Here is a 57671-nt window from a genome sequence, read left to right on the forward strand (position 1 = left end):
ATAAAATGAAATTTAAATTTACTCAAGTCAATCAACTAAAACAATAACAACAAACAGTGGTAAAAAAAACAGTTAATAATGTTGTTTTAATTTCACCTATTTACATTATTAAGAGCTTCCTGTTATAACTTAAACTATCATCACAATATTATTCTTTCTCGCATAAATAGTTTTTAAATAACCTTTCACAGTTATTTATTTTCACCCTATTTTATTTGCTAACTTAAAAAGAATCTAATGGTGATCTTATTACTTAATATTTTTATCACGATGATTATTATAGGTTGTTATTATGACATCACAATCACACTCCACTCAGCCGTTGAGTCAACCTACGGCAAGACCATTGAATCGCAACGACTATAAAACGTTGGGTTTGTCCTCACTAGGGGGAACATTGGAGTTCTATGATTTCGTGATCTTCGTGTTCTTTACGAAAACATTGAGCCACTTGTTCTTTCCTGGCGATAACGCTTTTATTGCACAAATGCAGACATTAGGTATTTTTGCCGCAGGTTATCTTGCTCGCCCTTTGGGTGGCATTATTATGGCGCACTACGGAGATATTATTGGACGTAAGCGCATGTTTACTTTAAGTATCTTCTTAATGGCTGTACCCACATTAGTGATTGGTTTATTACCCACTTATGCCAGCATTGGTGTTGCAGCACCATTATTGTTGTTATTAATGCGCATTATGCAAGGTGCCGCCATTGGTGGTGAAATGCCTGGTGCTTGGGTGTTTATCGCAGAGCACACCCCCAAACAACGTTATGGTTTAGGTGTAGGAACATTAACCTCGGGTATTACAGGCGGTATTTTATTAGGCTCAATCGTGGCAATTATCGTTCAACGTAGCTATACCGCTCAAGAAGTAAATGATTTTGCATGGCGTATTCCTTTTATTTTAGGGGGCGTATTTGGCTTAATCTCTGTTTACTTACGTCGCTTTTTACAAGAAACCCCGATCTTCAAAGAAATGGCGGCAAAAAAAGCGTTAGCACAAGAAATGCCTGTGGTTTCAGTTATTAAGGGTCATAAGCAAGCATGCTTAATTACAGCTGCATTAACATGGTCTTTATCAACCGCTATCGTTGTCACCATTTTGATGACACCCGGTGTCATTGTTGAAGGGATCTATAAAATTGATAGAACAACGTCATTAGAAGCAAACTGTGTTGCAACATTAACTTTAACCTTAGGTTGCATATTCTGGGGTTGGATTGGTGACAAATTAGGAACACGTGCATCAATGACATTATCATGGGGCGGTTTAATTCTTACTGCATTCCATTTCTATGGCAGTTTAGATGCAGCGATGTCAAGTTTTCAATTAGCGTTTAACTATGGTTTGATGGGCTTTTTTGTAGGCGCGATTGCAACTACACCTATCGTTAGCACAAGAGCATTTCCACCATCAATTCGTTTTTCTGGTTTATCTTTTGCTTATAATATGGCTTATGCCTTGTTCGGTGGATTAACACCAATGTTAACAGGAATATGGTTAGAAAAAACAGCAATGGCAGGTGCATATTATGTTGCTGGCGTATCATTATTAGCAATTGCTGTCGCTTTCTTACCTTTAGCTTATAAAGGGTGGACAGCAGTAAAACCGACAACCAGAGAAAAAGAGGTTGCATTACAGATTGATAAAGTGAGCGGCTAGACCTTTATCAATATCAACGCATCGTTCTATCCGTCCCCGAATACAATACCGCCCTTAATAAAGGCGGTATTTTTTTATGCTGCATTCGATGGCAATAAATAAACAAAAAAGGATGCCTTATAGCATCCTTTATTTTTCTTAAACTTTGTTTTTTAATGGCACAAATTACTGTGTCATTTTACTTAGCATAGGCGCCGTGATCAGCATTAGAATTGCGATAACACCCGTTACAATACCGATTTGTAAGAATACACTGCTGTAAATTTCTAATGAAGCGTGAGCGCTTTGTACATCTTCTGGTACTGCCATTAAACTCGCCACTTTACCGGCAATAATTGCAGCCGCTGCCGAAGTTAAGAACCAAGCACCCATAATAAAGCCCATTAAACGCTGCGGTACAAGTTGAGCAACCATGGCAAGACCAAGTCCTGAAATCATTAGCTCACCAATGCTTTGGAAACCATAACTTGCGACTAGCCACCATGAAGACACAATACCCGCTTCATTTGCCATGCTTGCACCCAGTGGTAACACTAAGAATGCCGTCGCACTTAAGAACATCCCTGCGGTGAACTTATATGGCATCGGCAATCTATCACCCATAAAGTTATAAACTGCCGCTAATAATGGGCTTGCTAACATGATCCAGAATGGATTCAATGATTGGAATTGTTCAGGTTCAACGCTAAAACCTAAAATTGAGTGCTCAACGTTATGGATTGCGAAGAAGTTTAACGATGTTGGCATTTGATCGTAAAGAACGAAAAAGACCACGGCTTCAACCATCAGCAAAAACGCGACAATCATCTTACGGCGAGCAGCACCTTTCATCATAAAGGTTTCACGTGCAAAAATCAGGATGATACCGAGTGAGATAACCGCCAAAGACCAACTTGCCACTTCATTATGATGTAATAGCCAAGTCGATACAGCCGTTAAAGCGACGATACCCACCAGCGTTAATAATAATTTTAAATAATTAAGCGGTTCAAAATCAGGTCTAGAGCCTTTATCTTTGATCCAACTACGGCAAACCATAAAGTTTGCTAAGGTGATCAGCATACCAACAACACTTAATGCAAATGCAACATCCCAACCATAATTAGCCGCTAACCATGGCGTTGCTAACATAGATAAAAACGAACCTACGTTGATAGACATATAGTACATCGTAAATGCACCGTCTAATTGCGGATCATCTTTCTCGTAGCAAGTGGCTAATAATGAAGATGGGTTAGCTTTAAATAAACCATTACCTACTGCAATCGTTGCAAGTCCCCAATAAATCACGTCTTTATTGTGATCAGAAAATGCTACCATCGCATAACCAATTGCCAGTACGATTGCGCCAAGAATAATAACCCTTTTAGTACCAAGGACTTTATCCCCAAGCCATCCACCGATAGCAACAAAACCATAAACTAATGCGGTAAATGCAGCAAAAACGGTGATAGCTTCTGCTTCACCCATGCCCAGCATTTTAACCAAGTAAACGGCCATGATCCCTTGTAGGCCGTAATAACCGAAACGTTCCCATAATTCGATTGAGAAGATGAGATAAAACGCACGAGGCTGTTTAAATGCATTCAGGCTCGGTTTTTGTCCATCGTCAGGTGTGTTTGCAGTTGACACTAAAAACCTCTAATTATTCTATTACGCCTTTATATTTAGGCTAATTTTTACAAAAATTTCGTTATTCAAGACAGAGTTAAAGCTCGGTGAATTTCATACTGGATTGTTATTCTTTGAAAAGAGTTCAACGCAGAGAAAAACAAGGTTGGCATTCTATCACTGGAAAGCATAATTATCTAAGAATTATAACTAACTATTGCGTTTTATCATAGTTACAGGCATTTGTACAAAATAGTTATGCGATTAAAAAAACATCAAACAAAATAACTTACTGATAATCAATAAATTATTTTCCACTTAATTATCTCCATATAAACAATTAAGCTACGCTACTGCTTATTGCTCTTTTTGCTCAATTAACGTTTATTGAATAACAACGATAGAATAATGCCAGTAGCAATACGTTTTAATTGATTAAAATAGCGCCAACAAAACACATTCCTTGACTTAATTTCCATATTTCCTTCATTTTTAACGATGAAGAAACAGGTAGAATGTCACCATTCCAGATTTTCATTTCAGTATTTCTGATTAGCTAGTTGCCAGTGAGATCACAAAAGTAATGAATAAAAACAAAAATGTTAAAAAAAGAGTTTCTCTCATCATCGCTTTAATTGTCGTCATCGCAGGGGGTTACGCCTATTGGCAATTTAATGCAGCAAAAACAGCATCACCTGAAAATAAAGGGGCTCAAGCAGCAAACTCACAAAGTCGAGGTACCTCTGGATCTCGTCGTCCACCTTTACCACCTGTTCAAGTTGCAATGTCAACGCAAGAGAATGTTCCCCAGTTTTTATCTGCTTTAGGAACGGTTAAAGCCACTAACAGTGTCACCGTCACTAGCCGTGTTGAAGGTCAATTAATGGCATTACATTTCACGGAAGGACAACACGTTCAACAAGGTGATTTATTAGCGGAAATTGACTCTCGCCCCTTTGAAGTTCAATTAGCTCAAGCCAAAGGACAACTGGCAAAAGATCAAGCAACATTAGCTAATGCTCGTCTTGATTTAGCACGTTATCAAAAATTAGCGAAAACCAATTTAGTCTCACAACAAGAATTGGATAATCAACAAGCTTTAGTTAAACAGTCTGAAGCTAGCATCCGTATTGATGAAGCGGCTATCAGTAATGCACAATTACAACTCACTTACAGCAAAATCACCGCGCCTATTTCAGGTCAAGTGGGTTTAAAACAAGTTGATGTTGGTAATTATATTTCTGGTGGCTCCTCTACACCTATCGTCGTTATCAATCAAATGGATCCTGTTGATGTGCTCTTTACATTACCAGAACAAGATCTCGCGAATGTTATTCAAGCGCGTAAAAATAATGCCGATTTACCCGTCACCGCATTAGATAGAAATAACCAATTTGAATTAGCTAAAGGCAAATTATTTAGTGTTGATAACCAAATTGATGCAACAACTGGCACCATTAAATTAAAAGCACGTTTCCCTCAGCAAGAGACAACGTTATTCCCTAACCAATTTGTTAATGTCCGTCTTTATGTCACCACATTAGAAAAAGCAGTCGTTATTCCTAATGCGGCGCTGCAAATGGGTAATGAAGGTCACTTTGTTTGGGTTGTCGATAGCGAAAATAAAGTGAGTAAATTACGTGTTGAAGTGGCATTACAAAATGCAGAAAAAGTCGTCATAGCTTCGGGTTTATCGGCAGAACAGCGGGTTGTAACCGATGGTGTGGATAGATTAACACAGGGTGCAAAGTTGATATCGTGACCCCCACAGCACCAAAGACGAAAGATAATAACCGTGTTGTTGCGGAGAAAGCGTAATGACCGAGAAAACACACGGTACAAGTGGGGGCCCCTCTCGCTTATTTATTCTGCGCCCTGTTGCAACCACCCTTTTTATGGTCGCCATACTCCTTGCAGGGATTGTTGGCTATCGTATGTTGCCCGTCTCTGCATTACCTGAAGTTGATTACCCCACTATTCAGGTCGTTACACTCTATCCAGGAGCAAGCCCAGATGTAATGACATCAGCAGTTACCGCTCCATTAGAGCGTCAATTTGGACAGATGTCTGGATTAAAACAGATGTCGTCACAAAGTTCTGGTGGTGCATCAGTGATCACACTGATGTTCCAATTAACATTACCATTAGATGTTGCAGAGCAAGAAGTCCAAGCTGCGATAAATGCGGCCACTAATCTGCTACCATCCGATTTACCGTATCCACCGATTTACAGCAAAGTAAATCCCGCAGATCCGCCTATTTTAACCTTGGCGGTGACAAGCTCAATATTACCCATGACACAGTTGCAAGATATGGTTGAAACCCGTATTTCGCAAAAAATTTCACAAGTTAATGGTGTTGGTTTAGTCTCTTTAGCGGGTGGGCAGCGCCCTGCGGTTAGAATCAAACTTAATGCACAAGCCGCTGCATCTTACGGTTTAGATAGCGAAAAAATTCGTGTAGCCATCAATAATGCGAACGTTAACTCAGCAAAAGGGAGCCTTGATGGACCCACTCGCTCTGTGACGTTATCCGCCAATGATCAGATGAAATCATTAGAAGACTACCGTCAATTAATCGTTACTTATAAAAATGGCGCCCCAATTCGTCTATCTGATATCGCAACAATAGAACAAGCACCTGAAAATAATCAACTCGGTGCATGGGCGAATAATAAGCAAGCAATTATTATTAATGTTCAACGTCAACCCGGCGTTAACGTCATTGATACTACTGATAATATTCGTAATTTATTACCTGATTTAGTTTCTAATTTACCAAAATCCGTTAATGTTGAGATCTTAACAGACAGAACCACAACAATCCGTGCTTCTGTTAAAGATGTGCAGTTTGAACTGGGTTTAGCTATCGCCCTTGTGGTGATGGTCATTTATCTCTTTTTACGTAATGGTGTCGCCACCTTAATTCCAAGTATTGCTGTACCGCTTTCATTAGTCGGTACGTTCGCCGTGATGTATTTTTGTGGATTCTCTGTCAATAACCTCACCTTAATGGCATTGACCATTGCCACGGGCTTTGTTGTCGATGACGCCATTGTTGTGATTGAAAATATCTCCCGTTACCTTGAACGTGGTGATAAACCATTAACAGCCGCGTTAAAAGGGGCTGGCGAAATAGGTTTTACCATTATTTCCCTTACCTTCTCTCTTATTGCCGTACTGATCCCCCTGTTATTTATGGGCGATATTGTCGGACGCTTATTTAGAGAGTTCGCAATCACTCTTGCTGTCGCCATTTTAATCTCTGCTGTCGTTTCGCTCACATTAACGCCAATGATGTGTGCCCGATTGCTAAAGCCTGAAAATGAAATCAAACACAATCGTTTTGAAATGGCGTGCGAGCGTTTCTTTGAAAGAATGATTGCGGTATACGCCGTTTGGCTCAAACGTGTTTTAAACCATCAATGGATAACGCTTGGTGTCGCACTGAGCACATTAGTGCTCACTGTATTGCTCTATATGTTTATTCCTAAAGGCTTCTTCCCACTACAAGATAACGGGTTATTGCAAGGAACCATTGAAACCTCACAATCCATTTCTTATCAAGCAATGGTAGAAAAACAGCAGCAAGTCGTTGATAAATTAATTGATGATCCCGCTATTGATAATATTGCTAGCTTTGTAGGGATTGATGGAAGCAACGCAACACTCAATACAGGACGATTACAAATCACGCTAAAACCCCTTGATCAGCGTGATGATCGGATAGATGTGATTATTCCTCGTTTACAAGAACGCATTGCGGCTATTTCAGGCATGACGCTCTATCTGCAACCGACTCAAGATTTGACAATTGATACGCAAGTTTCTCGTACTCAGTATCAATTCACGCTACAAGCAACATCCTTAGATGAATTGGCTTATTGGGTGCCAAAGCTCTCCCAAGCACTAAAAGATAGCGCTGAATTGACCGATATCAGCAGTGATTGGCAAGACAACGGCATGATGGCGTATATCAAAGTAGATAGAGACTCAGCAAGCCGTTTAGGTATTTCGATGAGTGATATAGATAATGCACTTTATAACGCTTTTGGTCAGCGTTTAATCTCCACTATCTATACTCAAGCTAATCAGTATCGCGTGGTTTTAGAACAAGATATTCGTAATGGTGATGGACTACAGGCTCTTTCAGCCGTGCATTTGACCGGCAAAGAGGGGGCGATGGTACCTTTATTGTCTATTGCATCCGTAGAGCAACGCTTAGCACCACTTTCTATTAATCATCAAGAGCAATTTCCTTCAGCAACATTCTCATTTAATGTCGCTGAACAATCCTCTCTTGAAGAAGCCGTAAAAGCTGTAAAATTAGCTGAAGAGCAAATTTCTATGCCAAGAGATATCACCACCCAATTCCAAGGGGCAACACTGGCATTTGAAAGTGCGCTTTCGAGTACTTTGTGGCTGATTATCGCGGCAATTGTGGCAATGTATATTGTATTAGGCGTGCTATATGAGAGTTTTATTCACCCTATCACTATTTTATCTACGCTGCCAACAGCGGGTGTTGGTGCATTATTAGCTTTAATCGCCGCGGGCAATGAGCTGGATATTATTGCAATTATTGGGATCATCTTACTCATCGGGATCGTAAAGAAAAATGCGATCATGATGATAGACTTTGCCCTTGCCGCTGAACGAGAGCAAGGTTTAACCCCTTACGAAGCTATTTATCAAGCATGTCTATTACGTTTCCGACCAATCTTAATGACTACAATGGCGGCGCTTTTAGGTGCCTTACCTTTAATGTTAAGTACCGGTGTAGGAGCCGAGTTACGTCAGCCATTAGGGGTTTGTATGGTTGGTGGCTTAATTATGAGCCAAATCTTAACGCTATTTACGACCCCCGTTATTTATCTATTATTTGATAAGTTATCGCTCTATATCAACCGTAATAAACACGTTGAGAATAATAACGGGGCTGTATCATGAAGTTTTTCGCCCTCTTTATTCAACGTCCCGTCGCAACGACGTTACTCAGCTTGGCGATTTCGCTATGTGGTGCATTAGGTTTCATGTTGCTCCCTGTTGCCCCATTGCCACAAGTTGATTATCCCGTTATTAATATTTACGCCTCATTACCAGGGGCATCACCAGAAACGATGGCATCTTCTGTGGCAACACCACTTGAGCGCTCCCTAGGGCGAATTGCGGGTATTGATGAGATGACATCAAGCAGTTCGCTTGGCAGTACCAGTATTACTCTAGTGTTTGATTTAAACAAAGATATCAATACAGCAGCTCGTGATGTACAAGCCGCATTAAATGCGTCACAAAGCTTATTACCTTCAGGCATGCCAAGCCGACCACGTTATTATAAATCAAATCCTTCTGATGCACCGATTATGATCTTAACGCTCACCTCTGATATCCAAAATACAGGGGAACTTTACGATCTCGCCTCAACAAGATTGGCACAAAAAATCTCGCAGATTGAAGGTGTCAGTGAAGTATCTGTCGGTGGTGGCTCATTGCCAGCGATACGTGTCGCCCTCAATCCTGATGCGTTATTTAACCAAAATGTCAGCCTCGATGATGTCAGAAAAGCCATTAACCAAGCGAATGTGCGACGACCTCAAGGCTTTGTAAATAATGACGAGAAGCGTTGGCAAATCCAAACTAACGATGAGCTCAGCAAAGCAGCAGAATATCGTCCTGTGATTGTGCATTATAATCAAGATGCTGTTGTACGTTTAAGTGATGTGGCACAAGTTACCGATTCAGTACAAAACGCTCGAGCGGCGGGAATGAGTGGCGGAGAACCTGCGATTTTGCTCGTTATTCGTCGTGAAGCGGGTGCCAACATCATTGAAACCGTGGATCGCATTCGTAATGAGTTTCCTGACTTACGTGAGTTGATCCCAGCCAGTGTTGATTTAAAAGTAGCACAAGATAGAACCCCGACTATTCGCGCATCCCTAGCTGAAGTAGAACGAGCGTTAGCCATTGCTGTGGCGCTCGTGATTTTAGTTGTGTTCTTATTTTTACGCTCAGGTCGTGCCACGCTGATCCCTGCCGTTGCTGTTCCCGTTTCATTAATTGGGACCTTTTCAGCCATGTATCTTTGTGGCTTTAGTTTAAACAATCTTTCATTAATGGCATTAACCGTAGCGACGGGCTTTGTGGTTGATGATGCTATTGTGGTACTTGAAAATATCTCTCGTCATATTGAAAATGGTTTAAAACCCAAAGATGCCGCTTTAAAAGGCGTTGGTGAGGTTGGTTTTACTGTCCTGTCGATGAGTATTTCTCTTGTTGCCGTTTTTATTCCATTACTGTTAATGGATGGTCTTGTTGGGCGATTGTTTAAAGAGTTTGCCATCACCTTAACAACCGCTATTGCTATCTCGCTATTTGTTTCTCTTACGCTAACGCCCATGATGTGTGCGCATTTACTAAAAGGCATGAAGCCTAAAGCCCAATCACATTTACGAGGCTTTGGTAAGTTGCTTTTCCGCGCCCAGCAAGGTTACAGTGTCACATTACAAGCCGCATTGCGCCATCGACGCTGGATTATGGCTATTTTTTTCGCCACGTTAGGCTTAAATGCCTATTTATATATCAGTGCCCCCAAAACATTTTTCCCCGATCAAGATACGGGTCGCTTAATGGGATTTGTACGTGCAGACCAAAGTATTTCATTCCAATCGATGAAAGAAAAAATGACCCGTTTTATGCAAGAAATTAATGCAGATAAAGACGTTGATAGCGTAACGGGTTTTACCGGTGGAGGGCGTATTAACAGTGGATTTATGTTTATTTCTCTTAATCCATTATCAGAGCGTACTGATAGCGCCAATCAAGTAATTAATCGCCTACGGGCAAAATTAGCCAATGAACCCGGTGCCAACCTCTTTTTAATGCCAGTGCAAGATGTTCGAGCAGGCGGGCGTCAAGCCAATGCCAGTTATCAATTTACATTATTAGCTGATGATTTAAGCGAGTTGCGTAAATGGGAGCCTATTGTCCGTAAAGCGTTAGGTGAATTGCCTCAACTTGTAGACGTTAACTCTGATAAAGAAGATAAAGGCGCAGAAATGGCACTGACTTACGATCGCGATACCATGTCGCAATTAGGTATTAATGTCAGTGATGCCAATAATCTACTGAACAATGCTTTTGGTCAGCGTCAAATATCCACCATTTATGCGCCACTAAATCAGTATAAAGTGGTCATGGAAGTCTCTGAACAATACACCCAAGATGTTTCGGCGTTAGATAAAATGTATGTGGTCAATAATCAAGGTGAACGTATCCCATTATCCGCATTTGCGAGTTGGTATCCCGCTAATGCCCCATTAAGTGTTAATCACCAAGGATTATCTGCTTCTTCAACTATTGCCTTTAATATTCCTGAAGGCTATACATTAGCTGATGCCATTAATTCTATTGAACGTACAATGACAGAGCTAGGTGTACCGAATACCGTCAGAGGCTCTTTTGCAGGTACCGCACAAATTTTCCAAGAAACCATCAAATCACAACTCATTCTTATCTTAGCGGCGATTGTAACGGTCTATTTGGTATTAGGTGTACTGTATGAAAGCTATATTCATCCGCTGACTATTTTATCAACCCTACCTTCTGCTGGTGTGGGTGCCTTATTAGCATTACAGCTTTTTAATACACCTTTTAGTCTGATCGCACTTATTGGCATTATGTTGCTTATTGGTATTGTGAAGAAAAACGCCATTATTATGGTGGATTTTGCAATTACAGCACAGCGTGAAGGCAAATTGTCAGCTAAAGAGGCCATTATTCAAGCCAGTTTATTACGTTTTCGTCCTATTATTATGACAACTCTTGCCGCATTATTTGGTGCATTACCATTGATGTTAGGTAGCGGAGATGGTGCTGAATTAAGACAACCGTTAGGAATAACCATTGTAGGGGGCTTATTAATGAGCCAACTACTGACCCTGTATACAACCCCTGTTATTTATCTATTTTTTGATGGATTGCGTGAACGTTGGCAACAACGACGGATCAGCAAAAAAGAGGCAAATGCATGAAATTGAGAAGCAAGCTGTTCTTAGTGGTTTTCGCGACTTGTATGGTGGTTGTTCTCGCTATGCATATTGGTATTCGAGGCAGCTTCCAGCAAGGATTCATCGGTTATATCAAGAAAAACAGTGAACAGCGTGCAACTCTTTTAGCTGAAGCCTTAACTGAACAATATGCATTGACAGGAGATTGGCGCTTTCTCAATAGAGATGATCGTTCTCTTTATCAAATATTACGAAGCATTGATCAAATAAGTCAAAGTAGCGAAGGCCCTCCTCCCAGAGGTTGGCGTACGCAATTTTGGATCGTTGATAAAGAGATGAAGCGCTTATTTGGGCATGACAATCAATTTCCCGCAGAAACATTTAAAAAGCCCATTACCTTTCACAATGAAATTGTTGGATGGGTGATTGTCAGTGCGGCAGATAAAATCAGCAGTGAAGCCGATATCAGTTTTGATAAACAACAACTGCGTACCAGTTGGGTCATTGCTGGTTTAACGGTTCTTTTTGCGTTATTGATCACTCTTATTCTTTCTCGCAATATGATACGCCCAGTTAAACGACTTGTTGAGGCGACTCATAAATTAGCAGCGGGTGACTTTTCTGTTCGTGTGACGCCCACAAGCAAAGATGAAATCAGTCAGCTCGCTACCGATTTTAATCAACTAGCCAGCACACTAGAAAAAAATGAGCAAATTCGTCGCGATTATATGGCAGATATCTCACATGAATTGCGAACCCCTCTCGCTATTTTAAAAGGTGAACTTGAAGCGCTGCAAGATGGTGTCAGAAAGCCAACAAAAGAGACATTAAACTCCCTTCTATTTGAAGTCACCAACCTGACAAAATTAGTTAATGATCTCCACCAGCTTTCGCTATCAGACAGAGGTTCTTTAACTTATCGTAAAGATTTTATTGATATTAATGAGGTCATTTTGTTGGCAGTGGCTTCTTATCGTCACACATATCAAACTAAAGAGATTACTTTACTCACCGAATTAGATGATCTGTCTCCATTGATTGTGCAAGCCGATCCTGACCGATTGATCCAGCTTTTCCATAATCTGCTGGAGAATAGTGTTCGTTATACTTATTCAGGTGGTCAATTGCATATCAGTACCCAAAAAGCACAAAATCATGTTCTGATTTCATTAGAAGATAGTGCTCCAGGGCTAGATAACGCTCAATATAACGTTGTTTTCCAGCGGTTTTATCGTGCAGAAAACTCACGAAATCGTGCAAGTGGTGGCTCTGGTTTAGGTCTTGCGATTTGCGAAAATATTGTTGAAGCCCATAATGGTAAGATAAGTGCAATGCCGTCCTCTTTAGGTGGCGTGAAAATCCTTATAGAATTACCTGCATATTCTGATGATCTTTAAGCCTAATAACCCTTGAGCCAATAAATGACCGTATCTGAATCACCCTATTCAATCCTGATTGTTGAAGATGAACCCAAACTTGCCCAATTACTTATTGATTATCTTCAAGCATCAGGTTATCAGACTCATTGGTTAGCAGATGGTGCTGAAGTGAGCGATTGTATAAAACAGCAACACTACGATTTAATACTATTAGATCTGATGTTGCCCGTTAAAGATGGCATTACGATCTGTAAAGAGTTGCGTCAGTTTTCAGATATTCCCATCATTATGGTGACAGCGAAAACAGAAGAAGTTGATCGATTACTCGGGCTTGAGATTGGCGCTGATGACTATATTTGCAAACCTTATAGTCCAAGAGAAGTGGTAGCCAGAGTCAAAACGTTATTGCGTCGTTTTTATCGCCCACAAGATATTATTCAAAATGAAAAATTCGTCGTCATTGATGAGCAGGCTTACCAAATCCAATACAATAATAAGATCCTCGATTTAACGACGGCTGAATTTCGTTTACTAAAAGCTTTAGCCACTCAACCTGGAAAAATATTAACTCGCGATCAACTGATGGATCATCTTTATGATGACTACCGCATTGTGACGGATAGAACCATTGATAGTCATATTAAAAATTTACGACGCAAACTTGAGCAATTGAACGATCAAATTGAATTTATTCGCTCAATTTATGGTCAAGGCTATCGTTGGGAAACCCAAGCTTATCGTTTTCGATGATATTTTTTCAGGAATACATTGAACCTCGCTACACTTAAGCGCTAGAATCCACCCCTTTATGATATACCCCTACCCAATGTGTGGGGGACTGACTTGAAATCAGAACCAGGAAATTAACCATGTTTACACCCGAATTACTCTCTCCTGCTGGCTCATTAAAAAATATGCGCTATGCATTTGCTTATGGCGCAGACGCCGTTTATGCAGGTCAGCCACGTTATAGCTTACGTGTGCGTAATAATGAGTTTAACCACGAAAATCTTGCTAAAGGTATTCAAGAAGCCCACGAATTAGGTAAGCGCTTCTATGTTGTGGTTAATATCGCACCGCATAATGCTAAATTAAAAACCTTTATCCGTGACCTAAAGCCCGTCATTGATATGGGACCTGATGCGCTGATTATGTCTGATCCGGGTTTGATCATGATGGTACGTGAAGCCTTCCCAGAAATGGATATTCACCTTTCAGTACAAGCCAATGCCGTTAACTGGGCAACCGTAAAATTCTGGCGTCAAATGGGATTAACTCGCGTGATCCTTTCTCGTGAACTCTCTATTGATGAAATTGCAGAAATTCGTAAACAAGTTCCTGATATGGAATTAGAAGTTTTCGTTCACGGTGCATTATGTATGGCTTACTCAGGTCGTTGCCTATTATCTGGCTATATTAATAAGCGTGACCCAAACCAAGGCACATGTACTAACGCTTGCCGTTGGGAATATAAAGTTGAAGAAGGCAAAGAAGATGAGGTAGGTAACATCGTTGAAAAATACACGCCAATCCCCGTTAAAAACGTCGAGCCTACGCTAGGTGTTGGCGCACCAACAGATAAAGTCTACTTAATCGAAGAAGCAAAACGTCCTGGTGAATATATGACTGCGTTCGAAGATGAGCACGGTACTTATATCATGAACTCTAAAGACTTACGCGCAATTGAACACGTTGAGCAATTAACGCAAATGGGTGTGCATTCACTAAAAATAGAAGGACGTACTAAATCCTTCTATTACTGTGCCCGTACTGCACAAATGTATCGCCGTGCAATTGATGATGCGGTTGCAGGTAAACCCTTTGATCCAACATTGCTCACCACATTAGAAGGGTTAGCACACCGCGGTTATACAGAGGGTTTCTTACGTCGCCATACCCATGATGCGTACCAAACTTATGAATATGGTTATTCTGTCTCTGACACTCAACAATTTGTCGGTGAATTTACCGGTAAACGTGTAAATGGTTTAGCTGAAGTTGATGTGAAAAATAAATTTGTTTTAGGTGATAGCCTAGAATTAATGACACCCACTGGAAATATTCAATTTACGCTAGAGACGCTATTTAACAAAAAACAGCAGCCAACCGATGTTGCACCAGGTAATGGTCACATGGTGTATTTATCTGTTCCCGAAGATGTTGATTTAGATTTTGCACTGCTGATCCGTAACCTACAAGGTACAACAACACGTCAACCGCATAAGATTGATGCGGTAGAAGTGAAGTAAAGCGTCATAATCTGATTTAAAGTGGTCAATTTCAAATACAGATCACATCAATAATAATTTGTTTACCGTATCATCAGTTCCGAAAAATAAAGAACTAGAATGAATACAGTAAGACTAGGAACCACCTCCTTGGCAAATCCAATCTCCCTTGGATTTGCCTTTTCTTTTTATCCCTTTCTTATCCTCCCTTTTATATAAAACGCCTCCTTTTCGTTATCATTTGTAAAAAAAATAGTAATTTTCTTGATATCCATTACCTTTAAAAGAGTGATTCAATCAAAAGGACTCATCAATGAGTAAAATTAGTTTGCTAATCATTAATGGAAAAAGCGCTAACAATAGTGCATTGAGAAACGCCGTTTACCAATTACGTGATGAAGGTTTTAATCTCCAAGTAAGGGTGACTTGGGAATCCAGTGATATACACCGTTTTGTACAAGAAGCTATCGATATGCAAGCCGAAACGGTGATTGCCGCGGGAGGCGATGGAACGATTAATAGCGTTGTATCTGAACTCATTCATCTCTCTCCCTCATCGTTACCAACACTGGGCATTATTCCATTAGGCACAGCAAATGATTTTGCGACTAGCGCACAAATTCCTCGCGATATGGAAAATGCCCTTAATTTAGCCGTTAAAGGCCGCTCAGTCCCTATTGATGTTATCTCTGTGAATAAGACGCACTATTTTATCAATATGGCATCAGGTGGCTTTGGAACCAAAATCACAACAGAAACACCTAAAGCGTTAAAATCAGCCTTAGGTGGAGCCGCCTATTTTATTAATGGCCTTTTAAGTATCGATTCGTTAAAAGCGGATTATTGCACAATTGAAGCGGAAAATTTTCACTGGGAAGGTGAATCACTCATTCTCGGTATTGGTAATGGTCGTCAAGCAGGAGGAGGACAACAACTCTGTCCCGACGCTTTAATTAACGACAATAAACTCAATATTACGATTGTTGAAGCACACGAATTACTCCCTTCTCTTTTGAATAGCCTGTTTGATCGTAAAAAAAATGACAAGATAATCGAGCGTGAAAGTCATTGGGTAAACATTAGTGCTTCTCATGAAATGGTCTTTAATTTAGATGGAGAACCCCTTTTAGGGAATAAATTTGAATTTATTGTGTTACCTGAAGCGATCCACTGCCGGTTACCGCCTCAATGTGACTTGTTATCTTAATGTAGATAAATGACAATCACTCTCATCTCATCATGAACTGGAGTATGTAATGACTGATATAGTAAGTTTGTTAGGCGCTGATGCAAAATCATTATTAGAACATCGTTGCCAAACTATCCCAAATGAAAATCTCTACCTGCCAGGTTTTGACTTTGTTGATCGTGTTATGATTGATAACAATCGCCCTAATAGCGTGTTACGTTCAATGCAAACCCTGTTTAATCATGGACGTTTAGCAGGAACGGGGTATCTGTCTATTCTCCCTGTTGACCAAGGCGTTGAGCACTCTGCTGCCGCCTCTTTTGCCGCAAACCCACTCTATTTTGATCCAAAGAATATTGTTGAATTAGCCATTGAAGCGGGTTGTAACTGTGTTGCTTCTACTTATGGTGTTTTAGCGTCTGTTTCTCGCCGCTATGCACACAAAATCCCTTTTCTTGTGAAATTAAACCACAACGAAACCCTAAGCTACCCAGCGCAATATGACCAAACCTTGTATGCCAGTGTAGAACAAGCCTTTGAAATGGGTGCTGTTGCAGTGGGTGCAACCATTTACTTTGGTTCACAAGAAAGCCGTCGCCAAATTGAAGAGATTTCAATGGCCTTTGAGCGTGCTCATGAATTGGGTATGGTAACCGTATTGTGGGCTTATTTGCGCAATCCAGCCTTTAAGAAAGATGGTGTAGATTACCATTCAAGTGCTGATTTAACCGGTCAAGCAAACCATTTAGCCGCGACGATTGGCGCTGATATCGTTAAACAAAAAATGGCTGAAAATAATGGTGGCTTTAAAGCGATTGGTTTTGGTCATACTGATGAGCGTGTTTACACCAAACTCACCACTGAAAATCCAATTGATTTAGTCCGTTACCAATTAGCAAACTGCTATATGGGTCGTGCGGGATTAATTAACTCTGGTGGTGCGTCAGGTAATAATGACCTTGAGGATGCAGTTCGTACCGCTGTCATTAATAAACGTGCGGGTGGTATGGGATTGATCTTAGGGCGTAAAGCGTTCAAGAAATCAATGAAAGACGGCGTTGCGCTAATTAATGCAGTACAAGATGTGTATTTAGATAAATCAGTCACTATTGCTTAATTGGTAGGTTTAAATGTGGAAGCCACTCAAATGAGTGCTTTTTACTTATTATTTATTTTTTACTTATCATTTATTTTTTACCGACTGAATGTTTTTGGTTTTTGAGCTTGTGTTACGGCATGTTGATGTGCAGTATCTTCATTCTCAATCACTTTCATTACGTTGTGCCCTGCCGGCAATGCTCGCTCAATCAATAACTCGGCGTGCGACTTCGCCAAAATTTTTTGCAATTGCTGATGCTGACCGCACCAAATGGCATCAACATCTTTATCACGCGTTGTATCACGTTGGTGTGTTAACGCCACCGTTCTCGCTTGGAAACGTGCCTGCCTTCCGCCTAACTCTAAACCATAATCAGGAATTGTGGCATGAGGTACAACAACTTGCCCATTATCAAGCCATGAATTAACTGCATTTTCATGCACCACATAACCCAATTCACTTAAACCAGCCAATACTGCCTCACATTGCTGTCTCATCGAAAGTTGCTGTTCATGAGTTTCAATGGCCTGTTTTAGCTTTGTGATCATTACATCAAGTTGCTCGGCGGTTGCTAATGAAGCAACCGCTTCTGTTTCTCGACTAAGCGTCAACATCTGTTTATCATCAAAGCTTTCAATCTCTGCACATAAACGTGTTAATTCTTCCATTAATTCAATACGTTTTACACTATTACGCAAACTTTCAGCGATATTCATGATCATTGAATCAGCTAATAAACGCTGTTTTTTACTATCAAAAAGCGTCTGCATTTCAATAAGCTGGCTTGCATTATCATTCGCTTCTGCTTCATTGCCCACCAGTCGTAATTTTTCAATCATCAACTCAATTTGGTGACACTGTTGTGCAAATGAGCATTGAGGCTCGCCACCTTGCCATAATTGTTGGGTATATACAGATTGCGCTTTTAATTGCGTCAGTAATTCTGTTTGAGCGGGACTTAGTTGCCCTTTTTGCGCATCAATTTCACCCGTTACACGAAATAGCAATAAGCTAATTTCTTCAGCACTCATATTGTCGCTGTGTTCAATTTCAGTCATTAAAATACTGTTGGATGCTAATTGTGATTTTAATTGTTTTAACAGTGCCGATGATTTTTGTTTACCTTGTTGGATATGACGCGCAAGCGCTTTTTCTTCAAGCACTTGTTCGCGTAAATTTTTCATATCTTGTCGTAATGGCACAATAAACTGGCTTAATTTATCCGTTAATCGGCTCACTGATTGTGCATCTAATGCATTCAATTGCTGGTTATCTTTAACTAAGGCATTAAAGGTAGATTCGATTTGGCTCACTCTTTCATCTTGATATGTGAGTTGTTCAACTAACGCCTTCCATTGCTTGACGTATTTTTTGCTATGCGCTAATTGTCGCTGATAGCGGATAACCGTGGTTTCTTTCACAGAAATATAATGTACTGATGAACTCATCATTTACTCACTTTTTCATTCAGTAAAGAGGCATGTTGTAAAGCTTCAAGAAGTTGTTGTTGCGCTTCTTGACGATGATAAAACCATTGTGTCAACGAAACACGATAATGATAAGGCACCACTTTACGCAAAATCTCTTTTCGCCATAACTCACGTGCACACGCCTGAGATAACCACTCATGTTGTGGCATATCGCACTCAATGCCCATCAGTAATTGACCTTGCTGCTCATCTTCAATTAAACAGTCAAAAGAGAAAATACCCGCTTGTTGTGATGGTGCAATATGATATCCCTGAGATTGAATAAAGCGAGTTACATCAATAATAAATTGATCGTTTGACTGATCTTGAGTGACCACACTAGCTTGCGTACGACTGAAACGAGCTAATAAACGTTTATTTTCCTCTTGTTTATTAATCTGATGGCAATGACTCGCGTAAGTCAAATAGCCTTGTAAATAATCACGAGGAATTTCAGGATGTTTATTGGTGCTTAATAAGTCAGAGATTTCATCAATCGGCATTGATGACATGATCACCACTTGCTTTTTCGCTCTAGTGATAGCGACGTTTAAACGACGCTCTCCCCCAGTTTGCCCTAACACACCAAAATTACGCCTAAAGGTACCTTGCATATTGCGACCAAAAGTTGTCGAAAACAAAATAACATCTCGCTCATCACCCTGCACATTTTCAACGTTTTTCACAAAAAAACGACATATCTTCATCGTTATCCAAGCGTGCACATTCTTCCGTGTAAGCCTTTAAAAAATCCATATCATAGTTATTGCGATCAAGAATATGCTGATTAATTAATTGAGCTTGTTTTTGATTAAACGTCACCACTCCCACAGAAGGACGTTTATGAAAAGGCGTTTGCCATAAGGTTGCTAAATGCTCAACGATCGCCAAAGCCTCTTTTTCATTGGTTTGATTAACATAGGTGCCATTGATCGCCATAAAATGTAGCGGTTTTACTCGACTAATGGTTTTCGCTGAATGTTGAGCTGGAATATTTAGCCGATTTTCATAAAAGGCATAATTGGAGAAATTAATTAACTCTCGAAATGCCGAACGATAATGAATATCTAAAGTATGAATCGGCAATACCGTTCGAGCGAGATGAAGTAAATCGGGACAATGGCAAATTTGGCTTGGATCCCATTGTTCACTGTTTTTCTCTTGTTGTTCATCTTCCTCGTTATCATTATCTTCGTCGTCTTCATTTTCATTAAATTTACCACTGAAGAAAGATGAAGGTGGCATCTGTTTCTCATCACCGCTCACAATGGCTTGTTTACCGCGATATAATGTCGGTAAGGCAAATTCAATTGGCATTTGTGAGGCTTCATCATAAATAACGCTGTCAAAAAGTCCGGCTTTTAAGGGGAGTATTTGGCTTGCCACATCTGGTGTCATCAGCCAAATAGGACGTAATTTTAACAATCCCATTTGTGTCGCTTTATCAATAAATTCGCGTAACCGTAATGATCTTGGCCCTGTTAAACGCGTTATTGTTTCCCAATGACGCGCATTTTCAATTTTTGATAACTCGATATTTTCAGTTAACAACTTGCGATTAATATTTTGTAATTGCTGATAATTTTCCGTTAATTGTTCAATATATTCCTGCAATTGTTGAGCCGTAGTCTTTAATACCGTGTTTTTTAATTCAATCTCAGTTTTGACTGCGACATAAAACAGATAACTCAATATTGCTTTTAAAGGCGCTACTGGATCAGAAAGTGAACTTTCACTTTCTTCTATTAACTGGCGCGATAATGATAAAACTTGCCAATCATCGTGGGAAAAATGCGCCGTTTTTTCTCGAAATAACTGGAACTTGCCTAAAAAAGGCAAACTTTGGACTAATTGCTGTAATCGAGTTGTCAGCAATTCACCTTTGTTAATCGCATCATAAAATTGCTGATAACATTGTTCGGTGAGGGTTTCTTGTAAGTTTGCTAATTTAGCGAGACTTACTTGCTGTGTTTTAGCACGAACAATAGCATTCTCAATTTCTAAACATTGCTGTTCAAAGCCCTGTTTTTTGGCTGATTGAATCGACTCAACAAAATGTTTAGGCTGAGGATATAACGCTAATATCGCAATATCATCATCACAAGCTTTAAGCTCCGTGATCACACTATTAATAGTGTCCTGCCATGGCGTATTTTGTAGATCAAGGCGCTGTTCTAGCCCTAGTTGTTGATAAATAGGTTGCAATTCTTGATACAACAAACGCCATTGTTGTTCTGTGGTGATCGTTTTATGTAGCGTAATATAGTGCTCGACTTTATCGCCTATACCACTTTGTGCAATAAAATCTTTTAACTTACTGTTCCTACTATAATAATAAGGATTTAAGAAGCGTAAAAATGAGGGAGTGATCTTATCAGCCACCGCTCTTGATAGCGTCGCTAATGTTGCATTATCTAATGGCGCGAGTAAGCGGAAAATTAAAGGATCGCAACCTTCACTATCAATTTGCAGTAAACGTTTTTCTAATTGCTCCAATTGAGCAATGATCTGTTCTCCTTTATTTTGCTTACCTTGTTCATTTAAAAACAGCGTTAACCAATGCGATAAATTATCCCATTGTTGCTCATTGTGAGTTTTTAACTGCTGTTTGCACTGCACTAGTGTTGTTTCGTGAGTGGTTAATTTATCAATTGTGATTTGTTGATAAGGCAAACTATATGCCATATCACGCTGTTTTTCTGCTTCGATAAACAACGTAATATTTTCATTAAATTGGCGATATAACGTACTTTCAGGTGAAAACAATACAACACCATTTAATGGTGTGTTTTCATAATTAATTGCATACCAGTCTAAACCATATAACGTTAAATTATCGATAAGCTGAACAAACGTTGTTTTATTATATTGAGAAAGCAGTGTGGTTAACGCATCTGAACTTATTGCTAATTTTTGTTGCGATTCTAATTCGAGTAGTGCAGACAACACTTCTCGGTATGAATAATCATATTGTTTATCCGTTCGGTATAACGCTTTATAGTAGGAATCTAACGTTGTTTCATAAAATTGAATTAAATTAAGCGTTCTATCACGATCAAAGGAAGTATCTTGCTTAACATCCGCGATCAATTGTCGCTTCCGCTCTAATGCCAATTGTTCTCTGATCGCTGAAATAATCTCTCGCCCTTTAGGGTTTTGATGAATAATCAGTACCCTATCTTGTAAACCATTTGCGACCAAGCGCTTATATACCACATCTAATGCAGCAGGCTTTTGACAAAGTACCAATGCTGTTTTTTGTCGCCCTATTGCATCAGCAATTAAGTTGACAATCGTTTGGCTTTTACCTGTTCCAGGAGGGCCTTCTATTAATAACCCCGTTTGCTTTCTTGCCGCTTGAATAATGGTATTTTGAGAAGGATCAGCCAAAGAGAGCAAATAATTATCTGCAAGTGGATCTTGTGTCTCTAAAGCTTGTGCCTGCGTATTTACTTTCAGCATGGTTGCAAGCGCAGTGCCATTGATTGGTAAATTAGCAATTTGTTGTAAATCAGCACTTATCATTTGCCCAATAAAAGAGGTGTGAAATAACACCGCAGAACAATGAATATAAGCACTGTTTTCTGGTATTTCCTCAGTTAATGAAGGTAACGGCCTTAATGAATGTTCCCCGGTGGTTAATAAGGATGAGAGCGTACTCATCATTTCACTGACACTCAAGCCCGTTTGTGACATTAAGCTATCGAGCACTTTTTGCCATTCATTAACCGCTGGAATACCGACAAAATTCGCAAGAGCAGGATTTAAACGTACTGATGCACGCTCTGTATCAAATGCAATTTGTACCGCACCTTGAGCGCCCCCCAAAATATTCATTGATATTGGCCACAAAAAAAGAGGGGCAATACGTGGCTTTATTTTATTGGGCTGTGTATTTAGCACTAAAAAAGGAAAGCCTAAATACATGCCATTAATACCTGTATCTCGTTGGTAAGACTGAGTATTAAGTTGTAAGAGCCACAAGCGATGATTTAATTTCTCACGTTGACGTAAAACGTCACCTTCTAATGAAAACAACCTTTTCTTGCGGTTAATTAAATGCTCAAGTAAGTTTGTCGCTTTTTCATTATCAAAACAGCATTCGGTTAAATCAACACGCCCCGCGTTTGGTGTTAAACGCATTCTAACTAAGTTACCGCGTTGACTTGTAGAAACTAATTTTTTAGAAAAAAAAGTGCAATACTTCTAAAATATATCGTTGTGATCCAGGTATTTGCCATTGCTCAGCGGGAATGCAAAGCATGACAATAATATGGTCAAGAGGTAATCTGCGCGTTAAGAGAAAATCATCAGCCCATCTATCAATAATATCGTTATTAACACGCTTAAAATCCCCTATTCTTTCACTAAGTTGTTCAATAAGTTGATATCGAGGTGTGGCTAATAATATTTTTGCTTGTTGTTTATCAAACGTCTTAATCGCCAGGTTTCTCGCTAATTTAGCGGCATTATTCACCAGTGAATCTAGCGTAATATATTGCCCAATCTCAGCACTTAATAACAAAATATAGTCATTTTCATGCATATTCTTACGATCGATTAAAGCCCGTAGATTTTCATTATACGCATCCGGAAATTCTGCACGAATAATCTCCCAACGAGCGACTAATTGACTTAAAGACGTGATTAACAAATAAAGCTGTAAACTTTCTTCATTTAGTGGAATACGTTGTTGCAGTGCTCGTTCACGAACAGCGCATTGACGATAATAAAGCTGAACAAGCCAATGTGTCTCATCAATAGATTGCAGCTCAGTCGCAAGTGGCTGACAAATTAATTGATAACCTAATAAGGGATGCTCTAAAAGCCATGAAGGTGTAATGATCTCGCCACGGTAAATCAATGGCATATTAGGATTTAAAATTCTCAGTGCGAGTGTAAAACGTAAACTTGGCTCAATATCTTGTTTTTCAATTAATGCCTGCAATTGGGTAATTTGTTTGCCACGATTATCAAATTGGCTTAACCAAATCGTGATTTCACCATGAATAAGCAATGCCGTTGCTTGATCCCAATATTGTGCTTGTGCCGCCACCATTGCAAATGTATCAGGCTGATTAAATAGCTGATCGGCAAATTGAAATTGATAATATTGCTGATTTCCATTGTTGTGATTAATATTCGGCGCTTGTACCGCTAAACCTTGTAGCCACGCATTAACTTCGTTCCATTGCCATCGTTGAAAGCGATCGCGGCAGAGCAAACCCCGTAAAAGTAATTGAATATTTGGATCTAAATCATCCGCTAACTCAACACCATTCGTCATTACTTGAATTAAAAACGCATTATCATGGACATGTTTAAAACAAGCTCCTTGCGTTAATTGCTCAAGTAAAATGATCCCTAAACTCCACCAATCTGATGCTGCCGAAACACCACCCGCTAAAATTTCTGGCGCACTATAACGTGAAATTTCAAGCGGCGAGACAATATCGAGATCGAATTCAGATAAACACGCCGAACCATACTCAATCACCACAATATCAAGGGGATCTCGAGAACGGATCATCAAGTTCGAGGGCTTTAAAGCACGATGACGCACACCATGTTCAGTTAATGCTGCAATAGCCGTACCTAATTCTGAGACTAATGCGTTAATTTCATTCGATTGCCAAAAATCACCGCGTTCAATGAATTGGCTTAGTGAGCCACCTTTTAATCGTTCGGTGACATGCCAAACACGATTCTCCCATCGACCCGTTTCATAAAATACTGGAATATGGTCAGTAGAGATCAGATTTAATACTTGATAAATAGCAGGATCAGGCTCTTCACCTTTAAGATAGAGTGTTAATACGCCTTCTTGCTCTGTTTTGATATTGCTTACGTTATAGCGTTCTCTTTCGCTATTAATAGAATTGATACGTTGTTCAAGACGCCAATCACCAATCAATCTAAACGTTTCATTATCGCTAACGGCGTTATTTTCAATCTCATCAGCCGGATCAGCACCACATTCAAAACAGATAAAATCGTCTTCTCCCATCAAGTGTCCGTTAATACACTTTCTCGGCTGATCGTGATGAAGATCGGGCGTTATTGTAGCGCTCTCGATAGATGAAGATATTGGCGGAGATGGACGCCATCCAGACTCATGAATAGGTTCAATTGTTAGATCCCATCCACACGGTTTTTCATTAACCTGTCCTGCACAAAAAATCTCGGTTAACTGGCGCTCCGTTTGGCAGTGAGGACAAAAACGTATCATGGCCATCCTTTATTCCATCTCTCTTATCTTTTTATCTGTTTTAATTGAACATCTTGTTGTGTTAATACTTCACGCAACCGAGCCATATCACCCTTTTGAGGAATACCTGTAAGATAAATACGCCCTTGGTTATCCATTGAGAGATCAAGCACTTTATCTTCTTCTGTCACATGTCGTTCAAAAGCGCTAAAACGCGCACGTCCCATCGCCGTTAAACAATGAAGTTGCTGATTATCACTGCCTCGTAACATCAAACTTTGTGTAGTTTCTGCTTGATATCGACCGCTCATTAACGCATCAATTAAACCTGACATTTTAGTCACTTGAGGTGCTATCTCATTCCAGTGATAACCACTGTAAATAAAAATATCCCCCGTAAATTGCTGACGTAGCGCTATTAATAACGCATAAAGCGCCTCTGGTTGTTCAAAAGGTTCACCGCCAGAAATCGTAATACCATCAGCAAATGCAAACCAAGGTTGAATTTGTTGAATAATTACATCAACCGTGACACTTTCGGCTTTTCTTTCCCATGTATCTGGTGATAAACAGCCTTTACAACGCAAAGAGCACCCTTGAAACCAGATGCCAATTCGTTTTCCTGGTCCTAATGTTGTCACTGGGAAATGAAGCCGAGATAAACTGATCTGCATTAATTTGCCTGCGGCACTAAAATAATATTGGTCGTTTCACCTATTTGAATATCAGCAATTTGATAGGCTTTTCCTACCGCTAAATCACTGTCAAAAATGGCTCTTGAGAGAGGATTAATAAGATAAACCTCTAATTGGTTACGAATACCACGACCGCCATTTGATAAATCAGATAAACAGTAGAATTTTAACGTCGATTTAGCCGTTTCTGATATCGATAATGTGAGTAATTGTTTATCAAGGCTAGATAAGATATTTGCTACCATTTGTTCAAATATCTGCTCAGCAACATCTTCCCGAATAAAATCAAATACAATAATATTTTCACCAATACGGTTTAATAATTCAGGTCGATTTAAAACCAATTTAAAATGGCGCTCTATTTCACTTTTTTACTTTACGGCTGACATTTTCAAAAGGTTCATCAGGTAGAACATTCGCGACTCTTTCACCATTATTATCAACACGGTAGATCCCAAGATTTGAGGTAAATATAATTAAGGCTTCAGAAAAATAAACGCGGTCGCCACGTCCTGATGTTAATACCCCATCATCAATAATCTGGAGGAATTTATCCATTAAATGAGGATGCGCTTTCTCTATTTCATCAAATAATACAACGCTAAAAGGCTTTTCGCGAATAGCATTGGTTAATTCACCGCCAGAGTCATAACCCACATAACCCGGAGGCGCACCAATTAAACGTTGATCAGCATGTTCGGCACTAAATTCAGACATATCAAAGCGAATATAGGCACTTTCATCACCGAAAAGCAATTGAGTAACCGTTTTTGCTAACTCAGTTTTACCGACACCAGTTGGTCCCGCTAAAAACAACACTCCTCGTGGTCGTCCTCCTTTATTGCTACCCACACCCGTCATGGCACGCTTAATAATATCTAATAAATGCGTGACTGCATGTTGTTGTCCTTTAACACGACGCTGTATAACTTGTGGTGCATTACGAATTTTTTTGTTTATCGATTTTTTGCCAAGGATCTTCTGTAATACCTACCTTGTAACGCCTTACTGCATCACTAATTCGCGTTATTTCCACTTCTTCAATCCGCGCTAATTGCACTATTGCCACTAAATCCAGCAGTAATAACCCTTCTGTTTCATCGATAAAATCATTAAGAAGCGACGCTTTTTCATTCTCAACAAGTAATGAAAACCCTGCTAACGACATCAATAAATTGGGTGCCAACACTCTGCGGATCTGACTATCGGGTTTTGCGACAGGAATGGCTCGAATTCGAGGATTATTAACAGTAAACCAATCGGGTAAATCAGTTTCTTTTTCTACGATCCAAAAAATACTATTGAAGAAAGGTTGATTATATTCGCCAGCAGGTCTCGCTTTAGCTTGATGCGAAGTCATTAATGCTCGCGTAAATAAGTTATGTTCAGCAGGCATAAGATTATCACGATGAGAAAGCAAGCAAGAGGCAAAATCAATACATAGTGCAATCGGCTGACCAGTTATTGTTTGCCATTTTTCTAATACACTATTTAGGCTATCAATATTACCTGCGCGCGATCACCTGTAACGGTTAATCCTAACTGTTGCATTAACATTGCACCATCTTGCAAAGAGAGCGTAGGATTCGCGATCCATTGAAACCCCGTTAACGGCGTATAAGTGATGATATGAATATAACCTACTTCATACAAACTGTTATAAAGCGTCTGGTTAAAAGGCAATGGCGTTATAATATTAGGCGCAACTTCACTGGCTTGTAAGTCACGTACATTACCAAATAACACAAACTGACTTTTCAATGGAATAAAGCGAAGTAAATCACGTAACCAGCGTGGTTTTTGAAAAGCAGTATTCATATCATCCCTCATTGAAAATAAAATATATCTTACCTTAATTCCTCAATATACGGGCTGTTTATATTGAGAATAGTGTTAACTCTCTGAAGCGTCCGATCATAAAAATGAAAATAGAGCCATAACGACTCTATTTAAGATAAGTGTTGTTGTAATCAACATTACCACCAGCGATGAAAATGGTGTACGGGACCGAAACCTTGTCCAACGTCTAAACTGTCTGCATGTTCTAACGCTTGCTGTAAATAGATTTTTGCTTGTTCAACACAAATTTGCCAATTAGAAACCTGGGGACGAATAGCGGCTAAAGCAGCCGAAAGAGTGCATCCTGTGCCGTGGGTATTTTTCGTATTTACGCGTTTGGAGGTAAATCGCCACTCGCCATCTTGAGTAAATAACCAATCAGGGCTTTCATTCTCCGTTAAATGACCGCCTTTCATCAACACCGCTTTGCATCCTTGTTTTAGCAATGCATAACCTTGTTGCTTCATCGTTATTTCATCTTGAGCAACTTCACAACCTAATAGTGCTGCTGCTTCAGGTAAATTAGGTGTGATCAAATCAACCAGAGGCAAAAGCTGATTAATCATTTTATTCATTGCATCAGGCTGTAATAGAGGATCACCACTTTTTGCAATCATTACGGTATCAAGTACAACAAAGGGGATCGCATATTGCTGAAGTTTGTCGCAAACCACATCAATAATCGAGGCATTAGAGAGCATACCAATTTTGGCGCTATCAATTCGAACATCAGACAAGACAGCATCTAATTGAGCGGCAACAAAATCAGGGGATAAATCATAGACACGACGAACACCACAGGTATTTTGAGCAACAAGTGCTGTCATTACTGTTGTGCCATAGACACCCAGTGCGGAAAATGTTTTCAGATCGGCCTGAATACCTGCACCACCACTCGGATCAGTGCCTGCGATAGACAATGCATTGAATCTCACTGATTAACTCCTCCTTTCACCAGTTACAGAAAAGTCGGGCTCTGTTAATCAGCAGAGTTACCTTGACTTCCCTACGCTGGCATTATCCAGATCAGGTTATACGGGTTCATCTCAGCCAATAAGGCGCCCCGAGCCAAAGCCTGTAAATTCAGGCGATAAGGAGTATCGCATGCTCAAGATAAAGATGCTAGTTTGATAGCGAATCTCAACTTATTAACGCCCTGTTTTTAAGATTTGTGATCCAGTAAGAGAAATCAGCAAAGGCTATATATAATAAATAACCTATTCACCTCATGAAAGGGTGTAAACAATGATGCTTTAATTTACACGCCCTCAACATCGGATTATTTGTATAAAACACACATTACACCCCCCGTTGTGCCACTTAAACCTAAACGTTTTATAAACCAATACAGAATTTTTCTTTTTTTTATTTAACTCTTCTTAATCGTTATTCTATTATCCTGCTGGAAATTTAATCTATTTTTATAACCTGATGTTATTAATATTAAATTTATCTCAATATTTTAATTAAGTGATAAAAATAGATACTTTATAGATTTTTCCTGTTGAAAGTAACTAAACCTAAATTATATCTTTCAGGACTCATTTATCAGCTATTTATTTCAAATCTAATAAAAGCTTAATTTTCCATTAAAAACAATACATTATTATAAAAAATAACAGCCTTTAATATCAAAAAAAAAATTTCGTTCATAAGTACAATAAATCTATTTATTTTCTTCTTAACCGATTCTAATCCCTTAAGATTTTATTTAAGAAGTCAAGTTTCAGATACCTCTTATCTTAAATACTTGTCGATTAAATAACACTATTAATAATGTTTATTTGTCATCACTAGAAACACTGTTTATGCCGTACTCGGAGTTATATTTATGTCATCATCCTATTTTCACCCTAGCGTATTAGCTACAACGCTGTTTTCTCTTGCGTTAACAACATCCGCTTTCGCTTCTGAAAATAATACAAATACCTATCAGACTATTACGACAGAAAACCAACAAGTCACCAGTAAGTCATCTCCGTCTAATAATGAAGAGAGCTACTGGGGAAAATTCAAACGTAATATCAATCAAACTTGGGATAGCGACCAATATAATTACTATTTACCTGTATGGACTTGGCATAACCGTTTTACTTACGATAAAGAAAAAACAGATCGCTATAACGAAACACCTTGGGGCTTTGGTATGGGTAAATATCGTTATGACAATGATGGTGATTGGCACTCTCTTTATGCAATGGCATTTATGGATTCAAATAACCGTGTACAGCCTATTATGGGCTATGGTTTTGAAAAAATGTGGTATCCCGGTGATAAAGACGGCTTTCGTATGGGGGCAGGATTTACACTAAGTATTACAGCGCGTCATGAATACAACTATATTCCTATGCCACTTCCTTTACCGCTAGTTTCTGTTGGTTACGGGCATCTTTCACTACAAGCCACCTATGTGCCAGGGACTTATAACAATGGTAACGTCTTATTTGCTTGGTTACGTTGGCAGTAATGTCATTATTTTGCCGATCAGAATAAGTGCGAATAATAAAAAATAGAACATAAAAAAAACGCATCTTAATGATGCGTTTTTATTATTCAACAGAGGCTCAATCTATAATAACTTAAATATCTTGACTTGCTTGAACACGATTAGACGTTTTCTTCATACGGGAAATCTTAAATCCAACCCATAAGAATGCAATCCAGAATGGCATTAAAATTACTGAAATATTCACTTGAGGCATAAATAAGATAATCACTAAAATCATGCATAAGAAAGCAAGGCAGATATAGTTACCATAAGGATACCAAAGTGCTTTAAAGAAAGGCTCTATACCCTCTTTCTTTTTTGCAGCTCTGAATTTTAAATTCGCCAAACAGATCATAATCCAGTTAAGTACCAAGGTGGTAACAACTAACGCCATTAATAGCTCTAACGCTTGCTCAGGTAATAAATAATTAACTAAAATCCCTAATGATGTCGCAATAGCAGACAAAAGTAACGACACAACGGGTACACCACGTTTATTAATGCGAGACAGTGCATGTGGTGCATTACCTTGTTTTGCCAAGCCATAAAGCATACGACTATTAGAATAAACACCACTGTTATAAACAGACAGTGCCGCAGTTAATACCACTGCATTTAAAATATTCGCAATTAAGAAATTATCCAAGTTATGAAAAATCAGGACGAATGGGCTTTCACCTTTTACGACTTGAGTCCAAGGATAAAGTGAAAGTAACACTAGCAACGAACCAATATAGAAAATTAAAATACGATAAACAACTTGATTAGTCGCTTTCGGGATACTGACTTTTGGATTTTCAGCTTCAGCCGCGGTGATCCCCACCAGCTCAAGTCCACCAAAAGAGAACATCACAATGGCTAATGCAGACATAAAGCCCGTAAAGCCATGAGGGAAAAAACCGAGCTCCCATAAATTGCTAATCGAAGCTTGAGGGCCACCATTACCACTGGCTAGTAAGTAGCTCCCAAATAAAATCATGCCAACAATTGCCAACACTTTAATAATGGCAAACCAGAACTCTGTTTCACCATACATTTTAACGTTAATCAAATTGATTAAGTTGATTGCTACAAAGAAGATAGCAACGGACACCCAAACAGGAATATCAGGTAACCAATAGTTAATGTATTTGCCTGCTGCGGTTAATTCTGCCATACCGACAAGAATAAACATCACCCAATAGTTCCAGCCTGATAAGAAGCCAGCGAATGGGCTCCAATATTTATTAGCAAAGTGACTAAACGAACCCGCAACTGGCTCTTCGGCAACCATTTCGCCTAATTGGCGCATGATCATAAACGCAATAAAACCACCAATAGCATATCCTAATATTACTGATGGGCCTGTCATATTAATAGTTTGCGCTATACCAAGAAACAGACCAGCGCCGACAGCACCACCCAGCGCAATTAGCTGGATATGTCGATTTTTCAGACCGCGCTTAAGTTCTGTCTGTTGCGACTCTCTCGCCATACATCCTCTTCTCTTTATTATTTTATCAACTTAAAGTGTAAACTAATATTTACGTTTTGTTTATTTCAAGCCACTATTAAAACACTATTCTGACTTGAATAACAAATACATTTTATGCTAGGCAAAAAATAATAAGAAAAGCTATCTTTTAGTGGTGTTTAGAGGGGAATAATGTGGTGAAGCGGCAAAGGCCTTGTTGGAAATCCTCTCCCCCGATCGCAAAAATTATCTAATGCCACAAGATAGAGACCAAAGGTAATGGCTAATGCAATAATTAAGCTAATAATTATTTTCTTTGCGTTTCAATTTTAAAATCCTTTAAATACATTTTGTTAGTATGACTGATCACATTATAAGCATTCGCTTAAATTACGATAACAAGACAGGGAGTTTGTTGTTATAAAATTCGTCAATCAATTATCTCTATGAGTAAATTTAGCATAACTTTCATAATGAAAGATAAACGCTTCCTCGACAGACTTCAGATAATTTGCATTATTTCGCTCTAAACGGGATGTAAAATGACCTTATATTATTTAAATACACATTTTTGCCAACGATGAGAGATAGCTATCCATTAATATGGATTTCTCTGTCTGCTATTTTTTGTATAAGATTAGGGAGTTAATTTTGATTTTTTACCTTAACTTCATTGATAGAATGGAACTGTAATGCCACAAGATAATCATCTCGCATTGGTTTGCGCGCTAAGTAAATGGATTGAGGAGCATTTAGGTCGTGTTATCCATCTTGAAGAGTTGGCGGCTTATTCTGGGTATTCTCTTTGGCATATGCAGAAAATCTTTAAAGAAGTCACAGGCACCTCTTTAGGTAAGTATATCCGTCAGCGTAGATTAGCTGGTGCTATTCATCTATTGCGTACCAGTGAGCGCTCTATCTTCGATATTGCCCTTGATTTCGGCTTTGGTTCACAATCTCACTTTACTTATATGTTTCGTAAAGAGTATGGCATCACACCTTTCGACTTTCGACAAAATCAAGAGATCGTTTTAGAAACCAAACAACCTTTACATTTACAATCGCCTTGTGCTGATTAACCCTTCTATTTATGTGACATTATACAGATAGCCTTTAATGTCACATAAATAATACGCAAGCTATGTGATGATAGACCGCTTCGCCCTTCCTTTATCATGATTGCTTTTATTTAATATGGGGATGCTAATGAGTATTAAGCTTATCGCTATTGATTTAGATGGAACCTTGCTTAACAAACAACACGAAATTACGCCAGAAGTAAAACAAGCAGTTCAGCGAGCAAAAGAGGCGGGAGTTAAGATTGTTCTGGCTTCAGGGCGCTCCTTTAATGGCATCTCTCCCTATTTAAAAACACTCGGTCTTGATACCTCTGATTGTTACTGTATCAGCAATAATGGTAGCCAAATCCATCAAGCAGATAATGGTGAAGTTATTATTCAAGATCTGCTCAATTTTGAAGATTACCTCTATTTTGAAAATCTCGCTCGTGAGATTGGTGTCCATTTTCACGTTATCAGCGATAATAAGATTTATACCACCAACCGTCATATTAGCCATTTCACGTGCCAAGAAGCCTTTTTATCTTGGACTCCACTCTATTATCGTCCACTAAATGAAATGCAAACTGATATGTATTTTAGTAAGTTTATGATTGTGGATGCACCTGCCGTTTTGGATAATGCCATTCAATATCTTCCTGCTAATATTTATGAACAATACAGCATATTACGTAGCGCCCCTTATTTTATTGAAGTGTTAAACACCCATGTCAACAAAGGGAGTGCGGTACAAAAAGTCGCTGAACATTTGAAAATCACACCAGAAAAAATCATGTGTATTGGTGATCAAGGTAATGATTTAGCAATGCTGAAATATGCGGGTTTAAGCGTTGCGATGGGAAATGCTCCTGAAGAAGTGAAAAAAGTCGCTAAATTCGTCACACTTTCTAATGAAGAGCACGGCGTTGCAGTGGCGATCAATAAATTTATTTAAACACGATCTTTTTTGTGTTTTATCGCGAATGTCTACAAAATTATATAGCAATTGTGATCCTTCGCAGAGGATCACACTGCTTTTCGACCAAAAACATAGCCTTTTATGATTCTATAATTGCTGTTAAATGAGCGTTAAATCTGCCTTTCTTCTTACATATCCTTCAGAATTTGTTACTATCAATTCACTTTTCGTTATTCAAACTGCATTTTCACAACATATTAAGCTGTTAATTAGGCTAGATGTAGAATAACAAATATAAATCATTTATATATTTTCTTCACAGACAGGTAGTTTAAGTTATGCTTTCTACAAAAGATATGCTCGTTCTTGGAATGATGGTTTTTGCACTCTTCCTTGGCGCTGGCAATATTATTTTCCCCCCTATGGCGGGTTTTCAATCGGGAAACCTCTGGTTTAGTACGTCTTTAGGTTTCCTCGTTACGGGTGTCTTACTCCCTTTCCTAACCTTAGTTATTGTTGCAATTCGTGGACGCGGTGAACGCCTTTCTGTTGATTTACCTTCATGGGTTGCCGTCATTTTCTGGGTAGCACTGTATCTTATCGTAGGTTCCACTTTTGCGATGCCTCGTGTCACTAATACCGCTTATGAAATGGGTTTTTTACCTTTAGGACTTATTGAGAAAAATACGGCAACGCACCTTACTTTTGCACTTGTTTTCAATATCACAAGTATGTTCTTCATGCTCAAACAAGGCACAATGATAAGCGCCATTGGTAAGTTTATGACGCCCGCACTGTTAGTCTTACTGGTGGTTGTGGGCATTGCGGTTGTGGCAAAACCGATTTCCCCGATTGGTGAACCAACAGGCCTTTATGCTGTAAATGGCTTCTTTTCTGGCTTTATTGATGGTTATCAAACCATGGATGTCCTTTCTGCCATGGCATTTGGAGGGATTGTTGCCCGTGCTTTATATACTAAAGGTATCACTGAACCACGCCAAATCGGTTTTATTACCGTAAAAGCAGGTATGATTTCAGTCTTACTGTTAGCCGCACTTTATCTGTGTCTTTTCTACTTAGGGGCAACAAGCTATTCTGTTTCTGTTTTTGCTGATCCTGCACTCAATGCCACTAACGGTGGTCAAATTTTCTCACGTTATGTTGATGCATTATTTGGCTCTGTGGGAACTTGGTTGATGGGCGGTATTGTTTTATTAGCCAGTATGACAACACTTGTCGGTGTCACTAGTGCGGCGGCTGACTACTTTGCGACATTCCATCACCGTTTAGGCTATCGCTTTTGGGTTGTGATATTTACATTAATGACCACAATCGTATCAACGTTTGGTCTTGATACATTATTACGAGTCACTATTCCTGCATTATTAATGATTTATCCAACATCAGTCACTTTGGTATTACTGCAATTTATCCGTAACAAATTAAAAGCGCCTCGCTTTACCTATCGCTTTACAATTGCAATCATTGTCTTAATGAGCCTTTTCGATACATTAAAACAATTGAAGTGGTTAAATGCTGATTTACTGCAATTATTTAGCTATATCCCTCTGTCTGATTATGGCTTAGGTTGGGTATTACCAGGTATCATTGCATTCGTTATTTCATTAATCATCAGTCTCAATTTTAAAGAAACTGAACCTGAAATTGCTACTTCTAATACTATAAAATAAATAATTAGCCCCAAAGCAGATATCTGCTTTGGGGCTAATTATTTATTTTATAGTATTAGAAGTAGCAATTTCAGGTTCAGTTTCTTTAAAATTGAGACTGATGATTAATGAAATAACGAATGCAATGATACCTGGTAATACCCAACCTAAGCCATAATCAGACAGAGGGATATAGCTAAATAATTGCAGTAAATCAGCATTTAACCACTTCAATTGTTTTAATGTATCGAAAAGGCTCATTAAGACAATGATTGCAATTGTAAAGCGATAGGTAAAGCGAGGCGCTTTTAATTTGTTACGGATAAATTGCAGTAATACCAAAGTGACTGATGTTGGATAAATCATTAATAATGCAGGAATAGTGACTCGTAATAATGTATCAAGACCAAACGTTGATACGATTGTGGTCATTAATGTAAATATCACAACCCAAAAGCGATAGCCTAAACGGTGATGGAATGTCGCAAAGTAGTCAGCCGCCGCACTAGTGACACCGACAAGTGTTGTCATACTGGCTAATAAAACAATACCGCCCATCAACCAAGTTCCCACAGAGCCAAATAATGCATCAACATAACGTGAGAAAATTTGACCACCGTTAGTGGCATTGAGTGCAGGATCAGCAAAAACAGAAACAGAATAGCTTGTTGCCCCTAAGTAGAAAAGACACAGATAAAGTGCGGCTAACAGTAAGACTGAAATCATACCTGCTTTTACGGTAATAAAACCGATTTGGCGTGGTTCAGTGATACCTTTAGTATATAAAGCACGGGCAACAATCCCTCCAAATGCCATGGCAGAAAGGACATCCATGGTTTGATAACCATCAATAAAGCCAGAAAAGAAGCCATTTACAGCATAAAGGCCTGTTGGTTCACCAATCGGGGAAATCGGTTTTGCCACAACCGCAATGCCCACAACCACCAGTAAGACTAACAGTGCGGGCGTCATAAACTTACCAATGGCGCTTATCATTGTGCCTTGTTTGAGCATGAAGAACATACTTGTGATATTGAAAACAAGTGCAAAAGTAAGGTGCGTTGCCGTATTTTTCTCAATAAGTCCTAAAGGTAAAAAACCCATTTCATAAGCGGTATTAGTGACACGAGGCATCGCAAAAGTGGAACCTACGATAAGATACAGTGCTACCCAGAAAATGACGGCAACCCATGAAGGTAAATCAACAGAAAGGCGTTCACCGCGTCCACGAATTGCAACAATAACTAAGGTTAGGAAAGGGAGTAAGACACCCGTAACGAGGAAACCTAAAGACGTACTAAACCAGAGGTTTCCCGATTGAAAACCCGCCATAGGGGGGAAAATAATATTGCCAGCGCCAAGGAAGAGTGCAAAAACCATCATTCCAAGAACGAGCATATCTTTTGTAGAAAGCATAACTTAAACTACCTGTCTGTGAAGAAAATATATAAATGATTTATATTTGTTATTCTACATCTAGCCTAATTAACAGCTTAATATGTTGTGAAAATGCAGTTTGAATAACGAAAAGTGAATTGATAGTAACAAATTCTGAAGGATATGTAAGAAGAAAGGCAGATTTAACGCTCATTTAACAGCAATTATAGAATCATAAAAGGCTATGTTTTTGGTCGAAAAGCAGTGTGATCCTCTGCGAAGGATCACAATTGCTATATAATTTTGTAGACATTCGCGATAAAACACAAAAAAGATCGTGTTTAAATAAATTTATTGATCGCCACTGCAACGCCGTGCTCTTCATTAGAAAGTGTGACGAATTTAGCGACTTTTTTCACTTCTTCAGGAGCATTTCCCATCGCAACGCTTAAACCCGCATATTTCAGCATTGCTAAATCATTACCTTGATCACCAATACACATGATTTTTTCTGGTGTGATTTTCAAATGTTCAGCGACTTTTTGTACCGCACTCCCTTTGTTGACATGGGTGTTTAACACTTCAATAAAATAAGGGGCGCTACGTAATATGCTGTATTGTTCATAAATATTAGCAGGAAGATATTGAATGGCATTATCCAAAACGGCAGGTGCATCCACAATCATAAACTTACTAAAATACATATCAGTTTGCATTTCATTTAGTGGACGATAATAGAGTGGAGTCCAAGATAAAAAGGCTTCTTGGCACGTGAAATGGCTAATATGACGGTTGGTGGTATAAATCTTATTATCGCTGATAACGTGAAAATGGACACCAATCTCACGAGCGAGATTTTCAAAATAGAGGTAATCTTCAAAATTGAGCAGATCTTGAATAATAACTTCACCATTATCTGCTTGATGGATTTGGCTACCATTATTGCTGATACAGTAACAATCAGAGGTATCAAGACCGAGTGTTTTTAAATAGGGAGAGATGCCATTAAAGGAGCGCCCTGAAGCCAGAACAATCTTAACTCCCGCCTCTTTTGCTCGCTGAACTGCTTGTTTTACTTCTGGCGTAATTTCGTGTTGTTTGTTAAGCAAGGTTCCATCTAAATCAATAGCGATAAGCTTAATACTCATTAGCATCCCCATATTAAATAAAAGCAATCATGATAAAGGAAGGGCGAAGCGGTCTATCATCACATAGCTTGCGTATTATTTATGTGACATTAAAGGCTATCTGTATAATGTCACATAAATAGAAGGGTTAATCAGCACAAGGCGATTGTAAATGTAAAGGTTGTTTGGTTTCTAAAACGATCTCTTGATTTTGTCGAAAGTCGAAAGGTGTGATGCCATACTCTTTACGAAACATATAAGTAAAGTGAGATTGTGAACCAAAGCCGAAATCAAGGGCAATATCGAAGATAGAGCGCTCACTGGTACGCAATAGATGAATAGCACCAGCTAATCTACGCTGACGGATATACTTACCTAAAGAGGTGCCTGTGACTTCTTTAAAGATTTTCTGCATATGCCAAAGAGAATACCCAGAATAAGCCGCCAACTCTTCAAGATGGATAACACGACCTAAATGCTCCTCAATCCATTTACTTAGCGCGCAAACCAATGCGAGATGATTATCTTGTGGCATTACAGTTCCATTCTATCAATGAAGTTAAGGTAAAAAATCAAAATTAACTCCCTAATCTTATACAAAAAATAGCAGACAGAGAAATCCATATTAATGGATAGCTATCTCTCATCGTTGGCAAAAATGTGTATTTAAATAATATAAGGTCATTTTACATCCCGTTTAGAGCGAAATAATGCAAATTATCTGAAGTCTGTCGAGGAAGCGTTTATCTTTCATTATGAAAGTTATGCTAAATTTACTCATAGAGATAATTGATTGACGAATTTTATAACAACAAACTCCCTGTCTTGTTATCGTAATTTAAGCGAATGCTTATAATGTGATCAGTCATACTAACAAAATGTATTTAAAGGATTTTAAAATTGAAACGCAAAGAAAATAATTATTAGCTTAATTATTGCATTAGCCATTACCTTTGGTCTCTATCTTGTGGCATTAGATAATTTTTGCGATCGGGGGAGAGGATTTCCAACAAGGCCTTTGCCGCTTCACCACATTATTCCCCTCTAAACACCACTAAAAGATAGCTTTTCTTATTATTTTTTGCCTAGCATAAAATGTATTTGTTATTCAAGTCAGAATAGTGTTTTAATAGTGGCTTGAAATAAACAAAACGTAAATATTAGTTTACACTTTAAGTTGATAAAATAATAAAGAGAAGAGGATGTATGGCGAGAGAGTCGCAACAGACAGAACTTAAGCGCGGTCTGAAAAATCGACATATCCAGCTAATTGCGCTGGGTGGTGCTGTCGGCGCTGGTCTGTTTCTTGGTATAGCGCAAACTATTAATATGACAGGCCCATCAGTAATATTAGGATATGCTATTGGTGGTTTTATTGCGTTTATGATCATGCGCCAATTAGGCGAAATGGTTGCCGAAGAGCCAGTTGCGGGTTCGTTTAGTCACTTTGCTAATAAATATTGGAGCCCATTCGCTGGCTTCTTATCAGGCTGGAACTATTGGGTGATGTTTATTCTTGTCGGTATGGCAGAATTAACCGCAGCAGGCAAATACATTAACTATTGGTTACCTGATATTCCTGTTTGGGTGTCCGTTGCTATCTTCTTTGTAGCAATCAACTTAATCAATTTGATTAACGTTAAAATGTATGGTGAAACAGAGTTCTGGTTTGCCATTATTAAAGTGTTGGCAATTGTTGGCATGATTTTATTTGGGAGCTACTTACTAGCCAGTGGTAATGGTGGCCCTCAAGCTTCGATTAGCAATTTATGGGAGCTCGGTTTTTTCCCTCATGGCTTTACGGGCTTTATGTCTGCATTAGCCATTGTGATGTTCTCTTTTGGTGGACTTGAGCTGGTGGGGATCACCGCGGCTGAAGCTGAAAATCCAAAAGTCAGTATCCCGAAAGCGACTAATCAAGTTGTTTATCGTATTTTAATTTTCTATATTGGTTCGTTGCTAGTGTTACTTTCACTTTATCCTTGGACTCAAGTCGTAAAAGGTGAAAGCCCATTCGTCCTGATTTTTCATAACTTGGATAATTTCTTAATTGCGAATATTTTAAATGCAGTGGTATTAACTGCGGCACTGTCTGTTTATAACAGTGGTGTTTATTCTAATAGTCGTATGCTTTATGGCTTGGCAAAACAAGGTAATGCACCACATGCACTGTCTCGCATTAATAAACGTGGTGTACCCGTTGTGTCGTTACTTTTGTCTGCTATTGCGACATCATTAGGGATTTTAGTTAATTATTTATTACCTGAGCAAGCGTTAGAGCTATTAATGGCGTTAGTTGTTACCACCTTGGTACTTAACTGGATTATGATCTGTTTGGCGAATTTAAAATTCAGAGCTGCAAAAAAGAAAGAGGGTATAGAGCCTTTCTTTAAAGCACTTTGGTATCCTTATGGTAACTATATCTGCCTTGCTTTCTTATGCATGATTTTAGTGATTATCTTATTTATGCCTCAAGTGAATATTTCAGTAATTTTAATGCCATTCTGGATTGCATTCTTATGGGTTGGATTTAAGATTTCCCGTATGAAGAAAACGTCTAATCGTGTTCAAGCAAGTCAAGATATTTAAGTTATTATAGATTGAGCCTCTGTTGAATAATAAAAACGCATCATTAAGATGCGTTTTTTTTATGTTCTATTTTTTATTATTCGCACTTATTCTGATCGGCAAAATAATGACATTACTGCCAACGTAACCAAGCAAATAAGACGTTACCATTGTTATAAGTCCCTGGCACATAGGTGGCTTGTAGTGAAAGATGCCCGTAACCAACAGAAACTAGCGGTAAAGGAAGTGGCATAGGAATATAGTTGTATTCATGACGCGCTGTAATACTTAGTGTAAATCCTGCCCCCATACGAAAGCCGTCTTTATCACCGGGATACCACATTTTTTCAAAACCATAGCCCATAATAGGCTGTACACGGTTATTTGAATCCATAAATGCCATTGCATAAAGAGAGTGCCAATCACCATCATTGTCATAACGATATTTACCCATACCAAAGCCCCAAGGTGTTTCGTTATAGCGATCTGTTTTTTCTTTATCGTAAGTAAAACGGTTATGCCAAGTCCATACAGGTAAATAGTAATTATATTGGTCGCTATCCCAAGTTTGATTGATATTACGTTTGAATTTTCCCCAGTAGCTCTCTTCATTATTAGACGGAGATGACTTACTGGTGACTTGTTGGTTTTCTGTCGTAATAGTCTGATAGGTATTTGTATTATTTTCAGAAGCGAAAGCGGATGTTGTTAACGCAAGAGAAAACAGCGTTGTAGCTAATACGCTAGGGTGAAAATAGGATGATGACATAAATATAACTCCGAGTACGGCATAAACAGTGTTTCTAGTGATGACAAATAAACATTATTAATAGTGTTATTTAATCGACAAGTATTTAAGATAAGAGGTATCTGAAACTTGACTTCTTAAATAAAATCTTAAGGGATTAGAATCGGTTAAGAAGAAAATAAATAGATTTATTGTACTTATGAACGAAATTTTTTTTTTGATATTAAAGGCTGTTATTTTTTATAATAATGTATTGTTTTTAATGGAAAATTAAGCTTTTATTAGATTTGAAATAAATAGCTGATAAATGAGTCCTGAAAGATATAATTTAGGTTTAGTTACTTTCAACAGGAAAAATCTATAAAGTATCTATTTTTATCACTTAATTAAAATATTGAGATAAATTTAATATTAATAACATCAGGTTATAAAAATAGATTAAATTTCCAGCAGGATAATAGAATAACGATTAAGAAGAGTTAAATAAAAAAAAGAAAAATTCTGTATTGGTTTATAAAACGTTTAGGTTTAAGTGGCACAACGGGGGGTGTAATGTGTGTTTTATACAAATAATCCGATGTTGAGGGCGTGTAAATTAAAGCATCATTGTTTACACCCTTTCATGAGGTGAATAGGTTATTTATTATATATAGCCTTTGCTGATTTCTCTTACTGGATCACAAATCTTAAAAACAGGGCGTTAATAAGTTGAGATTCGCTATCAAACTAGCATCTTTATCTTGAGCATGCGATACTCCTTATCGCCTGAATTTACAGGCTTTGGCTCGGGGCGCCTTATTGGCTGAGATGAACCCGTATAACCTGATCTGGATAATGCCAGCGTAGGGAAGTCAAGGTAACTCTGCTGATTAACAGAGCCCGACTTTTCTGTAACTGGTGAAAGGAGGAGTTAATCAGTGAGATTCAATGCATTGTCTATCGCAGGCACTGATCCGAGTGGTGGTGCAGGTATTCAGGCCGATCTGAAAACATTTTCCGCACTGGGTGTCTATGGCACAACAGTAATGACAGCACTTGTTGCTCAAAATACCTGTGGTGTTCGTCGTGTCTATGATTTATCCCCTGATTTTGTTGCCGCTCAATTAGATGCTGTCTTGTCTGATGTTCGAATTGATAGCGCCAAAATTGGTATGCTCTCTAATGCCTCGATTATTGATGTGGTTTGCGACAAACTTCAGCAATATGCGATCCCCTTTGTTGTACTTGATACCGTAATGATTGCAAAAAGTGGTGATCCTCTATTACAGCCTGATGCAATGAATAAAATGATTAATCAGCTTTTGCCTCTGGTTGATTTGATCACACCTAATTTACCTGAAGCAGCAGCACTATTAGGTTGTGAAGTTGCTCAAGATGAAATAACGATGAAGCAACAAGGTTATGCATTGCTAAAACAAGGATGCAAAGCGGTGTTGATGAAAGGCGGTCATTTAACGGAGAATGAAAGCCCTGATTGGTTATTTACTCAAGATGGCGAGTGGCGATTTACCTCCAAACGCGTAAATACGAAAAATACCCACGGCACAGGATGCACTCTTTCGGCTGCTTTAGCCGCTATTCGTCCCCAGGTTTCTAATTGGCAAATTTGTGTTGAACAAGCAAAAATCTATTTACAGCAAGCGTTAGAACATGCAGACAGTTTAGACGTTGGACAAGGTTTCGGTCCCGTACACCATTTTCATCGCTGGTGGTAATGTTGATTACAACAACACTTATCTTAAATAGAGTCGTTATGGCTCTATTTTCATTTTTATGATCGGACGCTTCAGAGAGTTAACACTATTCTCAATATAAACAGCCCGTATATTGAGGAATTAAGGTAAGATATATTTTATTTTCAATGAGGGATGATATGAATACTGCTTTTCAAAAACCACGCTGGTTACGTGATTTACTTCGCTTTATTCCATTGAAAAGTCAGTTTGTGTTATTTGGTAATGTACGTGACTTACAAGCCAGTGAAGTTGCGCCTAATATTATAACGCCATTGCCTTTTAACCAGACGCTTTATAACAGTTTGTATGAAGTAGGTTATATTCATATCATCACTTATACGCCGTTAACGGGGTTTCAATGGATCGCGAATCCTACGCTCTCTTTGCAAGATGGTGCAATGTTAATGCAACAGTTAGGATTAACCGTTACAGGTGATCGCGCGCAGGTAATATTGATAGCCTAAATAGTGTATTAGAAAAATGGCAAACAATAACTGGTCAGCCGATTGCACTATGTATTGATTTTGCCTCTTGCTTGCTTTCTCATCGTGATAATCTTATGCCTGCTGAACATAACTTATTTACGCGAGCATTAATGACTTCGCATCAAGCTAAAGCGAGACCTGCTGGCGAATATAATCAACCTTTCTTCAATAGTATTTTTTGGATCGTAGAAAAAGAAACTGATTTACCCGATTGGTTTACTGTTAATAATCCTCGAATTCGAGCCATTCCTGTCGCAAAACCCGATAGTCAGATCCGCAGAGTGTTGGCACCCAATTTATTGATGTCGTTAGCAGGGTTTTCATTACTTGTTGAGAATGAAAAAGCGTCGCTTCTTAATGATTTTATCGATGAAACAGAAGGGTTATTACTGCTGGATTTAGTGGCAATAGTGCAATTAGCGCGGATTGAAGAAGTGGAAATAACGCGAATTAGTGATGCAGTAAGGCGTTACAAGGTAGGTATTACAGAAGATCCTTGGCAAAAAATCGATAAACAAAAAAATTCGTAATGCACCACAAGTTATACAGCGTCGTGTTAAAGGACAACAACATGCAGTCACGCATTTATTAGATATTATTAAGCGTGCCATGACGGGTGTGGGTAGCAATAAAGGAGGACGACCACGAGGAGTGTTGTTTTTAGCGGGACCAACTGGTGTCGGTAAAACTGAGTTAGCAAAAACGGTTACTCAATTGCTTTTCGGTGATGAAAGTGCCTATATTCGCTTTGATATGTCTGAATTTAGTGCCGAACATGCTGATCAACGTTTAATTGGTGCGCCTCCGGGTTATGTGGGTTATGACTCTGGCGGTGAATTAACCAATGCTATTCGCGAAAAGCCTTTTAGCGTTGTATTATTTGATGAAATAGAGAAAGCGCATCCTCATTTAATGGATAAATTCCTCCAGATTATTGATGATGGGGTATTAACATCAGGACGTGGCGACCGCGTTTATTTTTCTGAAGCCTTAATTATATTTACCTCAAATCTTGGGATCTACCGTGTTGATAATAATGGTGAAAGAGTCGCGAATGTTCTACCTGATGAACCTTTTGAAAATGTCAGCCGTAAAGTAAAAAAGTGAAATAGAGCGCCATTTTAAATTGGTTTTAAATCGACCTGAATTATTAAACCGTATTGGTGAAAATATTATTGTATTTGATTTTATTCGGGAAGATGTTGCTGAGCAGATATTTGAACAAATGGTAGCAAATATCTTATCTAGCCTTGATAAACAATTACTCACATTATCGATATCAGAAACGGCTAAATCGACGTTAAAATTCTACTGTTTATCTGATTTATCAAATGGCGGTCGTGGTATTCGTAACCAATTAGAGGTTTATCTTATTAATCCTCTCTCAAGAGCCATTTTTGACAGTGATTTAGCGGTAGGAAAAGCCTATCAAATTGCTGATATTCAAATAGGTGAAACGACCAATATTATTTTAGTGCCGCAGGCAAATTAATGCAGATCAGTTTATCTCGGCTTCATTTCCCAGTGACAACATTAGGACCAGGAAAACGAATTGGCATCTGGTTTCAAGGGTGCTCTTTGCGTTGTAAAGGCTGTTTATCACCAGATACATGGGAAAGAAAAGCCGAAAGTGTCACGGTTGATGTAATTATTCAACAAATTCAACCTTGGTTTGCATTTGCTGATGGTATTACGATTTCTGGCGGTGAACCTTTTGAACAACCAGAGGCGCTTTATGCGTTATTAATAGCGCTACGTCAGCAATTTACGGGGGATATTTTTATTTACAGTGGTTATCACTGGAATGAGATAGCACCTCAAGTGACTAAAATGTCAGGTTTAATTGATGCGTTAATGAGCGGTCGATATCAAGCAGAAACTACACAAAGTTTGATGTTACGAGGCAGTGATAATCAGCAACTTCATTGTTTAACGGCGATGGGACGTGCGCGTTTTAGCGCTTTTGAACGACATGTGACAGAAGAAGATAAAGTGCTTGATCTCTCAATGGATAACCAAGGGCGTATTTATCTTACAGGTATTCCTCAAAAGGGTGATATGGCTCGGTTGCGTGAAGTATTAACACAACAAGATGTTCAATTAAAACAGATAAAAAGATAAGAGAGATGGAATAAAGGATGGCCATGATACGTTTTTGTCCTCACTGCCAAACGGAGCGCCAGTTAACCGAGATTTTTTGTGCAGGACAGGTTAATGAAAAACCGTGTGGATGGGATCTAACAATTGAACCTATTCATGAGTCTGGATGGCGTCCATCTCCGCCAATATCTTCATCTATCGAGAGCGCTACAATAACGCCCGATCTTCATCACGATCAGCCGAGAAAGTGTATTAACGGACACTTGATGGGAGAAGACGATTTTATCTGTTTTGAATGTGGTGCTGATCCGGCTGATGAGATTGAAAATAACGCCGTTAGCGATAATGAAACGTTTAGATTGATTGGTGATTGGCGTCTTGAACAACGTATCAATTCTATTAATAGCGAAAGAGAACGCTATAACGTAAGCAATATCAAAACAGAGCAAGAAGGCGTATTAACACTCTATCTTAAAGGTGAAGAGCCTGATCCTGCTATTTATCAAGTATTAAATCTGATCTCTACTGACCATATTCCAGTATTTTATGAAACGGGTCGATGGGAGAATCGTGTTTGGCATGTCACCGAACGATTAAAAGGTGGCTCACTAAGCCAATTCATTGAACGCGGTGATTTTTGGCAATCGAATGAAATTAACGCATTAGTCTCAGAATTAGGTACGGCTATTGCAGCATTAACTGAACATGGTGTGCGTCATCGTGCTTTAAAGCCCTCGAACTTGATGATCCGTTCTCGAGATCCCCTTGATATTGTGGTGATTGAGTATGGTTCGGCGTGTTTATCTGAATTCGATCTCGATATTGTCTCGCCGCTTGAAATTTCACGTTATAGTGCGCCAGAAATTTTAGCGGGTGGTGTTTCGGCAGCATCAGATTGGTGGAGTTTAGGGATCATTTTACTTGAGCAATTAACGCAAGGAGCTTGTTTTAAACATGTCCATGATAATGCGTTTTTAATTCAAGTAATGACGAATGGTGTTGAGTTAGCGGATGATTTAGATCCAAATATTCAATTACTTTTACGGGGTTTGCTCTGCCGCGATCGCTTTCAACGATGGCAATGGAACGAAGTTAATGCGTGGCTACAAGGTTTAGCGGTACAAGCGCCGAATATTAATCACAACAATGGAAATCAGCAATATTATCAATTTCAATTTGCCGATCAGCTATTTAATCAGCCTGATACATTTGCAATGGTGGCGGCACAAGCACAATATTGGGATCAAGCAACGGCATTGCTTATTCATGGTGAAATCACGATTTGGTTAAGCCAATTTGATAATCGTGGCAAACAAATTACCCAATTGCAGGCATTAATTGAAAAACAAGATATTGAGCCAAGTTTACGTTTTACACTCGCACTGAGAATTTTAAATCCTAATATGCCATTGATTTACCGTGGCGAGATCATTACACCTTCATGGCTTTTAGAGCATCCCTTATTAGGTTATCAATTAATTTGTCAGCCACTTGCGACTGAGCTGCAATCTATTGATGAGACACATTGGCTTGTTCAGCTTTATTATCGTCAATGCGCTGTTCGTGAACGAGCACTGCAACAACGTATTCCACTAAATGAAGAAAGTTTACAGCTTTATTTGTTAATCACGTCTTTAAGTCAATTAGTCGCTCGTTGGGAGATTATTCGTGCAGAATTTCCGGATGCGTATAATGAAAATCTACGGGCTTTAATCGATCGTAAGAATATGCATGAAAATGACTATATTTTGTTATTAAGTGCTGAGATTGGGCAATATATTACGCTAGATTCACTGGTGAATAATGCCGCTAAATTAGCGAGAAACCTGGCGATTAAGACGTTTGATAAACAACAAGCAAAAATATTATTAGCCACACCTCGATATCAACTTATTGAACAACTTAGTGAAAGAATAGGGGATTTTAAGCGTGTTAATAACGATATTATTGATAGATGGGCTGATGATTTTCTCTTAACGCGCAGATTACCTCTTGACCATATTATTGTCATGCTTTGCATTCCCGCTGAGCAATGGCAAATACCTGGATCACAACGATATATTTTAGAAGTATTGCACTTTTTTTTCTAAAAAATTAGTTTCTACAAGTCAACGCGGTAACTTAGTTAGAATGCGTTTAACACCAAACGCGGGGCGTGTTGATTTAACCGAATGCTGTTTTGATAATGAAAAAGCGACAAACTTACTTGAGCATTTAATTAACCGCAAGAAAAGGTTGTTTTCATTAGAAGGTGACGTTTTACGTCAACGTGAGAAATTAAATCATCGCTTGTGGCTCTTACAACTTAATACTCAGTCTTACCAACGAGATACAGGTATTAATGGCATGTATTTAGGCTTTCCTTTTTTAGTGCTAAATACACAGCCCAATAAAATAAAGCCACGTATTGCCCCTCTTTTTTTGTGGCCAATATCAATGAATATTTTGGGGGGCGCTCAAGGTGCGGTACAAATTGCATTTGATACAGAGCGTGCATCAGTACGTTTAAATCCTGCTCTTGCGAATTTTGTCGGTATTCCAGCGGTTAATGAATGGCAAAAAGTGCTCGATAGCTTAATGTCACAAACGGGCTTGAGTGTCAGTGAAATGATGAGTACGCTCTCATCCTTATTAACCACCGGGGAACATTCATTAAGGCCGTTACCTTCATTAACTGAGGAAATACCAGAAAACAGTGCTTATATTCATTGTTCTGCGGTGTTATTTCACACCTCTTTTATTGGGCAAATGATAAGTGCTGATTTACAACAAATTGCTAATTTACCAATCAATGGCACTGCGCTTGCAACCATGCTGAAAGTAAATACGCAGGCACAAGCTTTAGAGACACAAGATCCACTTGCAGATAATTATTTGCTCTCTTTGGCTGATCCTTCTCAAAATACCATTATTCAAGCGGCAAGAAAGCAAACGGGGTTATTAATAGAAGGCCCTCCTGGAACAGGTAAAAGCCAAACGATTGTCAACTTAATTGCTGATGCAATAGGGCGACAAAAAACAGCATTGGTACTTTGTCAAAAGCCTGCTGCATTAGATGTGGTATATAAGCGCTTGGTCGCAAATGGTTTACAAGATAGGGTACTGATTATTCATCAAAACCCTAAAGGGCGAGAGATTATTTCAGCGATCAGAGAACAATTGGCATTAGAGCGGAAGCGACAATTGATCGCGGATGTTAAGCAAGATACTTCCTTTGATCGTGATAGAACGCTTAATTTAATTCAATTTTATGAAACAACGTTAGATTCCTACTATAAAGCGTTATACCGAACGGATAAACAATATGATTATTCATACCGAGAAGTGTTGTCTGCACTACTCGAATTAGAATCGCAACAAAAATTAGCAATAAGTTCAGATGCGTTAACCACACTGCTTTCTCAATATAATAAAACAACGTTTGTTCAGCTTATCGATAATTTAACGTTATATGGTTTAGACTGGTATGCAATTAATTATGAAAACACACCATTAAATGGTGTTGTATTGTTTTCACCTGAAAGTACGTTATATCGCCAATTTAATGAAAATATTACGTTGTTTATCGAAGCAGAAAAACAGCGTGATATGGCATATAGTTTGCCTTATCAACAAATCACAATTGATAAATTAACCACTCACGAAACAACACTAGTGCAGTGCAAACAGCAGTTAAAAACTCACAATGAGCAACAATGGGATAATTTATCGCATTGGTTAACGCTGTTTTTAAATGAACAAGGTAAGCAAAATAAAGGAGAACAGATCATTGCTCAATTGGAGCAATTAGAAAAACGTTTACTGCAAATTGATAGTGAAGGTTGCGATCCTTTAATTTTCCGCTTACTCGCGCCATTAGATAATGCAACATTAGCGACGCTATCAAGAGCGGTGGCTGATAAGATCACTCCCTCATTTTTACGCTTCTTAAATCCTTATTATTATAGTAGGAACAGTAAGTTAAAAGATTTTATTGCACAAAGTGGTATAGGCGATAAAGTCGAGCACTATATTACGCTACATAAAACGATCACCACAGAACAACAATGGCGTTTGTTGTATCAAGAATTGCAACCTATTTATCAACAACTAGGGCTAGAACAGCGCCTTGATCTACAAAATACGCCATGGCAGGACACTATTAATAGTGTGATCACGGAGCTTAAAGCTTGTGATGATGATATTGCGATATTAGCGTTATATCCTCAGCCTAAACATTTTGTTGAGTCGATTCAATCAGCCAAAAAACAGGGCTTTGAACAGCAATGTTTAGAAATTGAGAATGCTATTGTTCGTGCTAAAACACAGCAAGTAAGTCTCGCTAAATTAGCAAACTTACAAGAAACCCTCACCGAACAATGTTATCAGCAATTTTATGATGCGATTAACAAAGGTGAATTGCTGACAACTCGATTACAGCAATTAGTCCAAAGTTTGCCTTTTTTAGGCAAGTTCCAGTTATTTCGAGAAAAAACGGCGCATTTTTCCCACGATGATTGGCAAGTTTTATCATTATCGCGCCAGTTAATAGAAGAAAGTGAAAGTTCACTTTCTGATCCAGTAGCGCCTTTAAAAGCAATATTGAGTTATCTGTTTTATGTCGCAGTCAAAACTGAGATTGAATTAAAAAACACGGTATTAAAGACTACGGCTCAACAATTGCAGGAATATATTGAACAATTAACGGAAAATTATCAGCAATTACAAAATATTAATCGCAAGTTGTTAACTGAAAATATCGAGTTATCAAAAATTGAAAATGCGCGTCATTGGGAAACAATAACGCGTTTAACAGGGCCAAGATCATTACGGTTACGCGAATTTATTGATAAAGCGACACAAATGGGATTGTTAAAATTACGTCCTATTTGGCTGATGACACCAGATGTGGCAAGCCAAATACTCCCCTTAAAAGCCGGACTTTTTGACAGCGTTATTTATGATGAAGCCTCACAAATGCCAATTGAATTTGCCTTACCGACATTATATCGCGGTAAACAAGCCATTGTGAGCGGTGATGAGAAACAGATGCCACCTTCATCTTTCTTCAGTGGTAAATTTAATGAAAATGAAGACGACGAAGATAATGATAACGAGGAAGATGAACAACAAGAGAAAAACAGTGAACAATGGGATCCAAGCCAAATTTGCCATTGTCCCGATTTACTTCATCTCGCTCGAACGGTATTGCCGATTCATACTTTAGATATTCATTATCGTTCGGCATTTCGAGAGTTAATTAATTTCTCCAATTATGCCTTTTATGAAAATCGGCTAAATATTCCAGCTCAACATTCAGCGAAAACCATTAGTCGAGTAAAACCGCTACATTTTATGGCGATCAATGGCACCTATGTTAATCAAACCAATGAAAAAGAGGCTTTGGCGATCGTTGAGCATTTAGCAACCTTATGGCAAACGCCTTTTCATAAACGTCCTTCTGTGGGAGTGGTGACGTTTAATCAAAAACAAGCTCAATTAATTAATCAGCATATTCTTGATCGCAATAACTATGATATGGATTTTTTAAAGGCTTACACGGAAGAATGTGCACGCTTGGATAACGATGAAGATATGTCGTTTTTTTGTGAAAAACGTTGAAAATGTGCAGGGTGATGAGCGAGATGTTATTTTGTTTTCGACAACTTTTGGTCGCAATATGCAAGGTACCTTTAGGCGTAATTTTGGTGTGTTAGGGCAAACTGGGGGAGAGCGTCGTTTAAACGTCGCTATCACTAGAGCGAAAAAGCAAGTGGTGATCATGTCATCAATGCCGATTGATGAAATCTCTGACTTATTAAGCACCAATAAACATCCTGAAATTCCTCGTGATTATTTACAAGGCTATTTGACTTACGCGAGTCATTGCCATCAGATTAATAAACAAGAGGAAAATAAACGTTTATTAGCTCGTTTCAGTCGTACGCAAGCTAGTGTGGTCACTCAAGATCAGTCAAACGATCAATTTATTATTGATGTAACTCGCTTTATTCAATCTCAGGGATATCATATTGCACCATCACAACAAGCGGGTATTTTCTCTTTTGACTGTTTAATTGAAGATGAGCAGCAAGGTCAATTACTGATGGGCATTGAGTGCGATATGCCACAACATGAGTGGTTATCTCAGGCGTGTGCACGTGAGTTATGGCGAAAAGAGATTTTGCGTAAAGTGGTGCCTTATCATTATCGTGTTTCGTTGACACAATGGTTTTATCATCGTCAAGAAGCGCAACAACAACTTCTTGAAGCTTTACAACATGCCTCTTTACTGAATGAAAAAGTGAGTAAATGATGAGTTCATCAGTACATTATATTTCTGTGAAAGAAACCACGGTTATCCGCTATCAGCGACAATTAGCGCATAGCAAAAAATACGTCAAGCAATGGAAGGCGTTAGTTGAACAACTCACATATCAAGATGAAAGAGTGAGCCAAATCGAATCTACCTTTAATGCCTTAGTTAAAGATAACCAGCAATTGAATGCATTAGATGCACAATCAGTGAGCCGATTAACGGATAAATTAAGCCAGTTTATTGTGCCATTACGACAAGATATGAAAAATTTACGCGAACAAGTGCTTGAAGAAAAAGCGCTTGCGCGTCATATCCAACAAGGTAAACAAAAATCATCGGCACTGTTAAAACAATTAAAATCACAATTAGCATCCAACAGTATTTTAATGACTGAAATTGAACACAGCGACAATATGAGTGCTGAAGAAATTAGCTTATTGCTATTTCGTGTAACGGGTGAAATTGATGCGCAAAAAGGGCAACTAAGTCCCGCTCAAACAGAATTACTGACGCAATTAAAAGCGCAATCTGTATATACCCAACAATTATGGCAAGGTGGCGAGCCTCAATGCTCATTTGCACAACAGTGTCACCAAATTGAGTTGATGATTGAAAAATTACGACTGGTGGGCAATGAAGCAGAAGCGAATGATAATGCAAGCCAGCTTATTGAAATGCAGACGCTTTTTGATAGTAAAAAACAGCGTTTATTAGCTGATTCAATGATCATGAATATCGCTGAAAGTTTGCGTAATAGTGTAAAACGTATTGAATTAATGGAAGAATTAACACGTTTATGTGCAGAGATTGAAAGCTTTGATGATAAACAGATGTTGACGCTTAGTCGAGAAACAGAAGCGGTTGCTTCATTAGCAACCGCCGAGCAACTTGATGTAATGATCACAAAGCTAAAACAGGCCATTGAAACTCATGAACAGCAACTTTCGATGAGACAGCAATGTGAGGCAGTATTGGCTGGTTTAAGTGAATTGGGTTATGTGGTGCATGAAAATGCAGTTAATTCATGGCTTGATAATGGGCAAGTTGTTGTACCTCATGCCACAATTCCTGATTATGGTTTAGAGTTAGGCGGAAGGCAGGCACGTTTCCAAGCGAGAACGGTGGCGTTAACACACCAACGTGATACAACGCGTGATAAAGATGTTGATGCCATTTGGTGCGGTCAGCATCAGCAATTGCAAAAAATTTTGGCGAAGTCGCACGCCGAGTTATTGATTGAGCGAGCATTGCCGGCAGGGCACAACGTAATGAAAGTGATTGAGAATGAAGATACTGCACATCAACATGCCGTAACACAAGCTCAAAAACCAAAAACATTCAGTCGGTAAAAAATAAATGATAAGTAAAAAATAAATAATAAGTAAAAAGCACTCATTTGAGTGGCTTCCACATTTAAACCTACCAATTAAGCAATAGTGACTGATTTATCTAAATACACATCTTGTACTGCATTAATTAGCGCAACGCCGTCTTTCATTGATTTCTTGAACGCTTTACGCCCTAAGATCAATCCCATACCACCCGCACGTTTATTAATGACAGCGGTACGAACTGCATCCTCAAGGTCATTATTACCTGACGCACCACCAGAGTTAATTAATCCCGCACGACCCATATAGCAGTTTGCTAATTGGTAACGGACTAAATCAATTGGATTTTCAGTGGTGAGTTTGGTGTAAACACGCTCATCAGTATGACCAAAACCAATCGCTTTAAAGCCACCATTATTTTCAGCCATTTTTTGTTTAACGATATCAGCGCCAATCGTCGCGGCTAAATGGTTTGCTTGACCGGTTAAATCAGCACTTGAATGGTAATCTACACCATCTTTCTTAAAGGCTGGATTGCGCAAATAAGCCCACAATACGGTTACCATACCCAATTCATGAGCACGCTCAAAGGCCATTGAAATCTCTTCAATTTGGCGACGGCTTTCTTGTGAACCAAAGTAAATGGTTGCACCCACTGCAACAGCACCCATTTCAAAGGCTTGTTCTACACTGGCATACAAGGTTTGGTCATATTGCGCTGGGTAGCTTAGGGTTTCGTTGTGGTTTAATTTCACAAGAAAAGGGATTTTGTGTGCATAGCGGCGAGAAACAGACGCTAAAACACCATAAGTAGAAGCAACACAGTTACAACCCGCTTCAATGGCTAATTCAACAATATTCTTTGGATCAAAATAGAGTGGGTTTGCGGCAAAAGAGGCGGCAGCAGAGTGCTCAACGCCTTGGTCAACAGGGAGAATAGACAGATACCCCGTTCCTGCTAAACGTCCATGATTAAACAGGGTTTGCATTGAACGTAACACGCTATTAGGGCGATTGTTATCAATCATAACACGATCAACAAAGTCAAAACCTGGCAGGTAGAGATTTTCATTTGGGATAGTTTGGCAACGATGTTCTAATAATGATTTTGCATCAGCGCCTAACAAACTTACTATATCAGTCATTACATACTCCAGTTCATGATGAGATGAGAGTGATTGTCATTTATCTACATTAAGATAACAAGTCACATTGAGGCGGTAACCGGCAGTGGATCGCTTCAGGTAACACAATAAATTCAAATTTATTCCCTAAAAGGGGTTCTCCATCTAAATTAAAGACCATTTCATGAGAAGCACTAATGTTTACCCAATGACTTTCACGCTCGATTATCTTGTCATTTTTTTTACGATCAAACAGGCTATTCAAAAGAGAAGGGAGTAATTCGTGTGCTTCAACAATCGTAATATTGAGTTTATTGTCGTTAATTAAAGCGTCGGGACAGAGTTGTTGTCCTCCTCCTGCTTGACGACCATTACCAATACCGAGAATGAGTGATTCACCTTCCCAGTGAAAATTTTCCGCTTCAATTGTGCAATAATCCGCTTTTAACGAATCGATACTTAAAAGGCCATTAATAAAATAGGCGGCTCCACCTAAGGCTGATTTTAACGCTTTAGGTGTTTCTGTTGTGATTTTGGTTCCAAAGCCACCTGATGCCATATTGATAAAATAGTGCGTCTTATTCACAGAGATAACATCAATAGGGACTGAGCGGCCTTTAACGGCTAAATTAAGGGCATTTTCCATATCGCGAGGAATTTGTGCGCTAGTCGCAAAATCATTTGCTGTGCCTAATGGAATAATGCCCAGTGTTGGTAACGATGAGGGAGAGAGATGAATGAGTTCAGATACAACGCTATTAATCGTTCCATCGCCTCCCGCGGCAATCACCGTTTCGGCTTGCATATCGATAGCTTCTTGTACAAAACGGTGTATATCACTGGATTCCCAAGTCACCCTTACTTGGAGATTAAAACCTTCATCACGTAATTGGTAAACGGCGTTTCTCAATGCACTATTGTTAGCGCTTTTTCCATTAATGATTAGCAAACTAATTTTACTCATTGATGAGTCCTTTTGATTGAATCACTCTTTTAAAGGTAATGGATATCAAGAAAATTACTATTTTTTTTACAAATGATAACGAAAAGGAGGCGTTTTATATAAAAGGGAGGATAAGAAAGGGATAAAAAGAAAAGGCAAATCCAAGGGAGATTGGATTTGCCAAGGAGGTGGTTCCTAGTCTTACTGTATTCATTCTAGTTCTTTATTTTTCGGAACTGATGATACGGTAAACAAATTATTATTGATGTGATCTGTATTTGAAATTGACCACTTTAAATCAGATTATGACGCTTTACTTCACTTCTACCGCATCAATCTTATGCGGTTGACGTGTTGTTGTACCTTGTAGGTTACGGATCAGCAGTGCAAAATCTAAATCAACATCTTCGGGAACAGATAAATACACCATGTGACCATTACCTGGTGCAACATCGGTTGGCTGCTGTTTTTTGTTAAATAGCGTCTCTAGCGTAAATTGAATATTTCCAGTGGGTGTCATTAATTCTAGGCTATCACCTAAAACAAATTTATTTTTCACATCAACTTCAGCTAAACCATTTACACGTTTACCGGTAAATTCACCGACAAATTGTTGAGTGTCAGAGACAGAATAACCATATTCATAAGTTTGGTACGCATCATGGGTATGGCGACGTAAGAAACCCTCTGTATAACCGCGGTGTGCTAACCCTTCTAATGTGGTGAGCAATGTTGGATCAAAGGGTTTACCTGCAACCGCATCATCAATTGCACGGCGATACATTTGTGCAGTACGGGCACAGTAATAGAAGGATTTAGTACGTCCTTCTATTTTTAGTGAATGCACACCCATTTGCGTTAATTGCTCAACGTGTTCAATTGCGCGTAAGTCTTTAGAGTTCATGATATAAGTACCGTGCTCATCTTCGAACGCAGTCATATATTCACCAGGACGTTTTGCTTCTTCGATTAAGTAGACTTTATCTGTTGGTGCGCCAACACCTAGCGTAGGCTCGACGTTTTTAACGGGGATTGGCGTGTATTTTTCAACGATGTTACCTACCTCATCTTCTTTGCCTTCTTCAACTTTATATTCCCAACGGCAAGCGTTAGTACATGTGCCTTGGTTTGGGTCACGCTTATTAATATAGCCAGATAATAGGCAACGACCTGAGTAAGCCATACATAATGCACCGTGAACGAAAACTTCTAATTCCATATCAGGAACTTGTTTACGAATTTCTGCAATTTCATCAATAGAGAGTTCACGAGAAAGGATCACGCGAGTTAATCCCATTTGACGCCAGAATTTTACGGTTGCCCAGTTAACGGCATTGGCTTGTACTGAAAGGTGAATATCCATTTCTGGGAAGGCTTCACGTACCATCATGATCAAACCCGGATCAGACATAATCAGCGCATCAGGTCCCATATCAATGACGGGCTTTAGGTCACGGATAAAGGTTTTTAATTTAGCATTATGCGGTGCGATATTAACCACAACATAGAAGCGCTTACCTAATTCGTGGGCTTCTTGAATACCTTTAGCAAGATTTTCGTGGTTAAACTCATTATTACGCACACGTAAGCTATAACGTGGCTGACCTGCATAAACGGCGTCTGCGCCATAAGCAAATGCATAGCGCATATTTTTTAATGAGCCAGCAGGAGAGAGTAATTCGGGTGTAAACATGGTTAATTTCCTGGTTCTGATTTCAAGTCAGTCCCCCACACATTGGGTAGGGGTATATCATAAAGGGGTGGATTCTAGCGCTTAAGTGTAGCGAGGTTCAATGTATTCCTGAAAAAATATCATCGAAAACGATAAGCTTGGGTTTCCCAACGATAGCCTTGACCATAAATTGAGCGAATAAATTCAATTTGATCGTTCAATTGCTCAAGTTTGCGTCGTAAATTTTTAATATGACTATCAATGGTTCTATCCGTCACAATGCGGTAGTCATCATAAAGATGATCCATCAGTTGATCGCGAGTTAATATTTTTCCAGGTTGAGTGGCTAAAGCTTTTAGTAAACGAAATTCAGCCGTCGTTAAATCGAGGATCTTATTATTGTATTGGATTTGGTAAGCCTGCTCATCAATGACGACGAATTTTTCATTTTGAATAATATCTTGTGGGCGATAAAAACGACGCAATAACGTTTTGACTCTGGCTACCACTTCTCTTGGACTATAAGGTTTGCAAATATAGTCATCAGCGCCAATCTCAAGCCCGAGTAATCGATCAACTTCTTCTGTTTTCGCTGTCACCATAATGATGGGAATATCTGAAAACTGACGCAACTCTTTACAGATCGTAATGCCATCTTTAACGGGCAACATCAGATCTAATAGTATTAAATCGTAGTGTTGCTGTTTTATACAATCGCTCACTTCAGCACCATCTGCTAACCAATGAGTCTGATAACCTGATGCTTGAAGATAATCAATAAGTAATTGGGCAAGTTTGGGTTCATCTTCAACAATCAGGATTGAATAGGGTGATTCAGATACGGTCATTTATTGGCTCAAGGGTTATTAGGCTTAAAGATCATCAGAATATGCAGGTAATTCTATAAGGATTTTCACGCCACCTAAAGAGGACGGCATTGCACTTATCTTACCATTATGGGCTTCAACAATATTTTCGCAAATCGCAAGACCTAAACCAGAGCCACCACTTGCACGATTTCGTGAGTTTTCTGCACGATAAAACCGCTGGAAAACAACGTTATATTGAGCGTTATCTAGCCCTGGAGCACTATCTTCTAATGAAATCAGAACATGATTTTGTGCTTTTTGGGTACTGATATGCAATTGACCACCTGAATAAGTATAACGAACACTATTCTCCAGCA

45 protein-coding genes and 2 riboswitches (1 of these 47 running past the window's edge) are annotated in these 57671 nt (G+C 38.9%); of the genes, 24 read left to right on the forward strand and 21 right to left on the reverse strand.

Translation table 11 applies throughout. The annotated features are described in order from the left end of the window. The first annotated feature begins 292 nt into the window (after window positions 1–292). Window positions 293–1666, forward strand: coding sequence for an MFS transporter (locus tag BHE89_RS07120; protein WP_069367572.1), 1374 nt, complete (start codon window positions 293–295; stop codon window positions 1664–1666). A gap of 165 nt (window positions 1667–1831) precedes the next feature. Here BHE89_RS07120 and dtpA read toward each other — a convergent pair whose 3' ends face one another. After that, complete coding sequence (gene dtpA / locus BHE89_RS07125; RefSeq protein ID WP_069367573.1) at window positions 1832–3298, reverse strand: dipeptide/tripeptide permease DtpA; 1467 nt, start codon at window positions 3296–3298, stop codon at window positions 1832–1834. A 562-nt stretch (window positions 3299–3860) separates the two neighbouring features. On the opposite strand from dtpA, the gene BHE89_RS07130 reads away from it, so the two are divergent. The 8 genes from BHE89_RS07130 to fbaB (BHE89_RS07165) all read left to right on the forward strand — a co-directional run bounded on the left by BHE89_RS07130 (window position 3861) and on the right by fbaB (BHE89_RS07165) (window position 17195). Then, on the forward strand, window positions 3861–5039 hold the full coding sequence (locus tag BHE89_RS07130; RefSeq protein ID WP_128860369.1) for an MdtA/MuxA family multidrug efflux RND transporter periplasmic adaptor subunit: 1179 nt from the start codon (window positions 3861–3863) through the stop codon (window positions 5037–5039). 55 nt (window positions 5040–5094) lie between these two features. Continuing rightward, window positions 5095–8226: an MdtB/MuxB family multidrug efflux RND transporter permease subunit gene (locus BHE89_RS07135; protein WP_069367574.1), complete on the forward strand. Its 3132-nt coding sequence runs from the start codon at window positions 5095–5097 to the stop codon at window positions 8224–8226. Further along, window positions 8223–11306, forward strand: coding sequence for a multidrug efflux RND transporter permease subunit MdtC (gene mdtC / locus BHE89_RS07140; RefSeq protein WP_069367575.1), 3084 nt, complete (start codon window positions 8223–8225; stop codon window positions 11304–11306). The genes BHE89_RS07135 and mdtC overlap by 4 nt, the downstream gene beginning before the upstream one ends. Beyond that, window positions 11303–12679, forward strand: coding sequence for an envelope stress sensor histidine kinase BaeS (gene baeS, locus BHE89_RS07145; RefSeq protein ID WP_069367576.1), 1377 nt, complete (start codon window positions 11303–11305; stop codon window positions 12677–12679). The genes mdtC and baeS (BHE89_RS07145) overlap by 4 nt, the downstream gene beginning before the upstream one ends. Before the next feature lie 24 nt (window positions 12680–12703). Next, window positions 12704–13411, forward strand: a complete 708-nt coding sequence (gene baeR, locus BHE89_RS07150) for an envelope stress response regulator BaeR (RefSeq protein WP_069367577.1) — start codon at window positions 12704–12706, stop codon at window positions 13409–13411. Window positions 13412–13530: 119 nt separating this feature from the next. Further along, window positions 13531–14910, forward strand: coding sequence for a prephenate-dependent tRNA uridine(34) hydroxylase TrhP (trhP, locus tag BHE89_RS07155; protein ID WP_069367578.1), 1380 nt, complete (start codon window positions 13531–13533; stop codon window positions 14908–14910). A 292-nt stretch (window positions 14911–15202) separates the two neighbouring features. Then, window positions 15203–16096, forward strand: a complete 894-nt coding sequence (gene yegS, locus BHE89_RS07160) for a lipid kinase YegS (RefSeq protein ID WP_069367579.1) — start codon at window positions 15203–15205, stop codon at window positions 16094–16096. Window positions 16097–16145: 49 nt separating this feature from the next. Further along, on the forward strand, window positions 16146–17195 hold the full coding sequence (gene fbaB / locus BHE89_RS07165; protein WP_069367580.1) for a class I fructose-bisphosphate aldolase: 1050 nt from the start codon (window positions 16146–16148) through the stop codon (window positions 17193–17195). Between the two features lie 77 nt (window positions 17196–17272). Here fbaB (BHE89_RS07165) and BHE89_RS07170 read toward each other — a convergent pair whose 3' ends face one another. From BHE89_RS07170 to thiD (BHE89_RS07190), 10 genes are all read right to left on the reverse strand, one after another. Continuing rightward, the gene (locus tag BHE89_RS07170; protein WP_077885084.1) at window positions 17273–18628 is read right to left on the reverse strand and encodes a hypothetical protein; all 1356 of its coding nucleotides are present in this window, start codon (window positions 18626–18628) and stop codon (window positions 17273–17275) included. Then, window positions 18625–19332 carry an AAA domain-containing protein gene (locus BHE89_RS25220; protein ID WP_286145961.1) on the reverse strand — a complete coding sequence of 236 codons (708 nt, stop codon included), beginning with the start codon at window positions 19330–19332 and terminating at the stop codon, window positions 18625–18627. The genes BHE89_RS07170 and BHE89_RS25220 overlap by 4 nt, the downstream gene beginning before the upstream one ends. Continuing rightward, on the reverse strand, window positions 19319–22789 hold the full coding sequence (locus BHE89_RS25225; RefSeq protein WP_286145962.1) for an AAA domain-containing protein: 3471 nt from the start codon (window positions 22787–22789) through the stop codon (window positions 19319–19321). Before BHE89_RS25225 ends, BHE89_RS25220 begins: the two co-directional genes overlap by 14 nt. A gap of 40 nt (window positions 22790–22829) precedes the next feature. Beyond that, window positions 22830–24881, reverse strand: coding sequence for a protein kinase domain-containing protein (locus BHE89_RS25230; RefSeq protein WP_286145963.1), 2052 nt, complete (start codon window positions 24879–24881; stop codon window positions 22830–22832). A 17-nt stretch (window positions 24882–24898) separates the two neighbouring features. After that, window positions 24899–25528 (reverse strand): 4Fe-4S single cluster domain-containing protein, encoded by a 630-nt coding sequence (locus BHE89_RS07180; RefSeq protein ID WP_069367581.1) that lies wholly within the window; start codon window positions 25526–25528, stop codon window positions 24899–24901. Next, a complete protein-coding gene (locus tag BHE89_RS25235) occupies window positions 25528–25893 on the reverse strand; it encodes a hypothetical protein (protein WP_286145964.1) in 366 nt (121 codons plus the stop codon). Before BHE89_RS25235 ends, BHE89_RS07180 begins: the two co-directional genes overlap by 1 nt. Before the next feature lie 19 nt (window positions 25894–25912). Further along, window positions 25913–26368, reverse strand: a complete 456-nt coding sequence (locus tag BHE89_RS25240) for an AAA family ATPase (RefSeq protein ID WP_286145966.1) — start codon at window positions 26366–26368, stop codon at window positions 25913–25915. 121 nt (window positions 26369–26489) lie between these two features. Beyond that, window positions 26490–26945: a hypothetical protein gene (locus BHE89_RS25245; RefSeq protein ID WP_286145967.1), complete on the reverse strand. Its 456-nt coding sequence runs from the start codon at window positions 26943–26945 to the stop codon at window positions 26490–26492. Window positions 26946–27040: 95 nt separating this feature from the next. After that, window positions 27041–27367, reverse strand: a complete 327-nt coding sequence (locus BHE89_RS25250) for a hypothetical protein (RefSeq protein ID WP_286145968.1) — start codon at window positions 27365–27367, stop codon at window positions 27041–27043. Window positions 27368–27525: 158 nt separating this feature from the next. Further along, window positions 27526–28323: a bifunctional hydroxymethylpyrimidine kinase/phosphomethylpyrimidine kinase gene (thiD, locus tag BHE89_RS07190; RefSeq protein ID WP_069367583.1), complete on the reverse strand. Its 798-nt coding sequence runs from the start codon at window positions 28321–28323 to the stop codon at window positions 27526–27528. A gap of 51 nt (window positions 28324–28374) precedes the next feature. Then, window positions 28375–28464: riboswitch (TPP riboswitch) on the reverse strand. 755 nt (window positions 28465–29219) lie between these two features. Here thiD (BHE89_RS07190) and pagP (BHE89_RS07195) point away from each other — a divergent pair. Then, the gene (gene pagP, locus BHE89_RS07195) at window positions 29220–29855 is read left to right on the forward strand and encodes a lipid IV(A) palmitoyltransferase PagP (RefSeq protein ID WP_069367584.1); all 636 of its coding nucleotides are present in this window, start codon (window positions 29220–29222) and stop codon (window positions 29853–29855) included. 112 nt (window positions 29856–29967) lie between these two features. On the opposite strand, the gene BHE89_RS07200 is transcribed toward pagP (BHE89_RS07195), so the two are convergent. Beyond that, a complete protein-coding gene (locus BHE89_RS07200) occupies window positions 29968–31350 on the reverse strand; it encodes an amino acid permease (protein ID WP_069367585.1) in 1383 nt (460 codons plus the stop codon). A 671-nt stretch (window positions 31351–32021) separates the two neighbouring features. On the opposite strand from BHE89_RS07200, the gene BHE89_RS07210 reads away from it, so the two are divergent. The 3 genes from BHE89_RS07210 to brnQ (BHE89_RS07220) all read left to right on the forward strand — a co-directional run bounded on the left by BHE89_RS07210 (window position 32022) and on the right by brnQ (BHE89_RS07220) (window position 34997). Next, window positions 32022–32408 carry a helix-turn-helix domain-containing protein gene (locus BHE89_RS07210; RefSeq protein WP_069367586.1) on the forward strand — a complete coding sequence of 129 codons (387 nt, stop codon included), beginning with the start codon at window positions 32022–32024 and terminating at the stop codon, window positions 32406–32408. A 127-nt stretch (window positions 32409–32535) separates the two neighbouring features. Then, window positions 32536–33342: a sugar-phosphatase gene (gene yidA, locus BHE89_RS07215; protein WP_069367587.1), complete on the forward strand. Its 807-nt coding sequence runs from the start codon at window positions 32536–32538 to the stop codon at window positions 33340–33342. 302 nt (window positions 33343–33644) lie between these two features. Further along, on the forward strand, window positions 33645–34997 hold the full coding sequence (gene brnQ / locus BHE89_RS07220) for a branched-chain amino acid transport system II carrier protein (protein ID WP_069367588.1): 1353 nt from the start codon (window positions 33645–33647) through the stop codon (window positions 34995–34997). 42 nt (window positions 34998–35039) lie between these two features. Here the strand turns inward: brnQ (BHE89_RS07220) and brnQ (BHE89_RS07225) are convergent, their stop codons facing one another. From brnQ (BHE89_RS07225) to BHE89_RS07235, 3 genes are all read right to left on the reverse strand, one after another. Then, window positions 35040–36392 (reverse strand): branched-chain amino acid transport system II carrier protein, encoded by a 1353-nt coding sequence (brnQ, locus tag BHE89_RS07225; protein WP_069367588.1) that lies wholly within the window; start codon window positions 36390–36392, stop codon window positions 35040–35042. Between the two features lie 302 nt (window positions 36393–36694). Further along, window positions 36695–37501 carry a sugar-phosphatase gene (yidA, locus tag BHE89_RS07230; protein WP_069367587.1) on the reverse strand — a complete coding sequence of 269 codons (807 nt, stop codon included), beginning with the start codon at window positions 37499–37501 and terminating at the stop codon, window positions 36695–36697. A gap of 127 nt (window positions 37502–37628) precedes the next feature. Continuing rightward, a complete protein-coding gene (locus BHE89_RS07235; RefSeq protein ID WP_069367586.1) occupies window positions 37629–38015 on the reverse strand; it encodes a helix-turn-helix domain-containing protein in 387 nt (128 codons plus the stop codon). Window positions 38016–38686: 671 nt separating this feature from the next. On the opposite strand from BHE89_RS07235, the gene BHE89_RS07245 reads away from it, so the two are divergent. Beyond that, window positions 38687–40069 (forward strand): amino acid permease, encoded by a 1383-nt coding sequence (locus BHE89_RS07245; RefSeq protein WP_069367585.1) that lies wholly within the window; start codon window positions 38687–38689, stop codon window positions 40067–40069. Between the two features lie 112 nt (window positions 40070–40181). Here the strand turns inward: BHE89_RS07245 and pagP (BHE89_RS07250) are convergent, their stop codons facing one another. Further along, entirely contained in the window at window positions 40182–40817 is a 636-nt protein-coding gene (gene pagP, locus BHE89_RS07250; RefSeq protein ID WP_069367584.1) for a lipid IV(A) palmitoyltransferase PagP, read from the reverse strand. Between the two features lie 755 nt (window positions 40818–41572). Then, window positions 41573–41662, forward strand: a riboswitch (TPP riboswitch). Between the two features lie 51 nt (window positions 41663–41713). Here pagP (BHE89_RS07250) and thiD (BHE89_RS07255) point away from each other — a divergent pair. From thiD (BHE89_RS07255) to BHE89_RS07275, 10 genes are all read left to right on the forward strand, one after another. Next, the gene (thiD, locus tag BHE89_RS07255) at window positions 41714–42511 is read left to right on the forward strand and encodes a bifunctional hydroxymethylpyrimidine kinase/phosphomethylpyrimidine kinase (protein ID WP_069367583.1); all 798 of its coding nucleotides are present in this window, start codon (window positions 41714–41716) and stop codon (window positions 42509–42511) included. Between the two features lie 158 nt (window positions 42512–42669). After that, complete coding sequence (locus tag BHE89_RS25255) at window positions 42670–42996, forward strand: hypothetical protein (RefSeq protein WP_286145968.1); 327 nt, start codon at window positions 42670–42672, stop codon at window positions 42994–42996. A gap of 95 nt (window positions 42997–43091) precedes the next feature. Beyond that, window positions 43092–43547 (forward strand): hypothetical protein, encoded by a 456-nt coding sequence (locus BHE89_RS25260; RefSeq protein ID WP_286145967.1) that lies wholly within the window; start codon window positions 43092–43094, stop codon window positions 43545–43547. Window positions 43548–43668: 121 nt separating this feature from the next. Next, a complete protein-coding gene (locus BHE89_RS25265; protein ID WP_286145966.1) occupies window positions 43669–44124 on the forward strand; it encodes an AAA family ATPase in 456 nt (151 codons plus the stop codon). Between the two features lie 19 nt (window positions 44125–44143). After that, the gene (locus tag BHE89_RS25270; protein ID WP_286145964.1) at window positions 44144–44509 is read left to right on the forward strand and encodes a hypothetical protein; all 366 of its coding nucleotides are present in this window, start codon (window positions 44144–44146) and stop codon (window positions 44507–44509) included. Further along, entirely contained in the window at window positions 44509–45138 is a 630-nt protein-coding gene (locus tag BHE89_RS07265) for a 4Fe-4S single cluster domain-containing protein (RefSeq protein WP_069367581.1), read from the forward strand. Before BHE89_RS25270 ends, BHE89_RS07265 begins: the two co-directional genes overlap by 1 nt. A gap of 17 nt (window positions 45139–45155) precedes the next feature. Further along, window positions 45156–47207 (forward strand): protein kinase domain-containing protein, encoded by a 2052-nt coding sequence (locus tag BHE89_RS25275; protein WP_286145963.1) that lies wholly within the window; start codon window positions 45156–45158, stop codon window positions 47205–47207. 40 nt (window positions 47208–47247) lie between these two features. Beyond that, window positions 47248–50718 (forward strand): AAA domain-containing protein, encoded by a 3471-nt coding sequence (locus BHE89_RS25280; protein WP_286145962.1) that lies wholly within the window; start codon window positions 47248–47250, stop codon window positions 50716–50718. Further along, entirely contained in the window at window positions 50705–51412 is a 708-nt protein-coding gene (locus BHE89_RS25285; protein ID WP_286145961.1) for an AAA domain-containing protein, read from the forward strand. The genes BHE89_RS25280 and BHE89_RS25285 overlap by 14 nt, the downstream gene beginning before the upstream one ends. Beyond that, entirely contained in the window at window positions 51409–52764 is a 1356-nt protein-coding gene (locus BHE89_RS07275; RefSeq protein ID WP_077885084.1) for a hypothetical protein, read from the forward strand. The genes BHE89_RS25285 and BHE89_RS07275 overlap by 4 nt, the downstream gene beginning before the upstream one ends. A gap of 77 nt (window positions 52765–52841) precedes the next feature. Here BHE89_RS07275 and fbaB (BHE89_RS07280) read toward each other — a convergent pair whose 3' ends face one another. From fbaB (BHE89_RS07280) to baeS (BHE89_RS07300), 5 genes are all read right to left on the reverse strand, one after another. Further along, window positions 52842–53891, reverse strand: a complete 1050-nt coding sequence (fbaB, locus tag BHE89_RS07280; RefSeq protein WP_069367580.1) for a class I fructose-bisphosphate aldolase — start codon at window positions 53889–53891, stop codon at window positions 52842–52844. Window positions 53892–53940: 49 nt separating this feature from the next. Then, the gene (yegS, locus tag BHE89_RS07285; RefSeq protein ID WP_069367579.1) at window positions 53941–54834 is read right to left on the reverse strand and encodes a lipid kinase YegS; all 894 of its coding nucleotides are present in this window, start codon (window positions 54832–54834) and stop codon (window positions 53941–53943) included. 292 nt (window positions 54835–55126) lie between these two features. After that, on the reverse strand, window positions 55127–56506 hold the full coding sequence (gene trhP, locus BHE89_RS07290) for a prephenate-dependent tRNA uridine(34) hydroxylase TrhP (protein WP_069367578.1): 1380 nt from the start codon (window positions 56504–56506) through the stop codon (window positions 55127–55129). 119 nt (window positions 56507–56625) lie between these two features. Next, window positions 56626–57333 (reverse strand): envelope stress response regulator BaeR, encoded by a 708-nt coding sequence (baeR, locus tag BHE89_RS07295; RefSeq protein WP_069367577.1) that lies wholly within the window; start codon window positions 57331–57333, stop codon window positions 56626–56628. Window positions 57334–57357: 24 nt separating this feature from the next. Then, window positions 57358–57671, reverse strand: the 3' portion of a protein-coding gene (gene baeS, locus BHE89_RS07300; protein WP_069367576.1) for an envelope stress sensor histidine kinase BaeS. 1063 nt of this gene lie beyond the right edge of the window; the window shows 314 of its 1377 coding nt (coding positions 1064–1377); its start codon lies off the right edge, out of view — the gene reads right to left on this strand; the stop codon is at window positions 57358–57360.

Origin of the sequence: Shigella sp. FC1967 (assembly GCF_001743005.1) — a bacterium.
In the GTDB taxonomy this organism is placed as follows: domain Bacteria; phylum Pseudomonadota; class Gammaproteobacteria; order Enterobacterales; family Enterobacteriaceae; genus Proteus.

Bases quoted from the DNA above. Each gene is read 5' to 3' on its own strand.
- BHE89_RS07120 (WP_069367572.1), top strand. From the start codon at position 293: ATGACATCACAATCACACTCCACTCAGCCGTTGAGTCAACCTACGGCA.
- BHE89_RS07130 (WP_128860369.1), top strand. From the start codon at position 3,861: ATGAATAAAAACAAAAATGTTAAAAAAAGAGTTTCTCTCATCATCGCT.
- BHE89_RS07135 (WP_069367574.1), top strand. From the start codon at position 5,095: ATGACCGAGAAAACACACGGTACAAGTGGGGGCCCCTCTCGCTTATTT.
- mdtC (WP_069367575.1), top strand. From the start codon at position 8,223: ATGAAGTTTTTCGCCCTCTTTATTCAACGTCCCGTCGCAACGACGTTA.
- baeS (WP_069367576.1), top strand. From the start codon at position 11,303: ATGAAATTGAGAAGCAAGCTGTTCTTAGTGGTTTTCGCGACTTGTATG.
- baeR (WP_069367577.1), top strand. From the start codon at position 12,704: ATGACCGTATCTGAATCACCCTATTCAATCCTGATTGTTGAAGATGAA.
- trhP (WP_069367578.1), top strand. From the start codon at position 13,531: ATGTTTACACCCGAATTACTCTCTCCTGCTGGCTCATTAAAAAATATG.
- yegS (WP_069367579.1), top strand. From the start codon at position 15,203: ATGAGTAAAATTAGTTTGCTAATCATTAATGGAAAAAGCGCTAACAAT.
- fbaB (WP_069367580.1), top strand. From the start codon at position 16,146: ATGACTGATATAGTAAGTTTGTTAGGCGCTGATGCAAAATCATTATTA.
- BHE89_RS07170 (WP_077885084.1), bottom strand. From the start codon at position 18,628: ATGATGAGTTCATCAGTACATTATATTTCTGTGAAAGAAACCACGGTT.
- BHE89_RS25225 (WP_286145962.1), bottom strand. From the start codon at position 22,789: ATGCGTTTAACACCAAACGCGGGGCGTGTTGATTTAACCGAATGCTGT.
- BHE89_RS25230 (WP_286145963.1), bottom strand. From the start codon at position 24,881: ATGGCCATGATACGTTTTTGTCCTCACTGCCAAACGGAGCGCCAGTTA.
- BHE89_RS07180 (WP_069367581.1), bottom strand. From the start codon at position 25,528: ATGCAGATCAGTTTATCTCGGCTTCATTTCCCAGTGACAACATTAGGA.
- BHE89_RS25245 (WP_286145967.1), bottom strand. From the start codon at position 26,945: ATGCCTGCTGAACATAACTTATTTACGCGAGCATTAATGACTTCGCAT.
- BHE89_RS25250 (WP_286145968.1), bottom strand. From the start codon at position 27,367: ATGAATACTGCTTTTCAAAAACCACGCTGGTTACGTGATTTACTTCGC.
- pagP (WP_069367584.1), top strand. From the start codon at position 29,220: ATGTCATCATCCTATTTTCACCCTAGCGTATTAGCTACAACGCTGTTT.
- BHE89_RS07200 (WP_069367585.1), bottom strand. From the start codon at position 31,350: ATGGCGAGAGAGTCGCAACAGACAGAACTTAAGCGCGGTCTGAAAAAT.
- BHE89_RS07210 (WP_069367586.1), top strand. From the start codon at position 32,022: ATGCCACAAGATAATCATCTCGCATTGGTTTGCGCGCTAAGTAAATGG.
- yidA (WP_069367587.1), top strand. From the start codon at position 32,536: ATGAGTATTAAGCTTATCGCTATTGATTTAGATGGAACCTTGCTTAAC.
- brnQ (WP_069367588.1), top strand. From the start codon at position 33,645: ATGCTTTCTACAAAAGATATGCTCGTTCTTGGAATGATGGTTTTTGCA.
- brnQ (WP_069367588.1), bottom strand. From the start codon at position 36,392: ATGCTTTCTACAAAAGATATGCTCGTTCTTGGAATGATGGTTTTTGCA.
- yidA (WP_069367587.1), bottom strand. From the start codon at position 37,501: ATGAGTATTAAGCTTATCGCTATTGATTTAGATGGAACCTTGCTTAAC.
- BHE89_RS07235 (WP_069367586.1), bottom strand. From the start codon at position 38,015: ATGCCACAAGATAATCATCTCGCATTGGTTTGCGCGCTAAGTAAATGG.
- BHE89_RS07245 (WP_069367585.1), top strand. From the start codon at position 38,687: ATGGCGAGAGAGTCGCAACAGACAGAACTTAAGCGCGGTCTGAAAAAT.
- pagP (WP_069367584.1), bottom strand. From the start codon at position 40,817: ATGTCATCATCCTATTTTCACCCTAGCGTATTAGCTACAACGCTGTTT.
- BHE89_RS25255 (WP_286145968.1), top strand. From the start codon at position 42,670: ATGAATACTGCTTTTCAAAAACCACGCTGGTTACGTGATTTACTTCGC.
- BHE89_RS25260 (WP_286145967.1), top strand. From the start codon at position 43,092: ATGCCTGCTGAACATAACTTATTTACGCGAGCATTAATGACTTCGCAT.
- BHE89_RS07265 (WP_069367581.1), top strand. From the start codon at position 44,509: ATGCAGATCAGTTTATCTCGGCTTCATTTCCCAGTGACAACATTAGGA.
- BHE89_RS25275 (WP_286145963.1), top strand. From the start codon at position 45,156: ATGGCCATGATACGTTTTTGTCCTCACTGCCAAACGGAGCGCCAGTTA.
- BHE89_RS25280 (WP_286145962.1), top strand. From the start codon at position 47,248: ATGCGTTTAACACCAAACGCGGGGCGTGTTGATTTAACCGAATGCTGT.
- BHE89_RS07275 (WP_077885084.1), top strand. From the start codon at position 51,409: ATGATGAGTTCATCAGTACATTATATTTCTGTGAAAGAAACCACGGTT.
- fbaB (WP_069367580.1), bottom strand. From the start codon at position 53,891: ATGACTGATATAGTAAGTTTGTTAGGCGCTGATGCAAAATCATTATTA.
- yegS (WP_069367579.1), bottom strand. From the start codon at position 54,834: ATGAGTAAAATTAGTTTGCTAATCATTAATGGAAAAAGCGCTAACAAT.
- trhP (WP_069367578.1), bottom strand. From the start codon at position 56,506: ATGTTTACACCCGAATTACTCTCTCCTGCTGGCTCATTAAAAAATATG.
- baeR (WP_069367577.1), bottom strand. From the start codon at position 57,333: ATGACCGTATCTGAATCACCCTATTCAATCCTGATTGTTGAAGATGAA.